The organism is Echinicola shivajiensis, from assembly GCF_018642165.1.
Lineage (GTDB): Bacteria > Bacteroidota > Bacteroidia > Cytophagales > Cyclobacteriaceae > Echinicola > Echinicola shivajiensis.
Genome location: NZ_JAHHZM010000006.1, coordinates 115,343 through 173,013, shown reverse-complemented (window position 1 = coordinate 173,013; position 57,671 = coordinate 115,343). Strand labels below are relative to the sequence as shown.

General features: G+C 39.1%; 32 protein-coding genes (2 of these 32 running past the window's edge). 3 read left to right on the top strand and 29 right to left on the bottom strand.

The genetic code is table 11. The features are described 5' to 3' along the window. The 18 genes from KMW37_RS12445 to KMW37_RS12360 form a co-directional block, all read right to left on the bottom strand. Positions 1-1,661 carry the 5' portion of a vWA domain-containing protein gene (locus tag KMW37_RS12445; RefSeq protein ID WP_215224957.1) on the bottom strand. 55 nt of this gene lie to the left of the window's left edge, so 1,661 of the gene's 1,716 nt are visible here — the first part of the coding sequence; the start codon lies at positions 1,659-1,661; its stop codon lies beyond the left edge, outside the window. Continuing rightward, on the bottom strand, positions 1,654-2,658 hold the full coding sequence (locus tag KMW37_RS12440) for a VWA domain-containing protein (RefSeq protein WP_215224956.1): 1,005 nt from the start codon (positions 2,656-2,658) through the stop codon (positions 1,654-1,656). Before KMW37_RS12440 ends, KMW37_RS12445 begins: the two co-directional genes overlap by 8 nt. Further along, entirely contained in the window at positions 2,642-3,148 is a 507-nt protein-coding gene (locus KMW37_RS12435) for a DUF4381 domain-containing protein (RefSeq protein ID WP_215224955.1), read from the bottom strand. The genes KMW37_RS12440 and KMW37_RS12435 overlap by 17 nt, the downstream gene beginning before the upstream one ends. Further along, on the bottom strand, positions 3,145-4,083 hold the full coding sequence (locus KMW37_RS12430; RefSeq protein WP_215224954.1) for a DUF58 domain-containing protein: 939 nt from the start codon (positions 4,081-4,083) through the stop codon (positions 3,145-3,147). The genes KMW37_RS12435 and KMW37_RS12430 overlap by 4 nt, the downstream gene beginning before the upstream one ends. A 12-nt stretch (positions 4,084-4,095) precedes the next feature. Further along, the gene (locus tag KMW37_RS12425; protein WP_246581469.1) at positions 4,096-5,061 is read right to left on the bottom strand and encodes an AAA family ATPase; all 966 of its coding nucleotides are present in this window, start codon (positions 5,059-5,061) and stop codon (positions 4,096-4,098) included. A gap of 43 nt (positions 5,062-5,104) precedes the next feature. Next, positions 5,105-6,136: an HAD family hydrolase gene (locus KMW37_RS12420; RefSeq protein WP_215224953.1), complete on the bottom strand. Its 1,032-nt coding sequence runs from the start codon at positions 6,134-6,136 to the stop codon at positions 5,105-5,107. A gap of 87 nt (positions 6,137-6,223) precedes the next feature. Continuing rightward, complete coding sequence (locus tag KMW37_RS12415; RefSeq protein ID WP_215224952.1) at positions 6,224-7,732, bottom strand: arylsulfatase; 1,509 nt, start codon at positions 7,730-7,732, stop codon at positions 6,224-6,226. Positions 7,733-7,846: 114 nt separating this feature from the next. Beyond that, a complete protein-coding gene (locus tag KMW37_RS12410; protein WP_215224951.1) occupies positions 7,847-9,400 on the bottom strand; it encodes an arylsulfatase in 1,554 nt (517 codons plus the stop codon). 408 nt (positions 9,401-9,808) lie between these two features. Next, entirely contained in the window at positions 9,809-11,881 is a 2,073-nt protein-coding gene (locus KMW37_RS12405; RefSeq protein ID WP_215224950.1) for a GDSL-type esterase/lipase family protein, read from the bottom strand. Between the two features lie 12 nt (positions 11,882-11,893). After that, entirely contained in the window at positions 11,894-13,876 is a 1,983-nt protein-coding gene (locus KMW37_RS12400; RefSeq protein WP_215224949.1) for a family 20 glycosylhydrolase, read from the bottom strand. 62 nt (positions 13,877-13,938) lie between these two features. Then, on the bottom strand, positions 13,939-14,712 hold the full coding sequence (locus KMW37_RS12395; RefSeq protein ID WP_215224948.1) for a creatininase family protein: 774 nt from the start codon (positions 14,710-14,712) through the stop codon (positions 13,939-13,941). Positions 14,713-14,788: 76 nt separating this feature from the next. Further along, entirely contained in the window at positions 14,789-15,988 is a 1,200-nt protein-coding gene (locus KMW37_RS12390; protein WP_215224947.1) for an AGE family epimerase/isomerase, read from the bottom strand. Between the two features lie 113 nt (positions 15,989-16,101). After that, positions 16,102-17,679: a sialidase family protein gene (locus tag KMW37_RS12385; protein WP_246581468.1), complete on the bottom strand. Its 1,578-nt coding sequence runs from the start codon at positions 17,677-17,679 to the stop codon at positions 16,102-16,104. 10 nt (positions 17,680-17,689) lie between these two features. Continuing rightward, positions 17,690-20,413: a sodium:solute symporter family transporter gene (locus KMW37_RS12380; protein WP_215224946.1), complete on the bottom strand. Its 2,724-nt coding sequence runs from the start codon at positions 20,411-20,413 to the stop codon at positions 17,690-17,692. A gap of 51 nt (positions 20,414-20,464) precedes the next feature. Further along, positions 20,465-21,409, bottom strand: coding sequence for a dihydrodipicolinate synthase family protein (locus KMW37_RS12375; RefSeq protein WP_317195571.1), 945 nt, complete (start codon positions 21,407-21,409; stop codon positions 20,465-20,467). A 50-nt stretch (positions 21,410-21,459) separates the two neighbouring features. Beyond that, positions 21,460-22,953 carry a RagB/SusD family nutrient uptake outer membrane protein gene (locus KMW37_RS12370; RefSeq protein WP_215224945.1) on the bottom strand — a complete coding sequence of 498 codons (1,494 nt, stop codon included), beginning with the start codon at positions 22,951-22,953 and terminating at the stop codon, positions 21,460-21,462. Between the two features lie 16 nt (positions 22,954-22,969). Continuing rightward, a complete protein-coding gene (locus KMW37_RS12365) occupies positions 22,970-26,143 on the bottom strand; it encodes a SusC/RagA family TonB-linked outer membrane protein (RefSeq protein WP_215224944.1) in 3,174 nt (1,057 codons plus the stop codon). A gap of 38 nt (positions 26,144-26,181) precedes the next feature. Continuing rightward, positions 26,182-26,346, bottom strand: a complete 165-nt coding sequence (locus KMW37_RS12360) for a hypothetical protein (RefSeq protein ID WP_215224943.1) — start codon at positions 26,344-26,346, stop codon at positions 26,182-26,184. Between the two features lie 73 nt (positions 26,347-26,419). Between KMW37_RS12360 and KMW37_RS12355 the strand changes: the two genes are divergently transcribed. Next, positions 26,420-30,736, top strand: a complete 4,317-nt coding sequence (locus KMW37_RS12355) for a hybrid sensor histidine kinase/response regulator transcription factor (RefSeq protein WP_246581467.1) — start codon at positions 26,420-26,422, stop codon at positions 30,734-30,736. 75 nt (positions 30,737-30,811) lie between these two features. Here the strand turns inward: KMW37_RS12355 and KMW37_RS12350 are convergent, their stop codons facing one another. After that, on the bottom strand, positions 30,812-33,190 hold the full coding sequence (locus tag KMW37_RS12350) for a TonB-dependent receptor (RefSeq protein WP_215224942.1): 2,379 nt from the start codon (positions 33,188-33,190) through the stop codon (positions 30,812-30,814). A gap of 273 nt (positions 33,191-33,463) precedes the next feature. Here KMW37_RS12350 and KMW37_RS12345 point away from each other — a divergent pair, with 273 nt between their 5' ends. Further along, the gene (locus KMW37_RS12345; RefSeq protein WP_215224941.1) at positions 33,464-34,108 is read left to right on the top strand and encodes a carbonic anhydrase; all 645 of its coding nucleotides are present in this window, start codon (positions 33,464-33,466) and stop codon (positions 34,106-34,108) included. A gap of 58 nt (positions 34,109-34,166) precedes the next feature. Here the strand turns inward: KMW37_RS12345 and KMW37_RS12340 are convergent, their stop codons facing one another. From KMW37_RS12340 to KMW37_RS12305, 8 genes are all read right to left on the bottom strand, one after another. After that, positions 34,167-36,446, bottom strand: a complete 2,280-nt coding sequence (locus tag KMW37_RS12340; RefSeq protein ID WP_215224940.1) for a beta-N-acetylhexosaminidase — start codon at positions 36,444-36,446, stop codon at positions 34,167-34,169. Between the two features lie 504 nt (positions 36,447-36,950). Beyond that, positions 36,951-38,273 carry a glycoside hydrolase family 88/105 protein gene (locus KMW37_RS12335; protein ID WP_215224939.1) on the bottom strand — a complete coding sequence of 441 codons (1,323 nt, stop codon included), beginning with the start codon at positions 38,271-38,273 and terminating at the stop codon, positions 36,951-36,953. 130 nt (positions 38,274-38,403) lie between these two features. Then, positions 38,404-39,693, bottom strand: coding sequence for a DUF4861 domain-containing protein (locus KMW37_RS12330; RefSeq protein ID WP_215224938.1), 1,290 nt, complete (start codon positions 39,691-39,693; stop codon positions 38,404-38,406). 5 nt (positions 39,694-39,698) lie between these two features. Beyond that, entirely contained in the window at positions 39,699-41,477 is a 1,779-nt protein-coding gene (locus tag KMW37_RS12325) for a hypothetical protein (RefSeq protein ID WP_215224937.1), read from the bottom strand. A gap of 106 nt (positions 41,478-41,583) precedes the next feature. After that, complete coding sequence (locus KMW37_RS12320) at positions 41,584-43,185, bottom strand: RagB/SusD family nutrient uptake outer membrane protein (RefSeq protein WP_215224936.1); 1,602 nt, start codon at positions 43,183-43,185, stop codon at positions 41,584-41,586. Positions 43,186-43,197: 12 nt separating this feature from the next. Further along, positions 43,198-46,248, bottom strand: coding sequence for a SusC/RagA family TonB-linked outer membrane protein (locus tag KMW37_RS12315; RefSeq protein ID WP_246581466.1), 3,051 nt, complete (start codon positions 46,246-46,248; stop codon positions 43,198-43,200). 557 nt (positions 46,249-46,805) lie between these two features. After that, complete coding sequence (locus KMW37_RS12310) at positions 46,806-49,067, bottom strand: GH92 family glycosyl hydrolase (protein ID WP_215224935.1); 2,262 nt, start codon at positions 49,065-49,067, stop codon at positions 46,806-46,808. A gap of 21 nt (positions 49,068-49,088) precedes the next feature. Continuing rightward, positions 49,089-50,669 carry a solute:sodium symporter family transporter gene (locus tag KMW37_RS12305; protein WP_215224934.1) on the bottom strand — a complete coding sequence of 527 codons (1,581 nt, stop codon included), beginning with the start codon at positions 50,667-50,669 and terminating at the stop codon, positions 49,089-49,091. Between the two features lie 396 nt (positions 50,670-51,065). On the opposite strand from KMW37_RS12305, the gene KMW37_RS12300 reads away from it, so the two are divergent. Further along, a complete protein-coding gene (locus KMW37_RS12300) occupies positions 51,066-52,952 on the top strand; it encodes a metallophosphoesterase family protein (protein ID WP_215224933.1) in 1,887 nt (628 codons plus the stop codon). A 140-nt stretch (positions 52,953-53,092) separates the two neighbouring features. On the opposite strand, the gene KMW37_RS12295 is transcribed toward KMW37_RS12300, so the two are convergent. Together KMW37_RS12295 and KMW37_RS12290 are read right to left on the bottom strand one after the other, a co-directional pair. Next, a complete protein-coding gene (locus KMW37_RS12295; protein ID WP_215224932.1) occupies positions 53,093-54,772 on the bottom strand; it encodes a RagB/SusD family nutrient uptake outer membrane protein in 1,680 nt (559 codons plus the stop codon). A 27-nt stretch (positions 54,773-54,799) separates the two neighbouring features. After that, a protein-coding gene (locus tag KMW37_RS12290) for a SusC/RagA family TonB-linked outer membrane protein (RefSeq protein ID WP_215224931.1) crosses the window boundary here: on the bottom strand, positions 54,800-57,671 show its 3' portion. 158 nt of this gene lie beyond the right edge of the window; only the last 2,872 of its 3,030 coding nucleotides appear in the window; its start codon lies beyond the right edge, outside the window; the stop codon is at positions 54,800-54,802.

Sequence of the window (57,671 nt, the reverse complement as noted above, 5' to 3'; positions counted from 1 at the left end):
TCAAATTTCCTTTTGATAAACAACGAAGGGTCATCATCCACTTTTTGAATCAATACTTTTTCACTGGCCTCTTGCTTGGATGCACTGATATCATCAGGAACTTCATCAAGTTCTTTTGCTTTCCTGATATCCGTATTGACTGTTTCGGACAGTCTTTCCTTTTCCATATCCTCTTTGGTGGCCTCCTGTCCGCCTCCACTCAAATCTTCCATACTATCATTCTCTTTGGTATTATCCGCTCTGCCACTTTCTGCTTCTTGCGCATCTTCAGGATTGACTTCATCGGTTTCTCCCAACATTTTGCTCATTGCGTCCTTATTGGTGGCTGCTTGTTCCATGCTTGGGTCCATCTCACTGGCCAAACCAAAGGCGGCACTGGCAGCCGTCATATCACCATTTTTGTAATAGGCCAAACCCAAATTAAAAGCTCCCTCTGCAGTGGTATCTTTGGAAAAAGCCTGAATGGCTTCAGTAAACTTCCCGGATTTAAAATAAGCTACTCCTTGCCTCATGGGATCATCATATTTTTCTGCAGCTCTTTCATAATTCCCTTTATTACTAAGCATTTGCCCCTGATAGTCACTTGTAAACCATAGGTCCTCAAAACTATCTACTTTCCCGCAAGAGCTAAAAATCAGTAGGGCCAAGCCATAAAGAACCCAGCCTCTTCTGAACCACATTAAAAACAACACAATCATTGGTATAACCAATAAAAGCCCTTTATCCTGCCACTGATTATCTTTTTCCCCCGGCTTTTCGATAAAAATCAAACCTGCTTTTACTTTTTTGCTGATCTTTTCCACATCACTTTCATCCAAGGTCAATGGGGTTACTTCTGCCTTTTCCAATGAATTGAGTTTTTGAATAATCTGATTATTCAATACAGAAAGGACTTCCTCTCCCCTCTCCCTTATATTTCCTCTTCCGGAAGGGTTGGGAATAGCTGCTCCCATGGGAGTATTGAAAGGCAATATTTCTATTTGATTATCTGAACCACTGACAAACTTTTGGATCTCTTCAAATTCCTTATCTTCAAAATCATCAGACATAATCAATACTGTGCCTGGAGCAGTAGTCACACTCATGAGGGTATCGGCCACGGCCAAAGCCGCCCCTAAATCAGATCCTTGGATAGGCATAACAGAGGGAGACAAACCTTCCACATGGCTCCTGATGATATCATAATCCCTTGTCAAAGGAACAACTGTGTGCGCAGTACCAGCAAAGGCCACCAAAGCTACCCTTGCTTGAGGGTTTTGATCCAAAAAATCATTGATTTTAAATTTGGCCCTTTCTAATCGATTCGGTTGCATATCCTCAGCCATCATACTCTGTGATAAGTCCAAACAAATTACCAAGGGAGTCTCTAACTGCTGCCCTAAAACTTCCACCCTTTTCCAAGTAGGACCTGACAAGGCCATGACCCCAATGCAAAAACCTATAAAAAGTAAACAGTGCATCAATACTTTCACCTTTTCGCTGCCCTTTCGGATCACATAATTCCTAAGATGAGGCGCTATGACTTTTTTCCACCTTACCTCTCCCCTGATACTGAAAATCCCCCACAAAAGAAAAAGAGCCGCAGGAACGATCAACCATAACCATTTAGGACGCAGAAAATGGAAAGCCTCCCAATCTATCGGAAACACCCCCTCAAACATAAGCCTCCTTTCTTTGCATCTTCTTCAAGGTACTTCCTACATTTCCAATCAGCATTCCCAAGAGCATAAGCCCCAGAGCTGCCCCAAGAGGATAGATATAAAGCAAAGTTACGGGCTTGTTTTCCTCCTCTTCATATTCAATGGGTTCCAGCTTATTTAACTCATCATAAATCTCGTTTAACCGATCAGCATCTATGGCCCTGAAATATTGTCCCCCAGTCATATCGGCAATTTCTTCCAGTGTTTCTTCATCCAAATCACTTTGGTTTCCAAATGGATCACCAATGCCGATGGTATAAATGATCACCGAATCCTTTTTGGCCATATCAGCAGCATCCAAGGGCAACACATCAATACCTGCATCCACTCCATCCGTCAATAAAAGCATAACCTTGGTTTCAATTGTATCTTTTTCAAAGAGTGTTGTGCCTTTGACTATGGCTTTCCCAATATTGGTGATTTGACCGGCCATGCCCACATCTGCCTCTTCCAGCATTTGATCGACAGTTTCCAAGTCTGGAGTAAAGGGAGCTTGGATATAGGCATTGGAGCCAAAGAACACTAAGCCCATTCTATCACCCTCTCTTTTTTTTATAAAATCATGCATCACCTTTTTAACGGCATCCCAGCGCCGAACCTTTTGACCGTCAATCGTCCAGTCATTTGTGGCCATACTAAAAGAGATGTCAGCGGCAATCAAAAAACTCCTAGATGTCTTTACTTTCAATTCAGGTTCCCCTATCAATTGGGGCGAAGCAAGAGCCGCCAGCAGCAAACACCATATCAAAGTCAGGTAAAACCATGAAATGAAACCTTTACGCTTTACCATAGCAGCCTTTCGTGGCTTTTGACCTGTTTGATTCAACACTTTGGTATAAGTAGGTAAATTGATCGATGCACTTTTCATCCGCATAGGCGGCAATAGCCAATACACCAAAATAGGCAAAGGCAACAGGAACAAAGCCCACATATTCCCTATTTCAAAGTTCTCTGGCATGTGTTTTCACCCATTTTTCTGCATTGACCAATAGCTTGTGCTTGCCCTCTTGGGACAATAAAGCATTCTTGTATAAAGCTGAGAGAAACTCTTCTTCCCTATCCAAGAATTTCACCTGCTTTCCAGTTTTTTCCAAAAATGCCAACCAATCATGCCCATATAATCCTCCTACTTTTTTACGGCCAAAAGTCTTCATGGCAGTATTCTTCAGCACCACAAAAACTTCCAATAAACGCTGCTCTTCCCCTGATATACTCTTAATGCTCTTTAAAGCCTCTCTTCTATATTTATTTCGGATATATCGCCTAACCACAATAAACATCAATACCAAAACACCCAACAACAATATCACTCCTACAATTGTCCATCCAACTGTTTCAAAGCTGAACTTCACCGATTCAGGCTCGTAAAGCTTCGCTCCTTGTAGTAATTGGGCCACGGCAGTTGAGTCATTTGTGGGAATGCTGTCCGATTGAAATAAATACCTCATTTGACTGCTCCTTTAAAAATATCTTTCAGCTGAACATCCACAGGTTCTATCGTATTGATGCTGAACAAGGGCACCCGATGCTTTTTCATCTCACCCTTAAATTTTTCAAAGTCTGACTTAAACCTATTTTGCAGACTATCTCTTATGTTTTTTTTCTCACCATCAATAGCCGCCTGACTTTCCCTGTCGCCAGCTACAAACTTGATATCGGGAATTTCCCATTCCATAGGATCCGTAACTTTAGCCAATAGCACATCATTGTGCTGAGCAATTTGGGCGATGAATTTGGTCAGCTGTGGAGAATACCTCAGGAAATCACTGATCACGACCACCAAAAAATCATGGGTCACTATATTTCTGGTTTTTTTGAATGTTTCTTTTAAGGCCTCCTCGAACTTCAGCGGTGAGGATTCCGCCAATTCATGGTTTCTATTCACAATCATTTCAAAAAATCGGAGAATATTTTTTCTATCCCGCTTGGGAAAAACGATATCTATGCCTTGATCAGCAAAAACCACTCCTCCTACTCTATCGCCCTCCTTCAAAACCCTAAAAGCCACCATGGCCGCCAACCTCGCAGCTACTACTGATTTGGTGTATTTCTGCGATCCAAAAAACATGGATTTGGACTGGTCCACTACGATTAAGGCAGGCTTTTCCTTTTCCTCAGTGAATACCCGGGTATGGGTTTGATGAGTTCTGGCTGTTACTTTCCAATCAATATTCCTTATATCATCCCCGTTTACATAATTCCGTACTTCTTCGAAATCCAAGCCTCTACCTCTCAATTTGGAGGCATGTTTCCCTCCCAAGATGCTATTGACTTTTTGCTTTCTGGCCAATAGGCTAAAGTGTAGCGCAAGGTGCTCCATCCCTAATAACTCCTTTAAGGAAATGAAAATATCCTCCGGAAAAATTTCTTTACCATTCCCCATAGCCTAAGCTTTTTATGCTACTACCGCTACCTCCTTCAAAACAGTCTCTAACACCTTATCAGCAGTGATTCCATCTGCATTGGCCTCATAGCTTAGGATCAGTCGATGTCGAAGACAATCATGAACTACAGCCCTGATATCTTCTGGAGAAACAAAGTCCCTGCCTTCCATCCAAGCATGAGTCCTACATGCCCGGTCAATGGCTATACTACCCCGCGGACTCGCTCCAAAATCTATCCAAGTAGCCAATTCTTCACTGTATTTTTCGGGATATCTTGTGGCCGATATAATATCCACAATGTACTTTTCCATATTTTCAGAAATACTCACTGCAAAGATTTCCTTTCTGGCCTCAAAAATAATCTCTGGAGAAAGCCGTGTCTCCTCTTTTTCTTTTTCCTTTTTCTGCTCAGCGCGATTTAACCGCAAAATTTCTAATTCTGCTATGTCGTCTGGATAGTCGATCATCACATGCATCAGAAAACGATCCATCTGGGCTTCTGGAAGCGGATAAGTTCCTTCTTGCTCTACAGGGTTTTGGGTTGCCATTACCATAAAAAGCGGATCCATTGGATAGGTCTTTCCAGCCACAGACACTTGTCTTTCCTCCATGGCTTCCAACAACGCAGACTGAACCTTTGCTGGTGCACGGTTAATTTCATCTGCCAAAATCAGGTTACTGAAAATAGGACCTTGCTGAAAGACAAACTTCTCTTTAAGCTCTGGTTGATAAATCTCAGTCCCTGTCACATCTGAAGGCAGCAGATCTGGCGTAAACTGAATTCTGCTCAATCCACATTCCAGTGCTTTAGCCAAAGACTTAATGGCCCGGGTTTTTGCCAAACCTGGTAATCCTTCCAACAACATATTCCCATCAGCCAGTAAAACCAGAATTAAACGATGAATCAATTCATCTTGGCCAATAATCGATGATGACATACGCTGCTGCAATTGCTTTATACTATCTAATGTGCTCATGAATCTCTTCCTTATTATAAGCTTTATGCGAACCCAATTGAGTTTATTTCAATTCATACGGATAAATCAATTTCCAATCCTTGGCCATGTCCACAATCATCCAATTATATTTTTCCGCATCATCCAAGCCTTTATTTAGCTGACCTATATGCGACTCTCGATCGTATGCATATTCCCTCACAGAGTCGGTATGGTGGATGTACATCCCAAACCTTTCCCCTGAACCAGTAGATGTATATTGCAGCATTTGATAATCCCCATCACTATTACCAGCAGCAAATACAGGTCGTTTTCCTATGCTTCTTGAAATCCCTACGGGTTTACCGGCTTTATCATCATTAAAATACAGCTCGGGCAATTTGTTTAACACTGGTGTTTCTCCATCCATTTCATAAGATAGTCCACTCAATGAGCCAACTACCTGATAAGGAGGAATTCCATAAGTTTCCTCAGTCCAAGCTCTCATAAAGTCAATGCCTCCACCTGAAACAATAAATGTTTTAAATCCATTAGCCCTTAAATAGTCTAACAATTCCAACATAGGCTGAAAAATCATCTCATTATAATGTTTGCCCGTGTCAGGATGTGTAGCCGTTTTCATCCATGCTTTGACCCTTTTGTCAAATTCATCGGTGGTCATTCCGGTGTGGGTAGTGGCCAGTAGTGAACCCAAGGCTTTTTCTCCTCCTGCCAAAAAACCTGGAATATCTCCCTCTAATAAAGGTTTGAAAGGTCCTTGGCTAGACCATTCAGGATGATCGGGAGCCATTCTTTTGATTTCATCTATGGCAAAGGCCACCTGAAAATAAATGGGTTGTTCTGTCCATAAAGTGCCATCATTATCAAAAACAGCTATCCTGTCCCTTTCAGGAATAAATGATGAAGCTGAAGAATTGGTAACTGCCTCTACCCATGAGGTGATTTTTGATTTTGCGGGATCATTCCAAGAATCCAATACAGGAGTTTCCTCCACTAAAACAGTTTCTGAAGCTTCCTTCTCTACATTTTGAGGGGAATGGCATGCTCCAACCACTAGCATGAAACTCAACAAGTATAAACTATGATATCTTTTCATATTAGCATTATTTATGTTTAAATGCTATTTCATAAAATAACATCGGACAGGATGATACCTGTCCGATGTTGATTTCTTATTATCCAATTATTGTGCACTTGGGTGCGCTGTCATGCTTTGAACCACAGCATCAATGGACAACGATCCACCCTTAACAGGTGGAAAATCCTTGAATGTAGCCAAGAACTCAGCAGCATACTCCTGAGCAGGAACAAACAACCACATATTATCCGCATACCATCTGGTATACAAAGCGGACTTCCAAGAAACCTCATACGGATCAGCTCTTAAGTTGATCACAATTGGCCAGCTAGGCTGCTTGCGATAAGCCTCATTGATTGATCCTTCCATAATGGTGAAGTGCAGTTTCCAATTGTTATAACGGATAGCATTCAGATTACCTCCAGCATCAAAATAAAAGATTTCATGCCTAGGAGATTCATCAAGCTCTCCTTTGAAATAAGGCATCAAATTATATCCATCTAAATGAGCTTTGAAATTCTTGCCGTTTGCTTGATATCCAGTCAATAACTTTTCCTTAACATTAGGTTCTCCTGCAGCTGCTACCAAGGTTGGCATCATATCCTCATGTGAGAAAATATCATTATAGATCGTTCCTGGTTCAATCACTCCTGGCCACCGAATGACACAAGGAGCTCTGAATCCACCCTCCCAAGTACTGCCTTTTTCACCTGCAAATGGAGTAGTACCTCCATCAGGCCATGTGAATTTCTCTGCGCCATTATCAGTAGAATACATGATGATGGTATTATCTATGATTCCCAGCTCTTCGAGCTTGGCCAAAACCCTACCTATAGCCTTGTCATGTTCTACCATTCCATCAGGATATAAGCCAATTCCTGTAACCCCAACACTTTCTTCTTTTAAGTGTGTCCAAACGTGCATTCTAGTCGCACTCAACCACACAAAGAAAGGCTTACCAGCTGCATGCGTTCTTTCGATAAAATCAATAGCAGCATCGGTAAATTCCTGATCAGCTGTTTCCATACGCTTTCTGGTCAATGGGCCTGTATCTTCCATCCTGCCATCAGCATAAGAGTGAATCACACCCCTTGGACCATATTTTTCATGAAATTCAGGATCCTTTGGATAATAATAGCTTTCCGGTTCTTCTTCTGCATTTAAATGATAAAGGTTTCCGAAAAACTCATCAAATCCATGATTGGTTGGTAAATGTTCATCCCTATCGCCCAGGTGATTCTTTCCGAATTGACCGGACATATAGCCATGAGGCTTCAATAACTCGGCTATGGTCGGTTGATTGTCTTGAATACCTTGTTTGGCGCCAGGCATACCAATGGTCAACAAACCAGTTCTAAAAGGATGTTGGCCCAAGATAAAAGCCGCTCTACCAGCCGTACAGGACTGCTGCGCATACCAATCAGTAAACATCGCACCTTCTTTAGCTATGCGGTCTATATTGGGTGTTTTATATCCCATCATCCCATGATTATAGACGCTGACATTCGCCCACCCTATATCATCACCCCATATCACCAGGATATTGGGTTTGTCTTGGGCATAAATAGCCCCAAAGACCATTGTTATAATAATTACTAAAGTTATTTTTTTCATAGCTTATTAGATTATTTAAGTTTCAATTATTTAAGCTACCCTCCATTGCCTATCTAGAAAAAATATACTGTTTTGAATAATCCGAGAATCCTTTTGGTTAACCTCAACTAGGCATTAGTTACCCTTTTGACCAGCAGTCAAAGATTCCATAACTTCATCAAGATTAAATGAAGAAGGTTTTTGTCTTGGGGGATATTCCTGAAAAGAAGAGATCATTTTACCGGCAATGACTTGTGAAGCGCCACCTGCAAACTGAATGATTCCTTCCATCCATTCATAATAACTGTTGGAATTGTGTTGAGCCCTTTCAAAAGGATCCATTCTCAAATCAAATATTAGAGGAATTCTTAGTTGAACGAATGGGTACATCCAAACTCCAAACTTGGAGGACTGTTGCTCCATAAATACCAATTTCCAACGGTCATAGCGCATGGCAACCAATTGTCCATCATCATTCCAATAGAAAAATTCCCTACGAGGCCAATTAGTGGCTCCGTATTGGTCCCTACCTATTTCTCTTTCACCAGTTAAAAAAGGTAAAAGATTATAGCCATCTAAATGCACCTTATAGTTCATATTTCCTACCTGATAGCCAGACATCAACTTTTCCTTGATGTTGTCATCTCCCACTGCCGCCATTAATGTAGGTAGCCAATCATTACCAGAAACAATTTCATTAAACACTTTACCGGCAGGGATTTTTCCTGGCCACTTTATTATACAAGGTACCCTGTAACCTCCATCCCAATTGGTGTTCTTTTCACCCCTAAATGGTGTTATTCCTCCGTCAGGCCACATGTTAAAATGAGGTCCGTTATCCGTAGTGTAAATGACAATGGTGTTATCGTCTACACCAAGTTCCTCCAATTTGTTCAATAACTTGCCTATCTGATCATCATGCTGAACCATACCATCAGCATATTCACTAAGCCCTGTTTTACCAGCATATTCCTCTGGTACGTGGGTCACATAGTGCATTCGGGTTGTATTGAACCATACAAAAAATGGCTTATCATTGTTAACCTGTCTATCAATAAAATCCGTAGTAGCATCCAGCACTTCCTGATCAATCGTCTCCATTCTTTTCTTGGTCAATGGCCCTGTATCTTCGACACTACCATCCGCAGAACTTCTTATAACCCCTCTAGGACCAAACTGCTTTCTAAATTCTGGATTCTTAGGATAGTATGGATTTTCTGGTGTTTCCTCTGCATTCAAATGGTATAGGTTCCCAAAAAATTCATCAAAACCATGGTTGGTGGGCAAAAACTCATCCAAATCACCCAAATGATTTTTTCCAAATTGTCCAGTAGCATACCCTAAAGGTTTTAAAAGTTCTGCCAAAGTGGGATCCTCAGGTTGAATTCCCAAGGTCGCACCCGGAATGCCTACTTTAGTCATTCCAGTCCTAACGGGCATTTGACCTGTAATAAAGGCTGCTCTACCAGCAGTACAGGATTGTTCGGCATAATAATCTGTGAAAGTTGCTCCCTCTGCAGCAAGTTTATCAATGTTGGGGGTCATATACCCCATCATTCCTTTATTATTATAACTTAAATTCCAATAGCCTATATCGTCTCCCATAATCACTAGAATATTTGGCTTTTCTTGAGCCAAGAGTCCACTAAAGACCAGTGTTAAACAGAGAATTAATGCAGTTCTTTTCATAATTATTTAGTTTTCATGGATTTAGTTAACATGGACAGATTTGTCAATCGTTTACTTTTAAAAAACAAATTAACAAGACTGGAATCCCATTGATTATTTTCATATATCCAGTCAATTAAAAATACATTACAATTGCGCCCTTTTATGGCAATTAGCCTTAATCAATGCCAACTTTTGGCAAATATTGGCAAAGACCAAACTTAAAGGCATTCAAAAAATATAATTTCAATCCAAAAAAAATTAAAAAACATCCAATTTAACTTTCTTTAAAAAGCAGCTCCTATTAATTCTCTTTGCCTGTTTAAAAATTCATAAATTGGTATTTTAAAATTCATTATTACGAAATTTAAACCCTCAAGAATATTTTAAAAACGGATTTTCGAAGTAATAAAAATTTAACGGATAGTATTATTTTTCAATTTTATATTCGCTTGTCCCTAATGGTAAATTAGCCTCATTGACCAAATTCCCCCGACTGAACGGCTCAAAACCATATAGGACTTTGGAAAGTAAAATATTATCAGGAACAGGTAAAACCACCGTATCTTTCTCTATTCTTCCTATTACAGGAAACCTTTTCCCTTGATCACTCAATAACTCAAACCCTAAAACCGGGCCTCCATTATTGGTTTGTAAGCTACCAGCATTCTTGAAAATGAGAACTAGTTTATCTCCATTGAATTTAATATGCTCCAGTTCAGGTCCTTTTGACAAAACCTCCATTCCATATCCATTACCCATGGCACTCAAAGCTAACCTTCGTCCCACTTCTTTTTTTGCCTTGGGATGCACATCCAGTGAATCACCAAGGTCCAATGTGACTATCATATGAGAATTTGGGAGAGTATAATTTAATTCTTGTTGCATATTTCTAAAAGTAGGCCATGAAGGTCGTGCAAGGCTAGGAAGTTGTACAAAATAAATAGGAAGCGTGAGATTTTTCCATTTAAGGCGATAATCCTCAATCATGGCTTGAAATTGCCTAACATATAATTCAGGGTTATGGGCATTACTTTCACCTTGGTACCAAAGAATCCCTTTAATCCCAAAAGGAATAATTTTTCTCAAAGCAGCATCATAAATGTATGACGGTTCATAAGGATGCCTTTGCGTTGAATTCCATTTAGATGATAAATTTACTTTTGCTCTTTCTCTCACCCATGGCATGATAAAGTCAGAATTTTCCCAATCATGCAACATATCTACCAATAAATCATCCTTCATTAGCACCTCTCTCGATATAAATGATTCAATTGGGGCTCCTCCCAATGCCAGCTGAATTATGCCAATGGGAACAACTACCTCCTTTGACAATTCCTTTCCAAAATGGTATGAAACTGCAGAAAACCCGGATTTATCAACATTCCATTTACTGGTAAAATAGGACAATTCGTTCACCTGAGTTAAGGTAAGGCTGTCCCAAGACGCGTTATTGGTTTCTTTATTAGGCAAATATTGAAACAGACGCATATTTGTTTCTTCTTTAGATAAGCTTTCCTCTGCCCAAGAAACTGATGAATTTAGAGGAAAAGCCATATTGGATTGCCCCATACATAGCCAAACATCACCGACCATTACATCCGTATAATTGAGTATTTGATCTTCCTGCTGAATAGATAATTTATAAGGTCCACCAACAGCTATATCTTTCAAATACACCATCCATTCACCTTGGGGATCCACCTTTACTTTTGCTGATTTATCATAAAGACTAACCTCAACTAGTTTACCTGGATCACCCTTTCCAAAAACAGGAATACTGTCCCCACGCTGCAGCACCATACCATCCCCAAATATCGATGTCATACGAAGACCTCCAAAATCATTTTTCAAATTGGCATAAACCCGCTCTGCCATTATTTTTGCTCCTTCTTTATTGGGATGAACCTGATCAGGGAATAGGTCTGGCCTAGAAATGAATGGCTGATAAAAATCAATTAGATATACATTATTAGCTTTTGAAAGCTCTATTATTTGTTCACGAATTTCACTGTGCCAATCCCGGGTTCCTGACTTAAACCTCGGATGCCCACTAAAAATAGGACTTAAGATAGCCACATGGATTTCCATTTTGGGATTAGAGACTCTTAGGGTATCAATTAACCAAGAATAATCCCTTTTAAAATCCAATCTATAATTCGGCCAATTACGGGGATCCGTATCATTCAAACCCAAATGGATAACAGCAATATCCGCATCAAATCTAACCACCTCCTTGAATTCATCAGTCAAATAGTAGGGATGATGGCCCTTGCGGAGCAAAGTTGCTCCACTATGTCCAAAATTCTTTACAGTATAAGCTTCTCCAAGCAGCTTTTGTAACTGGGCTGGATAGGAATTTAGCTCCCTATCTTTAATACCCGCACCATAGGTGACAGAATTTCCTACACAGGCCACCTTGATGGTTCCTTGGGCAAAAATATTCGTATTGGACAATATTATGATGATAAACCATGCTGTTATCGTTAAAATCCTTACCATATTGACTACTGTTTAATAATTTTCAGTGTCAGGTTTAGTAGAAAACCTAAGCCCCTTTTGATCATCAAAAACAAAGGTGTACATCCATTTTACTAATCTTATTTCTTGGCTACTGAATTCGCCAACAGGGAGCTTCAACACCAATTTGTTCCACCCTCTTGATAGCTCAATGGGCATTAATGGCCTACTTTGTAAATTTTCATTGGACAAAGAGATTTCATTATTCCTTTCAGTATGTGTATTTTTCCATACTGGGGGCAATAATTCCTGTCCATTTACCCAAACCCTGCTTTGCTTATAATCCCATTTTCCCTTGGGAGGGGGCAAATCCTTTTCAGACCTACTATAATCTTGAAAACTGATCCATGCCCCTACCTGCTGCTTTTTAGGTGAATATACCCATGTAAAAGCATAAGCCGTATGATCAGTTTTAGGATCAGGATAAAGTGCAGGCACCAGCTTTCCCCAAACATGACGAAGATAAACCGTCCCTCCTCGCGTTTTAATGGTAGGGTATTTATCATCCAGTTCTTTAGTTGGAGTTAAAAGGTCTTTCTCAATCGGAAAAATCTTTTTCAAATTCCCTCCATTTGGAAAGGCCTCGCTGATTTCCCACTGGATATTACTTTGTTTAAGATATGGAAATGGCATTTCCTTAAAATACATGGATTTATGGGCCAATAACCTATCCTCGAAAGCTTCCCATTCTTGAAATGAATTGCTAGCATATTCTGGAAATTTTACTCCAATTTCATCAAAATATCCATCACCCCCCCCTCTCCAAAGCCTTTCCGAAAAAGTCAGCATTAATGGATAGAAATTGTTTTCACGGATGAGATCTTCAGCACAGTTTAACTTCCTGTCATTCCAAACTGCCAGTATGGATCCTGCAACCTGGTCACTTCCTTGTGATTGGCCCAGAACATTGCTTCTATACAGGCTAACCAAATCGGCAAATGGATCAAAGTGATTGATATAGTGAAACTTGGAATCAATGATAGGTATATTTCCAATTTGCTTTCCACGATAGCTCCATAACTGAAGCATATCAATGTCTCCCTCCTTATACTGCCAGCCGGGGTTCCAAGATATAACTTTAAATCCCATACCGCGGACATGATCTACCATTTCTGGAACAAAATCTTCATTTACAAAATGTACTTCGTCAGTACCTATATGCATATAGGGTACCCCACTGAAAATCTCCCCCACTTCACTCATTAATGACTTAAGTATGGCCATTCCTTCCTTGGATTGCATATCATGGCCCGTGGCCCTTCGAAACGCTCCACTATGTCCGGGCATATCAATTTCAGGGATAACTATTACCTGATGTTCCTTGGCATATTCCAGCAACTCAGCTACCTCTTCTTTTTTATAATATTCACCCGGAAAGCGTTCAAAATTACCCGCATCATTGAGTTCTGGAAAAATTTCGGATTCCAACCTCCAAGCCAGATCTTCGGTCAAATGCCAGTGAAAGACATTGATTTTATATCTGGAAAGCCGCTTGATTTGCTCTTTAAGCTCCTCTATAGGAATGAAACTCCTACCAACATCATGCATAAAGCCCCGGATTCGAAAAGCCGGCCAATCTTTAATTTCGCAATAGGGATAGGATTCGTTCTCTTTATCTTTCAGTTGCTCTAAAGTTTGAAGTGCATAGAAAGCCCCTTTTTCATGGATGGCCTCAATGGTAATCCCGTCCTTATCGATCTTTAAATGATATGCCTCATCTTGGTTAATCTGCACGCCTGCTATAAGATTTACCTTTTTCACCAAGAATTTTGTCTTTCCTTCTTGTATATTTTCCACACCGGATTCTTCCAAATATTTTTGAAAGTGACCATTCAGTAAATCGATAGAAGTAGAGACTTCCTCTAGATAAAGTTGACCTGAATTGACCTTAACAAGCTGTGGCTTTGGAAGTAAAAAATCCACCTGAGCAAAGACAGAATGGCCCATTAAACATAACAACAACAATAGCTTCCTCATTTCAATTAATTTATATATCAAATTCCCTAAAAAACTAACAACTAGAGATTCCAAACCATCCTTTATTCTCTTAAATCATAAATATCTTGGGGATCTACTGTATTCAACTCAATCATGAAATCTGAAATATTATCGGTAAGTATTTCCAAAAATATCTTTCCCTTTTCAGCACTGGCCAATGTTGGATTACCAACTCCTGTATCCTTGCTCACCATATCCCAATTTCTTGGAGTCCACACCAGTTTATCTTTCAATCCTTTAAGTTTAAAACCGATCGACTCACCATTTCCCGCTAAATTAAGTGGCAAAACATAATCAGGAAAAAGGTATTGCATGATACTGGTCTCCATTTCTCCTGCATGGTCTCCTGGTTCATCAAAGTATTGGGAATTATCCATAGCCTTAAACCAATCAATAACTCCAATAAAAAAGTCATCAAACAGAGGTTGCAATTCCCTAATCAATGGTTTAAAATCATTTCCACCATGGCTATTGATGATCACCAGTTTCCGAATTCCCTGACGTGACAAAGATCCTAGGATATCCTTCAAAATAGCCAATTGAGTAGATGCACTCGCATTCAAACAAAAGGGATAATCAATTTGACCTGGATTTTGAACACCTAAGGGGATCCCTGGAAGTACCATCGCTTTTACGCCTTTATCATAAGCCTTGGAAGTTGATAGTTCTGCTATTTTCTCTGATTGCAGGCTATCGGTGCCATATGGCAAATGAAAATTATGGGGTTCGGTAGCTCCCCATGGTAATATGGCCATTTCAAATTTTTCCTCTTTGAGTGATCCCCAATTTGCCTGGTTCAAAATGTATTTCTTCATATCAATTCAATTTGGTTAGTTCACCAAGTCTTATCTTGTAGAATATTTATCTCAGCTTTTCCCCCAAGAAAAATCTTTAAAAACTAGTTGTTCTATTAATTGAAATGGTTTCTTTCTCCAAAGTCTTCCAGACTTGTAATAGGGCTCTTGGCACATGAAAACAACCTTTCCATTTTCCCCCTTTCAAATCCAATATGACTTCTCCTCTTCTATTCAGATAGCCAAACCACTCTCCAAAATCCCGGTCATAGAAAATATTCCAAGCATACTCGTGCACTTTTTCAAACCAGCTGGCGCATTGGTCATTACCAGTCAATTGATAACCTTTAGCAAGCGCAACCAATGTTTCCAAGTGTACCCACCAGAGCTTTTGGTCCCATTCTAACTGTTGCGGAGGATTACCTTTTACATCCAAAAAATAAAAAATGCCACCAAATTCACGATCCCAGCCATATTCCAACTGTTTTAGCATAACTTCAACCGCTTTTTGGGCAAGTTTCTTATCTTCTCTCCTGCTGGCAATATCCATCATGAACCACATGGCCTCAATAGCATGCCCAGGATTTAACAATCTTCCTTCAAAACTATCTGAAAATCCATTATCCAATGTCCTGTTTTCATATACCAACAAGGTCTCTCTATCCAAAAAGTTGTCCATTACTTCATGGATGCATTTGTCCAGGGTTTCCTCCACCATACTGTTATCCAATAGCGGCTCAAGCTCCAAACAAAGATTGCTTAAGATCATAGGCAGAGCAAAGTTCTTTAATGGTCGTGTACCAGGAAAAGCTTTATTATATTTTCCTTTGGGATTATCTTGACGAGAAAGAATCTGATTGAAAATGTTCACTGCTCTTTCTGTACTATGTGAATCACCTGAAACCAAACCATATTTTCCGAATGCCATTGCGGCAAAACAATCGGAAAATATATTGTAGGGCTGGACTAATGGCTGGCCTTCCCGGGTCAGGGAAAAGTAAAATTTCCCTTCATGATCTGCTCCATGATTTTTGAGAAATTCAATTCCCATTTTAGAAAGATCAAGCCATTCCTTTCTTTGGTCCACTTGCTGGTACAAAGTAGCAAACATCCATGCCTGTCGACCTTGAAGCCAAATAAATTTGTCAGTATCGAAAACCTTTCCCTTTCTGTCCAAACAGGTAAAATATCCTCCATTTTCTCTGTCTGGTGAATTTTGCTCCCAAAAAGGCACTATATTTTCCAATAATGCGGTTTTATAGATTTGACCGTATTCTTCTAATTTATTTGTTTTCATGTTTTATAATTTTTAAAAGGACATAGTATTTCCAGCCTTGTACAGTATTCTGTTTAAATCAGAACAGTACAAAGCATAAATACTTACTAACCTATTATGTTACTTTAAATCAGTTAGGGATGCTCGACATTGATTATATCTTTAATGGGCACTATTTGAAAAGTCATATGTGCCTGACTGCTTTCATAAAGAATACCCAAATGCTCTTCGTCTATTACCGTAAGGCATGAATATCCCCATCCTCTTCCTGCATCCAACAAAAGCCCCTCAGACCAAGAATTTCCTTGGTCCTCACTATGCTTGACCGTAATATTATACCGTCCATCAGTTGCTGCGGGATTGGAAAAGAACAATCTTGAAGCATCTTCACTCAAGCGATTCTCAGGATAAGTAATCAAACTACCCATACAAACTGGCTCGGGCAATGCTGATCGGCTTGAAACATGCTCTGTCCATGTTTTACCCAAATCATTGGTTATCGCAACAGAGCGAGCCCCCCCCCTATTGTCCCGCATATTAAGCATTAAACTGCCATCATTGAGTTCTACTACTTGTGCCTCTGTAGTATTGGATTTGGCCCCTGTACCTATATGCCAAGTATCTCCCTTATCTTCACTATAAATAATAGTACTGTGTGGCATATCGTTTTCATCTTTATACTGGCCAGCAAAAACCAAGGTCCCATTTCTCATCGTGATTCCTTTTCCAGGTCCATTAAACATTAACTTCCACTTTTCTTCTTTAATCTGTGAAGTAATACTAATAGGCTCAGACCATGTCTTGCCATCATCTTTGCTTTTGACGAGCATCAACTGACCGGTCTCCTCGGGGCTTAAACCTGCCTGTGAGCTGAACCAAAGTCTTTTGCCAGGTTTTCCATGAGCCCAAAGTGCCATTACGTAAATCGTATTATCAATTGGGTCAACTAATATGGCAGGATCACCAATACCATTTTGATCCTCAGGTATTCCTCCCCATTTACCCATATCCATGATTATCTGCATCGGCTCCCAACTTTCCCCACCATCTGTACTTCTGCTCATTCCCACGTCTATATCTTCCTGTAAATCCACAGAGCTATTGTGCCTTACATCATACACCGCCAACAAGCTTCCCTTTGCTGTAGTGGCAAGACCAGGTATACGGTAAGCGGCTACCCCATCATCACCAGCTGTCCTCAGACTAGTAGCCAATCGTAAGGGCATAAATTTTTCAGATGAAATGGGAATCACATTTCCGCCTTGAAACACTAAACTCTCTACCTTAATATCCACTTTCTCTAATAAAGAAGCATCTGTTTCTGGTTTAATGCTAAGCACTAAATGATGGCTTCCTGCAGTTAAATTTGTGTTAATCTCCAGAGAAGAATTCCTCTTAATATTATCGGTATTTGTTAGAACCCTAGATTCTTTAACATCTTTTTCCTCTTTTATTTCACTAATTTGAACAGCATTCAATAGATCGAACCCATTTATGGATAGCTTTATTTCTTCCAGCTCTATTTCCCGCTCCAATTCAAACTTTAATGAAATGACATCATTATATTTTCCTTTTACAACAGGAATATAATGCTGCTCAATCTCCACATTGATGGTATGTTCAATGTTATTTTCTTGGGCTTTACATTGTAACATTGTACCCAATAAAATGGGCACTGCAAATCCTTTGATGACCTTTATAAAATTAATCATGGTGAATTTATTATGCTTTCTGATTTATCAATTCTTCTTTTTCATATTTTATACTTACAGTTTTATCATTACTTAAAGAATAAACTGTCAAGCCTTTTAAGTCCCTTTTATTGCTGAAAAGGAGACTAAATATATAGGTAAATACCATCGCACTTATCAAGCCTGTAAAAGCATATAAGTGTATACTCAACGGACTGTAATATTTAATTAGCACCTGCACCATTGCACTAGCTAACATTCCCCATACAGCACCTTGTCCATTTACTTTTTTGGAAAGCATTCCAATCAGGAATATCCCTCCAAGTCCACCAGCAAAAAGGCCAATGATCATATTAAATTGATCCCATAACGAAGGTATCCCCAATCCTGCCATCAACAATGCAAAACCAGTCCCAAATAAACCTACAATTACAGTTACCCAACGAGCAAACCTCAGGGAATTTTTTCTTTTGTGGTCCTTAGGAAACAAAATACTATAAAAATCAGTCGTGAGCACTGTAGCTACTGAATTCATACTGCTATCCAAACTGGACATGGCCGCAGCAAAAACAGCTGCTATTAGGATTCCAGATAACCCTTGTGGTAATTGGGTCACAATATAAAATGGAAATATACTATCGGCACTTTCCACTGATGGACTCAATTCTATGGGATGAATTTTATAAAACAGATATAAAGCTGTCCCAATGCTAAAGAAGATAAATGCTGAGGGCAATGCCATAAGCGCACCGGTGCTTATTCCCCTGGCTGCAGTTCTTTCATCTTTAGTAGTCAAATATCTTTGTATAACCGTCTGGTCACTTCCATATTGGACGATATTGCTAGCTATACCTCCTATCAATACCACCCAAAAACTGGTGCCAGTAAAATCAAAACTCATATCAAAAATTCTCACTTTGTCACTTTCTTGAACCAGGGTCAATATTTGGTTAAAATCAAAATCTATTTCAATAAATATATAAGCCAAACAAAGCAAGGCGCCTCCCAATAACACAATTACCTGAATCACATCAGTCCAGATAACCGCCTCTATGCCTCCCAATACAGTATACATGATACTGAGTAAGCCCATAATCAAAATACATAAAGAAACATCTATGCCAGTTACTACCGATAGCGCCAATGATGGTAAAAGCAGTACTATCCCCAATCTTCCCAGCTGCAAACCTGTATAAAGCAAACTTCCGATCAGCCGTACAGTTCTATTATAACGCAACTCAAGATACTCATATGCCGTAGTTAAGTTTAATCTTCTGAAAAATGGTAAGAAAACATAAATGATAATGGGGGCTACCATAATAATCGTCATCAGAAGAAAGAACAGTGTCCAATCCGTTGCAAATGTCTTTGCTGGAATGGCCATAAAAGTGATGGCACTTAGCTGGGTACCAAATATACTGATTCCTGCAGCCCACCATGGTACCCTACCACCTGCTTTAAAGTAATCATCTGTGGAATGTTGCTTTCCTGAGATCAATACGCCCATTAACACCAATGAGCCTAGATAAATGCCCAAAACTGTATAATTAAGCCAACCGAAGTTTACCGCCTTTTCAAATTTTGCTGCATAAATCTTTGGAGTCCTAATTCCTGGAGATATTTCGCCAGAAGGTATGATCAACTCGTCTCCCCACTTTACAGCAGTAGTTGTTACTGGGGTTTCAAAAGGTAAACTGCCATAGTTTGACCAAGAGTCAGTAACCGTATTATAAGCTAAAATACTACCATCAAAGCCCGGATGATTATTCAGGATATGATTTCTTTCCTTTATAAGTCCATCCTTGATGTTATCATCTGACTGACTAGAGATTTCTGATCCTAATCTCTCCAATTGATTAAAAACGTCTCCTCGTACTCCACCATAAAATATTACGTGTGAATTCCCTAAAGACTGTGCTACTCCTGCTGATAGAGAAACATCTTCTCCGTTTTTTTGAATAGGATTCAATATAATCCATTCCTCTGTTTTGGGATTATAGCAATAGGTATCATGGTAGCGTTCACTTATACCATTGCTCATCCTCTGCCTTCCTCCAAATAGGTAAAAGCAATCACTCTCGCCATTATGCTGAACTGCCCCCATAGCATGGGAACGTGCTTCCCCTGGCCATGAAGACAAAGTTTCCCAAGTGGGTCTTTCAGCACTTAGATCCAGACTTAAAAATGCATCCGAAACCCCATTTCCTTCACCTCCTGCTACATAAACTTTACCATCAATAATTCCTCCAGCCGCATTACTTAAAGGAAAAGGCAAATCAGGCATTTTTTCTTTTTTTATCTGCTTAAGTATGGGATCCCACTGAAGTAAGAAAGCCTCATCTAATGCTCCTCTCTCATTTTCTCCCCCAATACATAACACTCCCTTTGAAGTAGAAATACTAAGTCCGTAAGCTATATTTTGTGGCAGCTTTAAACTGATACCCTCTCTCCACTTATAGTTCCCTTCTTCTCTTTCCAAAACATGGATTTGGTTATCATAAACCTTTTGACCTCCATTCCAAGGTAGCTTTTCAGGAAAATTGGCTCCACCAGCCATGATCAGTACATCATTGTGAACACCTACAAACATCCCGGCAAAACCCGGTGATACCTGTTCTCCTGCTTTCGGTAATATATCTGGCAGGGCTGTGAATTTGAACTTACCCAAATTTTCTACTTTTTCTCCTTGGGCAAAGGCTATCCCTGATAAAAAGCTAAAGATGAATAATAAAAGAAAATGGATACTTGACTTCATGAATTTGGTTATTAAAGATTGGTTCTTTGACCAATATTGGCTTATTGAAAATTATACTTTTTTAGCGGACTGGGAAGGCACTAAATATTCCAATACATCAATTGAAAGCAGATCTCTCTGCAGTGTCTCATAATCTTGGTCTTTCAATTGCTTCACTGGCAGCCTGAATTGACCGCAATCCAGCCCACAAATCTTCATGATAGCCTTGCCACAGGCTGCCCCTCCATACTTGCCAAATAGACTTATCATCTCAATGGACTTTTCTTGAAGTTGCCTGGCTTTCTCTATTTCATTATTATTAAAGGCCAATAAAATTTCTTGGTAAAGTGATCCTGCATAATTATAGGTACTACCCACAGCTCCCTTTGCTCCCATGGCTAAGCCAGCCAGCATAGTTTCATCCCAACCCCAAAGGATATCATATTTACCCTCTTCAAATCTCAAGCAACGGTTAAATTCCATCAGGTCATTATGGGTGTACTTGATTCCTGCAAAATTTGGAATACGCTCTCCAGCAAGTTTCAAGAAATCCAACATGGACAATTCCACCTTGGAAAGTAATGGAATATGATAAAAATACAGTGGCAAGTCTGGAGCAGCTTCTGCAATGGGCTGAATGTAATCTAACAATTGTTCGACAGAAGTTGGCCGCATATAATAAGGAGCTGTCAATGCCGTCGCATATAGTCCATTTTCTTGGGCTGCCATTGCCAATTCAATTGCTTCTTTTTGATTAGTGCCTCCCAACATGGAAATAACCTTAAAATCCTCTGAGGAAAAAGGTGCCCATGCTTTAATCAGGTCCAGTTTCTCGGACAATGTTAATGCTGCCCCTTCCCCAGTGGTTCCAGCAATAAATGCCCCAGAAATGCCTTGTGTTTTCAGAGATGAAGCTAAACTTGGAATAAGAGAAATATTCACTTTACCTGATTTATCAAATGGGGTAAAAGTAGCTGCGATTAAACCTTTTATTTTGTCAATTTTCATATTCGTCATGCTGAGTGAAATTAGGGCAAGCAAAAGAGCCTGCCCTATAAATTAAGTTATTAGTTTCCGTATCCAGGATTCTGCTGGATTTTAGAATTAAGACTAATGGTATTCAATGAAATAGGCCATAAAAGCAAATGATCCTGGCCAGCTCTATCCACCAAAGAAGGAACCTGCTCAAAAGCCTTGTCAAATCGGATTACATCCCACCATCTTTTTCCTTCAAATGCCAATTCCAAAAGACGTTCCTGCAAGATCGCTTCATCATTGCTAGCTTGATCTGCGTTCACAAACCTATGTGCTTCAAAATTGTCACCATAGGCTCTTTCCCTAACTTGATTGATCTCAGGGCTAGGGTCTTGTCCCAATGCATTTTTTGCTTCTGCTATCATAAGCAGCAAATCTGCATAACGATATAATATCACATCATCTAAAAATCTCCTGCCAGAAGGATCAACATAACCTCTTAATTTGGTAACAACCGCGGCATATGGTTGCATTTCTCCCGCACTGTTTTCCAAATCGATACTTAGGAAAGTAGCCTCAGTTCTTTGATCATCAGCTGAAAAAGCTGATTTAATCATTTCTGAGGGTCCCCAACGGTTAAGGCCACCACCTTGCCCCAATTTTTCCAATAACTCGCTATTAGCATCTGCTGGAATCTGGTCGTCTCGGATATACATATTGTTATTATAGTTCGTTCCAGATTCCAAATCCCTGAAATGTACCGCCATGATCACCTCACTATTGCCTTTATTGTCATAGCGAAAAATGTCATCATAGCTTTCCAAAAGGCTCATATCAGTTGTTTCTGCAGCCTGAAGAGCTTCTAAGGACTCCTGAATATCAGCATTTCCGCCTCCTAATCTTTTCCCTGTCCATAGGTACACATCACCTTTCAACATATTTGTAGCCGGCTTGGACCAGGAAGCTTTGCCTGCACTCAGTTGATCATTGGGATATAAAGCCAATGCTGTATTTATATCGCTCTTAATAAGTCCAAATACCTCTTCAACAGGAGAGCGCTCTCTAAAGGTAGTTTCTGCATCATAACCTTCTGTGGGAATCGTCACGAGTGGAACATCTCCCCATGTTTTTGCCATAGTGAAATACACATAGGCACGCATGGTATATGCCTCGGCCAGCAATCTGTTCTTATCCTCTTCCCTTGTAAAGGAAATCTCAGGAACATATTTTATGATCAAATTGGCATCGTGCACAATGGTATAAAGTCTTAACCATTCCGGACCTGCATAGTTGGGGTCCAAGGTATTTTCAAAGTACCTTTCCAAGCCCTCCGAAGCCTGAAGGCCGTAACTTAGTGTTCCGCTTCGGCTTTCTCCCCATATATAAAGATTGCTAGCTGCCTGATCTCTAAAACGAACATACATGCCATTAAGAGCTCCTTTTGCATTATCCTCACTGGTCCAGAAACCAGATACGGTAATTTCACTGGTTGGGGTTAACTCTAGATTATCAGTACACGATCCTATGGATAATGTGCTCATCGCCGATATCCCCAATATCAATATATTTTTAGCGTTAATTTTCATTGTTTTGAGATTTGAATTAGAAATTCACGTTGATACCAAAAAGGAAGCTCCTAGGTATTGGATATCTTCCAGAATCTGTTCCTCCCACTTCAGGATTCAGACCTGTGTAATCTGTAAAGTAATACAGATTGGTGCCGGTAAAATAAGTCCTGATATTGGAGATCTTAATTGGATTCAACCACTTCTGAGGAAGATTATAGCTCAATGTAAGCTCTCTGATCGCCAAATAATCTCCTTTCTCATGATAGAAAGTACTACCTCTAAAAGAGTTGTTTTGTGAAAGCTGATCTGCCCAATAGTACCTTGGGATATCCGTAATATCTCCCTGATTTTGCCATGATGTGGTCGTTTCTTCCAAAATCCCGATGTCCCCTTGATATTGTCCATTAAACCTTGCTCGAGACTCATGATAAATCGTATGCCCTAAAGCAAAATCAGTTCTAACTGTCAAAGAAAGCCCCTTATAACTGAAGGTATTAGTAAATCCTCCGGTCCATTTTGGAAAAATATTCCCTGCCAAAACCCTGTCTCTGCTATCAATGGAGTCATTTTGATCCAAATCAGCCCATTGGGTATCACCACCAAATTTACTTTTGTCTCCTCCAGGCACCAATGCATCGTAAGGTCCCTCTGCCGCTTCTTGGTCTGTTGCGTATATACCTAACTGCTGATAGGCAAATAGGTCTCCTATTTTTCCTCCTTCTTGCAAGCCACCTTTCCAAGTGTATTGTCCCAATAAAGGATCATAAACCAAAACGCCTCCTATCCTATTGTTTTCATTCCCATTTTCTGGAAGCTTCACAATGGTATTAATATTATAAGAAGCATTGGCAGCTATATTCCATGCAAAATCCTTGTTCTGAACCACCGCAGCATTGATTTCCATTTCAACACCTTCATTTCTAAGGGATCCCAAGTTGGTTAAAATACTACTGAAGCCGGTGGATTGGGGCAGTTCAAGGTTGGTCAGCAAATTATCTGTCAAGCGATTATAATAATCTGCTATAAAAGTCACCCTGTTATCTATTAAACCTAAGTCAAGGCCGATATCAAAAGTGCCAGATCTCTCCCATTTCAAATCTTGGTTGGCCATACGGTTATTTTGAATGGCTGCCTGATCATAATAGCGGCTTCCTACAGAATAAAGTCCTTGGGCATGAAAATCGGACAGGTTACCGATATTACCATTGACCCCATAACTCGCCCTAAGTTTTAAAGAAGATATCTTTTCTGGCATATTCGTCCAAAACTCCTCCCTATGCAAATTCCATCCTCCGGACACACCAGGGAAAAATCCCCAATAATTATTTGCTCCAAGGTTAGAAGCCCCGTCATATCTGCCCGTTACTGAGAAAAGATATTTCTTATCAAAATCATAATTTACCCTACCAAAATAGCCGACAATTACCTGTTGGCTCAATGAACTGCTTACTGAAGTGGGTTCCGCAGAAGCATTCAAGGTAGGGATCAAATCAGATGCTGCTCCCCTTCCTGTCATACTTGCTACATAGCTTTTTCTATCATAATAGGACCCACCCACCTTAAACTGTAGATTATGTAATCCCAAGGACTTTTGATAGCTAAATACCCCGTCAAATTGTTTCTGCCAATAAAGTGAATTGGAAGCTGATGCTTCTCTCGAATCAACAAACTGCGTTGGCGTATTATAGAAAGATTTCTGAAAGCTATTATTTGTTCCCTGCACATAATAAAGTGAAGCCATAGGCTCAAAAGTCAAATTGGGAAGTATTTCCCAGTTGGCACCGCCTGAAAGGGTCATTCTATTGGTAGCATTCAGGGCATCTATTCTACCTAAATGGTAAAGTGGATTTCCCATGCTTCTGTTTTGGCCAGTAGCCAAAGATCCATCTTCAAAATATAGCTTTGCAGTTGGAGGCAGCCCCAATGCTCTCTGGAATAGCTGATTCTCACTGTATACCTGACTATTTGAAGAGGAAGTAAAGTTCAACCTTCCATAGACCCCCAATTTATCATTGACCTGTACATCTCCATTTAGATGAGTCGTGAATCTTTTAAAATCGGTATTGATAGCAACCCCTTCATTATCCAAATAACCAACACCTATATCGAAGCGGGCCTTTTCAGAACCACCGCTGACATTGACATAGTGATTTTGACTGATAGCCGTTTGGAAAAGGATATCCTGCCAATCAGTATTTGCGAAAATGATGGTCTTGTCTGGATCAGCCGGATCGGGCATTTGCTCCCAACCCTCATTCAATTTATACTCATTTTCAGCTGTAAGGTACTGCGTGGTAAAGGCTGTATTGTTGGATAGATCATTGCCAATACCAAAGCCATTGGCCAAATTTAAACGAAACAAATGCTCAGGATGCTTTTCTCCCGTTGCCAATATTCCTTTCCTGTTAAAATAGATGTAATCTCTTGCTGAGGCCATATCATAGCGATTCCATAATTCGGAAGCACTGATATTATATCGGTAAGAAACCACCGTTTTACCCACTTTTCCAGTTTTGGTCGTGATGATGACAACACCATTGGATCCCCTAGCTCCATAAATCGCTGTGGCAGCTGCATCCTTCAAAACCTGTAAGGATTCTATGTCATCAGGGTTAAGGTCATTCATATTGCTACGAATCACACCATCGATAATATAAAGAGGTTCTGCCCCATTTGGATTATTAATGGAAGTCCCTCCCCTCACGATAACTCTTGGGGAGGCTCCTGGCTGCCCTGAGGTGGTTTGTACTCTTACACCAGATACGGTACCCTGTAAAGCTGAGGCCGCATTGGCGAATGGAACATTTTCCAATACTTTTTCATCCAATTTAGAAACGGCAGAAGTAAGTGTGGCCCTAGACTGTTCACCATAACCAATCACTAATACCTCATCCAGCTGTTTGGCATCCAGTTCCATTTCAACATCCATTACTGAGGCGTTGCCAACAGTGATTTTCTGGCTCACATAACCAATATAGCTGAAGATTAGAATGGAGCCTTTTTCAGCGGAAATAGAATAATTTCCCTCCATGTCTGACACCGTTCCTTTGGTGCTGCCTTCTATTAAAATATTAACACCTGGAATGGTCTCGCCACTTTTGGCATCTCTAACTGTCCCTGTTATACTAGCTTCCTGTGCCATAGCATGACAGGACAAAAGCACCATAAACAGTAGCAGCCACTTTTTCATGTAGTTTTTCAGATACATACTTTTTTGGGTTAAATTGATAAATAAGCTTAAAGCACCTACATATATTGATTGATAAGCTGTACAGCATCGGGTGATATGATCGGGCTTCTCAACAAAGCTAGATAAGGCCTTTTCCACTTAGGTGAACGATCATCCGGATAAGGTCCACTATCATCCGCGAAAGTATCCTGCAGTCCGTAAAAGGGGATAAAATCGTCCATTTCGCATAATATCTAAAAATGAGTCTTCAGTTATCGATGGAAAAAATTAGATTAGAAATCTGAATTAATACCCATGATTTCTTTAAACAAAAATATTCATCACAAAGCTATAAGCGTTCAAAAATGGAAAGGCTATTTATACAGGCATTCTATCTGGATGCTATCATGGGTTTATATTTGTATCTGCTTATTTCTTGGTCTTGAAACAAAGGCCCAAGTCACTGGCCATCCTTTTTATAAATTCACCCACTATACCTCCCAAGATGGTCTACCGCAAAATTCTGTACTGGCAATTATGCAGGACCAAAAAGGATTTTTATGGTTCGGAACAGATGATGGTTTAGCCAAGTATGATGGTTACCAGTTTACCACTTTTAAGCATTCCCCCAACAATAATTTGAGCTTGGGAAATAATGTTATCCGCGATATGGTCCAAGACAAAAATGGATTTATTTGGATCAGTACTGAGGGGGGTGGCATCAATATTTTTGACCCCAAAACCCTGCAATTCCAATCCCTAAACCAGCAAGCTCAATTGGCTGATATGTTCGGGTCAACAAAAACCAATAATTTGATCATTGACCAAAAGGGCGATATATGGTTAAGTACTTTATCTGATGGTATTTACCATATCGTACTTCCAAAAAAAGATCTAGAACCAACTTTAACAAACTACTTTAAAAACCTCAATATCAACAACTTCAATACTTTCAACTCAAGTATTAATGACAATAAAATATGGCAGATTTTTGAAGATTCAAAAGGAAAAATATGGATTGGCACCTATGACGCAGGCATGCAAATCCTAGACTCCAATACCAATGATTTTTTTGAAAACGAAATTATTCATGATGGAGAAAAAATCAAATCCATAAAATCATTTTTTGAAGACAGCAATGGAACCATTTGGTTAGGAACTGAAAAAAATGGCGTTTTTAAGAAGTCTAATGAAGAGGAGAAATTTCATGCATTTATCCCGTCAGACCCCTCTCTTGTTAATCCACTGGAAAAGGAAAATATTACGAGTTTTCTAGAAGACAAACAAGGACATCTTTGGATCGGTACATTAGGTGGAGGTCTTTATGTTTTGGATCAACAAACAGGAAACATCTTTCATTATAAGGACAACCCTTCAGATCCATATAGCTTAAATGGTCAATCCGTTTATAAATTGTTTGAAGATAAAGATGATAATATATGGATAGGCATGTATTCTGGTGAAGGACTTAATAAAATCAATCCCAATGCGCAGCACTTTGAGCACTATCGCCAGCAGGCCAGTAAATCCGCTAGCCTTTCTGGCAAAATGGTAAAATCCATTTTAAAGGATAAAAGAGATAACCTTTGGGTGGGGATGTTCAATGGAGGGTTAAATTTCAAAGAGACCAATCAAAACGAATTTGAGCAAATTAAACTCCCCCTAAAAAACACTGACAATTCGGTACAAATCAATGTTCAAGTAATATATGAAGATCAAAACGGAAAGCTTTGGATAGGCACTGATGGTTCTGGCATGTACAGTTATTTACCAGAATCGGGTAAGTTCAATTCCTATTTACACCAAGAAAACGATAATACCTCGCTAAGTAAAAATGAAGTTTGGGCAATTGCAGAAGATCATGAAGGGCAATTATGGATTGGAACAGCTAATGGAGGTGGTTTAAACCGACTCGATCCAAAAACTGGAAAATTCAAACGGTTTCTTTATCAAGCCAACAATAACAAAACACCTAGTTTTAATGATATAAGGTCGCTTCTGATCGATAGCAAAAATAGATTGTGGGTAGGTACCTATGGTGGCGGCCTAAACCTATATAACTTCAGCAATGGACAATTCACCTATTACCAACATGATCCCAATAAGCCCAACAGTATTAGTCACAATATCATCACAAGTCTTTACGAAGACAATAATGGTTATTTATGGATAGGGACTTTTGGAGGAGGCCTGAACAGAATGGATGTTAATACCGGTCAATTTGTTCATTTCAGGGAAAAGGATGGTCTTCCTAGTGATGTGATCAAGGCAGTTCTAGAGGATAATACAGGTCAATTATGGATAAGCACTGTAAAAGGTCTGACTCTTTACAATCCAGAAAAAGGTACATTCAAAAATTTCACAGCTGATGATGGACTTCAATCTGATGAATTTAACTTAGGTGCTGCGTTCAAGGACAAAAAAACAGGGAAATTGTATTTTGGAGGTACAAATGGCTTTAATGCTTTTTTACCTGATCAGGTAAAACAAACACCCGTGCCCAAGATACCTGAACTAACACAATTAAGGGTCTTGAATCACTTGGTCAATCCCGGTGACACTATTGAAGACAAGGTACTCCTGAAAAAAGACATCAGCTTCAGTGATGAACTGGTCTTCAACCATGACCATAATAGCTTTGAATTAGCTTTTAGTGCTTTAGAATTCAACGGTCAGGATAAAATCCAATACGCTTACAAGCTGAATGGTTTCGATAAGGATTGGATCTACACCGATGCAGACAGACGGTATGCACCTTATGCCAACCTTAAAGCTGGAGAATATACATTTCACCTTAAATCAACCACAGAAAATGGTCAACAAAGCTCTGGTGAAAGGCTGCTTTATCTTAGGGTCCTACCTCCTTGGTATCAAAGCACAGTAGCTTATTTAGCCTATATACTCTTGATTCTTTTAGCTGCATATGTCACTAAGTCCATAATTACCTTTCGAATTAAGATGAAAAACGATTTACGTTTTGAAAGGCTAGAACACCAGAAACAGGAAGAAATCAACCAATTGAAATTGCGTTTCTTTACCAATATTTCCCATGAATTAAGAACTCCGCTGATGTTGATAAAAGTACCCTTGGAACAACTCATATCCAGGGCTGATCTTTCACAGCAGGTACATTATCAACTTAATTCCATCCATAACAATGCTACTAGATTATTGCGGCTGATCAACCAACTATTGGAATTTAGGAAGCAGGAAACTGGCCATGTCAAGCTTGAGGTACAGGAAATTATCCCTAAGAACTTTATACAAAACATATTTACCTCATTTGAGGCTATGGCAAAACACAGGAATATTGACTTTAAGTTAAATTTTGGTCCAAACCTCCCTGAAAGCGTTTGGTTTGATCTAGATCAAATGGAAAAGGTATGTTATAATCTTTGTTATAATGCCTTCAAATTCACGCCTGATGGAGGAAAAATCACCTTGAGCTTGAATAGCGGTACCATAAAAAATAAAATTGGAGAACTACCTGCCTTGGCCATACAAGTAGAAGATAATGGTAAGGGAATATTGGCAGAACATCAGGATAAAATCTTTGAGAGATTCTTTCAAGTAGACGATAGTGAAGGAAATCTAACTGCTGGTACAGGCATAGGATTGGCATTGAGTAAAAATATAGTAGAGTTTCATCATGGCAGTATTGAAATGGAAAGCAGGCCGAATATTAAAACAACTTTTACGGTATTGCTGCCTTGCGGAAAACAACATTTTGCCCCGCACGATTTTAAGGAATTCCCCACTCAACAGGAATCCAAAAATCTACCTATTGAGCAAGAGCTCAACAATATTGACAAGCACTTATTGAGCTCTCTGGAAAATCCCAGCCCGACTGTCAAGCCTGACCCAAGCTTATTGAACAAAAAGCTATTACTAGTTGAGGATAATGAAGAGCTCTTATCCCTCATGAAAGGGGTTTTAGCCCAGCATTTCCAAGTAATCACCGCTAAAAATGGTGAGCAGGGCTTAGAAATGTCCAAGCTTTATAATCCGGATTTTATAATCTCTGACGTGATGATGCCCAAAATGGATGGCGTGGCCATGTGCTCCTTATTAAAACAAGACCTAACCACCAGTCATATTCCTATAATCCTCCTTACTGCCCGCAGTGCTTATGATTATCAAAGAGAGGGCTATGCTTCCGGGGCTGATGACTATTTAAGCAAGCCATTTCCTTTGGATCTCTTGATCTCCAAAGTTCGCAACTTACTGCTAACACGAGAAAGGCTCATTGCTTCCTTTAAGCAAAAGCCAGATTTAGAACCTTCAGGAATAGCTGTTTCAAGCAAGGATAACGAATGGATGAAAACAGCTATTGAAGTAGTCGAAAAACATATTGACGATGCTGACTTTGACATCTCTGCCTTTGTAAAAGAAATGGGACTGAGCCGTACACTTCTATTTGAAAAGATCAAAGCGATTACTGGACATACTCCCAATGATTTCATTACCATTATTCGTTTAAAAAGGGCTGCCCAATTATTATTACAGGGAGATCTAAAGGTGGCTGAAATCAGTTATATGGTTGGGTTTAATAACCCCAAATATTTCAGCAAATGTTTCCAAAAGCAGTTCGGTTGTAGCCCCTCCAAATACAAAAGCCAAGTTCCCTATTGATTGCTGGATGGGCAATAAAAAGGATTCAAGTTGTTTAACCTCAATCCTTTTTTATAAACTCGCTCTCATTGATCCTTAAAAATCCAACACCAGTCCTATAGATGGCAAAACGGAGCCACTGGAAATGGAAGGTATTTGCTTAAGTGTCCTTGGCTCTGTGATGTTCCCTTCATCATCTCGCTCCAATCCATAAAGAGGTTCAGAAGGTGTCTCTTGCCCGAAGAGATTTTGGAATTCCAAAAACACATTAAAAGTAAAGTTGGTGAAATTCCATTTTTTGTCCACCCTTAAGTCTGTTTGATTAAAAGCATTCAGTAGTATTTCACCCTGTTTGGAATAATCTTTAATTATCGCGGGATAACTTTCCAAAGTAGCATCCTCATCTACTGGAGCAATCGGTGTTTTTCCTAAATACCTTACCCGAGTACTGATTTCCCAGTTCTTATCAAACTTATAACCTCCCGTAAAGGTCAAAAGCGTCTTATTGTCCCATGAAGAAGGCAAGTATACATTTTCATCAAGACCAGTATATTCGCTGTTGTAAAGGGTCAAGGCCAAAATACCATAAAAGTTTTTGGTAAACTTTTTCTGCAATAATAATTCCGTACCATAAGTTCTGCCCTTTCCCACGCTTGATACAGGTTCATTCCCTAGAACAGAAAAATCACCACCCAAATTGGCCAATGAAACATTCTTGCTCAGACTCACGGGATAATTATCATACTTTTTATAGAACGCTTCCAAAGTTATCCTTGTAGATGGATTGATCAAATATTCAAAGCCTGCCACATAGTGGTCACTTTGGATATACTTGCTATTCTTATTAACAAACTCTCCAACTTGGTTTTGAAAACCCAAAATGGTATATGGAGGAATTTTATAATACCTTCCAATCGATCCATTAAAACTCCACTTTCGGGCATCATCCAGCACATAAGAGAAAGAAAACCGAGGGCTAAAGGTCTTCCAGATATCATTTCCCTCATCCATAAAATCATTACCGTCCATTCTAAGCCCTCCAGAAAGACTCAGTCTTTCCTGAAACAAATTTCGTGTAAGATGTGCGAAAAGTCCATAACGGAAAAAGTCCAACTGTGACCTATATGCAAAATCATTGACCAAATCCACAGAGCTGTTTTTATAGTCCGCTCGCTGTAAAATCCCACCAGTACTTAGTGTCCAATCTCCCAAAAATTTGGTCAAATTATACCGGAGCTTGGTTTCCATCTCCCTTGAATCATTGATCAGATAAACACCTTCCTCATTGACCACATCATCGAATTGCCTGAAATTATTGTTTAAGATATTATTACTCAGGGCTGTGGTCATATATCCGCTTCCATTTTTGAAGCGTCTTTTCCAAACAGCCCCATGTGTACTCGACCATTGTTTTATGATAGGAAGTTGATCTAGGGTAGCTTGCTGCTCTTCGTCTATATCATCTGGCTGGTTGATGGCAAAATCATCAATAGAACCAAGTCCTGTGAAAATTAAGCTATTATATTTATCAATCTCATGAGAAACCTTATACTGAAAATCCCAATAGTCAGGCAAGAAGGGTAAATCCAAAGCCTTAAATAATACCTGCAGATAAGACCTCCTGACCGACGCGATAAAGGAGGTTTTGGAGCTCTCCTTTTCACCCTTAAACAAAGGCCCCTCAAGTGTCAAAGCTGCCTCGCTACTGCTAACGCGCACATTGGAGTGAAACTTCCGGTTATTTCCATCCCTTTGATCAAACTGTAAAACCCCTGAAAGCACATTGTCATAGTTGGCGGCAAAAGCACTTGTGGATAAGGTTACTCCTTCAAAAAAAGACACATTCAATAGCCCAACAGGGCCACCTGCACTCCCTTGGGTAGAGAAGTGATTGATATTGGGGATTTCAATCCCATCGAGGTAATATACATTTTCATTGGGCGCTCCTCCCCTAATAATTACATCATTTCTGAATCCTCCTACAGACCCAGAAACACCCGGCAAGGCCTGCACCACCTTAGCAATATCATTATTTCCTCCTGGGTAAGTAGCAATTTCCTCTAGGGATAGCCTTTGAACGGATAAGGGCGTCTCTTCATTTTTCCCGAAAGTATTGGCCACAACTACCACTCCTTCGAGTTCACTTACTTCTTCTTCTAAAACAATATTTACATCTGGATTTCCCCCAGACCTTACTGTCAGATTGAAAACCTGTTTATTGGTATAACCAATATAGGATGCTTCCAAAGTATAGGTTTTGGGAGGCACCATTTCAATTTTAAAAAAACCATTAAGGTCTGTCACTCCTCCAAGTTCCGTACCTAATAGTTTCACTGCCACCCCGATTAATGGTTCCTGTGTTTTTGCTTCCAGAACGTATCCTGCCACAGTTCCCGTTGGTTCTTGCCCATTCACTTGGACTACCAAGGTCAAAATTAAAAGGAATGAAAAAGCTAATTTTAATAATCTGTTCATCTAATTGTTTATTTACAATACTAGAGAACTCAAAACCTTGCTATTTGTTTTGACGCCAGTTTATTTCTTTTTAGACATTATTTATAAAGCAACTCTATAAGTACTTCATAAGTCCAAAATCCTTACTAATCAATAAATGATGCTCATGTCTTTAATGTCACAAATAAAGATTAGATTTATTATCTGTCAGATATCAATATAAAAACAAATAAATTCAGATCAGGAATAATCGTAATACCCTTAAACATTCTCCTCTTTTAAAGAATTAAGAACATGAACTTATACAATCAGATATTCAGCAATAATCAACAATGGGTAAATAACAAAAAAGCTACGGAGAAAGAGTTTTTCGAACATCTTTCAAAGGGACAGTCACCAGAAATATTATATATAGGATGTAGTGACAGTAGAGTCACCGCAGAAGAGATGACCGGAGTCCAACCTGGCCAAATGTTTGTCCATAGAAATATCGCCAATCTGGTGCCTAATAATGATAACAGTTCCGCTTCGGTAATTGAATATGCTGTAAGCCACCTAAAAGTTAAACATATTGTAGTGTGTGGTCACTATTCATGTGGTGGTGTAAAAGCCGCCATGCAGGCTGAAGATCTAGGTATTTTAAATCCTTGGCTGAGAAATATCAGAGATGTGTACCGTATGCATAAGGATGAACTAAATTCCATCAAAGATGAAACTGAAAAATATAATCGCCTGGTAGAAATAAATGTGGAAGAACAGTGCCTTAATGTTATCAAAACAGCCTGTGTCCAAAGACAATATCTCAATAATGGATTTCCCACTGTACATGGTTGGGTCTTTGACATTCACACAGGTAATTTGATTGACCTTAAAATTGATTTCAATGAAAAGCTAAAGGGAATTCAGGAAATCTATGACTTGGGCACTAGCCAGAAATGAACATAAAAAAACTGGGTGTAGTTTAAACTACACCCAGTTTGTACAAAATCATTTTAACTTATTCTCCATAAAACACCACCTCATCAGCAAACAAAAAGGCCCGGTTTTTATTTTTCGCATTCACACGTAAGTACTGGATTTTTTCTCCCACAGGTATTTCAAATGAATAGATTATCAAATCCGGATTACCTTCCGAAATATCATGTTTAATCAATTTTGGCTCTGAGAATTCTTTACCATCCAGTGACCATGAGACCTTTAATTCTGAAGGCAAAAACACCCCAGGCCCAATGATCTGCATAAATGGAACCTTCACCTTAGAAACCATTTCAGGTTCATTCAAACGAATTTCCACATCCAGATCCTTTCCTTCAAAACCCTGCCATTGTCCATCACTATAAGTGAAATTTCCTAACATCCCATTTACCAATGTTTTATCACCCTGAGCAGCATATTTTCGGCTGTATTCCTGCAAATACTTTACCTCTGCCCCAACGCCTAAATGGTAAACCAACTCCTTTGAATTTACTGGCCCCATTTCTCCATTGGACAATGCAATTGCCGCCTTAATTTCCTTGACTCCCTTTTCATAAAATGGCCCCTTATACATTTTGGAATCCTTATCTGGATCAGTACCATCTAATGTATAGCGTACATCTGCGCCATATCTCTCCGCAGATATGCTTACCAATGAAGCTTGTTTAACAGTATCCGCCACAGCTTTTATGGTAACATCTGCTATAGGTCTATAATAGTTAATCCCCTTAAGCTGCAAAAGTCTGTAATGTGACTGAAGTCGCTTAAAAAAATCATCCCATTCCTTTTCTTGCGGAGCTGTCCAAGCTACTTCTGCTAAAGCCAAAAGCCTCGGGAAAATCATATACTCCACATGCTCTTGGCTTGACATATACTCTGTCCAAACATTGGCCTGAACGCCTTTGATCAATTTCCCCTCCTCTTTGGTTAATATCTCAGGTACTGGATTATAGGAATAGACCATGTTGATAGGTAAATACCCACCAATTGCCTGAGGCTGAGTCGCGGGGTTGGTTTGATACTTATCAAAATAACAATAAGCTCCAGGAGTCATAATTACCTCATGGCCTGCCTTTGCGGAAGCTATTCCTCCATTTTCTCCCCTCCATGACATTACGGTAGCTCCGGGTGCCAGTCCTCCTTCCAATATTTCATCCCAGCCCAATAACTTTCTACCATTCTTGGACAGGAATTTTTCTATCCTCCTGATGCCATAGCTTTGTAGTTCCTCTTCATCATCCAAACCTTCCTCTTGTATCCTCCTTTGGCATTTCTCGCAAGTCGACCAAGCTTTCTTGGAAGCCTCGTCTCCCCCAATATGAATATACTCTGAAGGAAAAATCTCCATGACCTCCGTTAATACTTTTTCCAAAAACTCAAAAGTCTTTTCATTTCCCAAGCAAAATTCACTTTGTGTGTATGGCATACCTGAACAGGAAAGTTCAGGATAAACCGCCAACACTTCTTCCGAATGCCCTGGAATTTCGATTTCTGGAATGATGGTTATACCTCTTTTCCTGGCATACTCCACCAAAGCTGAAGCTTCCTCCTGAGAATAATAACCGCCATATGCCTGAGGATCGCCTTCATTCATAAACTGTCTTGATGAATCCCACCAATCTTTCCATACACCATGTGTTCTAAAGGCAGCCTTTTGAGTCAATAAAGGGTACTCCTTAATTTCCAATCTCCAGCCTGGCCCATCTGTCAGGTGCCAGTGAAAAGTATTCAGTTGATAGATGGCCATCATGTCAATCATCTTTTCCAGAAATGGGATAGGAAAGAAATGTCTACTTACATCAATATGTAAGCCCCTATAATCAAATCTTGGATAATCCTTAAGCGAAATAGCAGGTAAAAGAGACCTGTTTTCCTGTAATAAATTAAGCTGGACCAATCTGTTGACTGCCAATAATAAAGAAGACTTTGAAGCTCCTATTAGGCTTATCTGATCTTCCGTTATATCTATCTGATAGTAATCCTTATGGATATTGGCTTTTCTGGTATCTACTGAAAGGTAAATCCCATTATCCCAAGTTTGTGAATCATTATACTGCTTAATAGAAACATTTGAAATACCTACCCCTTCTCTTAACAAGACCGCATGATCACCCAGCTCCTTATTATCAATATAAATAGACCATTGCTTATTTAATTTAAAATTCCCACTACTTCTCTCCAGGAAAACTGGCTTAGGAATCAAATCGGAATTTTGAGCATGTAAATCACTGAGCAAAACAAAAAAAAGAAACAACAGCCCCAGATTTTTCAGAACAGAGAAGAATGACTTAACTAGAAACATAATCGATTAATTGACTTTCAACAAAAATACATCTGCATTTTAACTTCCAGCAGCAATCTTAAAAAAATAACGCAATGCCAATCCGAATAAATTGGCTCAAAAAGAAAAAAGGATCTTTTCTCTATAAGAGAAAAGATCCCCGTCTATAAACCCCAATTTCAATTTAATTCTTTCTATTTTAATATCATTTACATTTCACAAGTGTCTTATTTTATCAAATAACATAAACTCAAATCTAAGATTTGTCACCTGTTCATTGCTGATATATACTTCAAAGAAATACCTAAAAAATCAGGCTAGCAAATCTATTTATGCAAAGGTTTGCGCAGTTAATCAAAATAGGATATTCTTTATTAAACCAATTATTATTTCAAAAAAATAAATTTTCACAAAATCAAAATACCAATACATTGCATTACACCATAAAATTAAAAAGGATTTAAATGTAAAAACCTAAACCCTTTTTAATTTCAAAGAAAAAATCAATCTGTATTTTTTAATTACTCATTCCGAAAACTGAACTGCTGTTTCATCTATTTTGAACGTTTTTTTATTTAGCATTTTTAGAATTTCAGCACCAGCAAGGAGGACTGGACCGTAGCCATGAGCGGCATAAACATTAACAGGCCTGTAATAATAAAATCCCGGATCAAATCCCATACCTGTCCCTACACAAGTCCCTTCAACCTGCCCTTTATCATTTACCTTAGTAGTAACCGCTGTCCATCCTAGTATGGTCAATGGACCAAAAACCCTATAGTCTAACCAGCCATTATTGATGGCCTTTGCATAGCAATAAGTATAAATTGCGGTAGCTGATGTTTCTAAATAGCTATCCTCTCTATCAATCAATTGATGCCAAAATCCTGTTCCTGATTGATATTGAGCCAAGCCTTTTGCATGAGCCAAGAAATATCCCATCATCTTATCATACTTTGGATGTTCTTGGGGCAATACATCTAATAATTCTACTAAAGTCATAAATGCCCAACCATTAGCCCTTCCCCAATGGAATTGAGGAAAGTTTTCAGCGCCTTCTACCCAGCCATGCATATAAATACCTTTTTCAGCATTAAACATCCGGTCAGAAAACAGTTCTACTTGTTTTGTAGCCTCATCAAAATACTTCATTTCTCCACTAAGCTTTCCCATTTGGGCCAAAGCCGGAACACTCATAAAAAGATCATCCAACCAAAGAGTATTTTTTAGCGGTCTATTCCTAGCAAGAGTACCATCTTGTAATCGGTACTGCTTATTCATGATGAAATCAATGAAATTATTCACCATTGGCCTAACATCCTCATTTAGTCCTGCTTGTTTTGCTTTTATAAGCGCAGCACACATAGCTCCCGCATCATCTAGGGCATGTGGATGCAAAACTTTATCAATTGGACTTGGTTTTTCCTCTGATAATGTGGAATTATTATAGTGTTTGAACAACTCATTCAAAAAGGTCAAGCGGTCAAAGGTATAATCCTTAAATTTGGAATCTCCAGTAGCCTCGGCTGCAGATAACATGCCCGCATAAGTGACTCCCCATTCATAACTCAACAATCTAAAATCTCCTTTTGCCAAACTGGCAGAACTTGAAGCAGATAAAATTTCCTTAACAATTGCCTTATTATCACCTTCCACCAATTCTGCAGGTGTAACTCCATTCAAATAATCATATATTTTGTTCAATACTGCTATCGTTTCTTCCTGACGAATATTACCATATGGTACAGGATACTCAGGCTGAATTAAATGCAATGGGGTATTAGTATCTGTAATTTTTTCCTGAGAATATACTTCGAAGGTTAAACCTAATTCCAAAATTAGTAACATCAGAAATCCTATTGATTTACTAAAATTAAAATGGTGTACTCTTTTATACAAATAGTTCATTTTATTAATATCGTCCATTTTTTATAGTACTTATTGCCAAGGAAAAACCTTAAGCCATTTCTAGTTATTATTAGTTGTGAACCTCAATCTTCACCTTGACATTAAGTTGCTCCGCCAAACCTATAATATAATCCATAAAATATTCTTCCTTGGTAAAATTAGGGTCTGATAATTCCCATCCAGCTACTGCATAATAACTGATGGGTTTATCATTTTCGATCTTAACTCTAGCTAAATAGGTATCTGTGATTTGCCCAGTTGAAGGAGCTCGCATCCAGCCCAAATAGTCCTCCTTAGTTAAAATCAGGCCTAAACCTAAATACCATTCTTTATCATAGGTTTGTCTATCATGGGTGTACAATACGACAAAATCCCCTACTTCTGATATCATCAAATCCTTATCTGTTTGATTATTTACCAAACCAATAATGGCCTCTTCATCCCCTTCCAAACCTGTAATACTGAAAGTATTTTTAAAAGCATACATTCCCGGCCAAATTTCCGACTGTTCTCGAACTAGATAATTCCGTTTGGTCCCTTCTGGTTTCCAATTATTATAATCATATTGCATAAGGGATAATAGAGGTCCACTTTCTCTTACTGAGAAAGTAGTGGCATCTACATTGTTCAGGCTATCTTGCTGCGTGACTCCCAAGCGCATTAAGTGCTCGCCTACTTTCAAAGAATAGCCCCCTAAACCTACTGAGGTTCCGACAGATAAAATATCCCTGCCCCAATTTTCCATTACATGGTAATTATCCTCAGTAACGCCATCTGAATTAATCCCGACATCAACCGGAGACATTTCAGGGGTCTTTTTCCCAAAAACATCCTTGGAGTTTCTTCCATCCAAATAATGCCTAAAACCAACCTTGTCATTCTCCCAAGAAGGTCCATCGGTCTGGTATGGCTGATAGCCCATTACCCCAGGTAACATATCAGGATAAAATGTATGGACTTTAGCTGGACGCACTGTATCATTGACTGAAGGTCGAACACCAAAACGAACATATGTCCGCTGTCCCATTTCTACCGGATCATCTATCCACCCGAGACTTAATTGCTTCTTCTCGCCTGACTCAAGGTCAATTAAAAAGAATAATTGATCCCAGTTACCATCTCCATCTTCATCAACCAGCTGACTGGGTACAAATTCTCCTTTTTCATTCCTTAAATTAGGAAATGAGCTTGTAATGGACTTTTCATCCATATCAGTCCTGGAAACTTTCAAAGCTTTCTCTTTGAGATCTATCTTAGATGAATTTTCAACTGAAAATTTGAAAAGTTGTTCTTCGTTTTCCTGGCAAGAAAACAATAAAGCTCCCAACGCAAAAATCAACACTTGTTTAGCCTGTTTCATAAATTTCATTCAAAAGTTAGTGTATGGGTAAACGGTGTAATACCCGTTAGATAAACATGGTTTCCTTCAGTTCTCAAGCTTCCAAAATGAACGCTGTATTTTTCCCCGTCCAAGCCCCTTATTCTTTCATGCATTTTCACCCCAGGGCCAAATGTGATTTTATCCCCTCCATTTTCGAAGCTTCCACTTCCAGTAGGAAGATAATAGTTTTCCCCATCTGCTGCTTTTTCTACTCCTTTTAATTGGCCTTGTTCATCAAAACACAATTCGATCGTAACGCTTACTCCTTCCAGACCTCCTACATCAAAATGAACATCCACTTTGCCAGCATTTTCCTCAATGGTCACCGTACTGTCCAATGTCTTTACATTGCTGACAGGCCTTTTATCAAAAGCCATTTTGCTCCAAAATCTGTCATTAGTACTTGGCGTATGTGCATAATCTCCCTCTTTATTTCTTTCATCCTTGGGCAATGGTTGATAATAAGGAACATCTAGCTTTTTATGAAGGATATATTTGTTCCCTTCTTTTCTTAAACCTTCACTTCTAAAATGTCCCATACTGAAGAAATTCGCAGACATGCGCATATACCATAGTATGGCTTTTCCCTTTCTATAGCTGAAAAAATTAGGGCTAACAGATCTACCAGATGCAATAATTAATGGCCAGTCTACCCCGCCAAAAATAGTAGCTGTGGTGTCCCCCCTGCGTATCCTTGCCAGGCTGCTGGTTTTGAAGAGCTTCTCAAAATTGGTTGGAACCGCTTCTAATTGGGGCAGCTCTTCCTGTAACAACTCATTATCCATAAAGCTGTAAAGCTCTTCCTCAATGATCAATTCCTCAAAGCCCGGAAAGCCCTCAATCATTTTAACAATCTGCGCAAACTTCCCATCCTGGTCCAATATCGCCAAATGCCTGTAATGAAGATACTGTACAATAATACTTCTATGGGAATATTGGTCCTGTCTTCTGGAATCAGTGGTGACCAAGTCCCCATTTGGTTCCATATAATAATAGGTCATCTCCAAACTCTTCCTTGGCGCTTCATATAACGCTGGTCGGTCCAAAATCCTTCCCAGTGTTAAAAAGGCACTATTCTCCACATCAGAATAATTCATGCTGCGTTCTGGGTAATGCCCATCTTCATCCATATAAATCCCTTCATCCAACCAGTCATCAATTCGGTCAATATACCTTTGATCAGGATACAGCCTATGGATCATGGCCAAAACCTGACAAACCACCCATCTGTGGTTGGGTGTATGTATCCCCCCAACGACCAGTGCTTCACCGGCATCTTGAATAAATGTCTTTATTTTTGCTTTTACCTCCTCTAATGCTTTATCTTCCTTTTGGCCTAAAATATATACCCCAGAACAAAGCGGCTTCATGATAAATCCTGTATCTGGTGGTGATTCCAAATTTCCAGCATTAATTGTACCATCTGGCCTTTGACTAGCAATCAGCTTATCCGTAGTTTTCAGCAAAGCTTCAATCAGTTCCTTATCTTCAAAAAACTTCGACTCCTTACAACAGTAGGCTGCTGAAAATTTAGCAAAATTATAGCCATCGCTCCTTCCTCCATGACGGTTGGCTGCCTCACCTTGACTCAAGAGCGCCTGAACATGCCTGTCATTGGCCTCGATCAGCTGATCCATTAATCCCTCTGCTCCATTGCCATGAGATTGACCAAAACTGGAAATACTCATGCCTGGCATAAAATATAGAGCAGTCCCCATTCCTAGGGATTGTTTCAAAAATGTTTTTCGGGTTATACTGTTCATTTTGTTTTTTTCTAAAATATGATAATTAAACTATAAAGATGGATTGTAAAATACGAAAGGAACTTTTTTCCAAAAGAAAAAAGTTCCTAGTTTATAAACCCCAATCTTAATTATATTCTTCGTTTTGTGAGATGCTACCGCCACTGACATCTACTTCACTTTGTGGAATAGGTCTCAAAAGGTGGTAGGGTTTAATGGCATTATTCAATGCAGCATGGGGATTATGTGCCAATACCCTGTCGATCAAAGTTCCGTTTCTTTTTAGCTCCATCCATCTGCTGATTTCCCCTCCTAGTTCTTTGGCACTTTCGTCCATAATAAGGTCGATATCCACTTCATCAGCTTCAACCATTTCCTCTAAACCTGCTCTAAACCTTAAAGCATTGATATGCTCAGCCGCTTTGGCAGCATTACCACTTTGGAGGTAAGCCTCCGCAGCAATTATCCTAGTTTCACCTGAACGCATAATCATGGCATCTCGCTCTCCATCAGGGTTAATACCGGGATTAGTATAAGGCACTCCTGGATCATCAAATTTTTTGAACATGGGATAATGCACTTGGGTAATTCCATCCGGAACAAAATATTGAGCAGGATTAATGACTACATAATCTTTACTGGCTATTACCGCCTCTGACCATGCTGTTTTAGGAAAATAAATACTAGTATCACCAGCCTGTATTACACCGTCAGGACCATCTACTTCAGCATTCATCAACCTTCTAATAGAAGTTGACTCCCTCTCGTCCCCATCTTCAAATAATGAGAAATAATAAGGAGTTGGGGCTGTTCCAAGACCTCTATGGTACAAGGTAGAGCGGGTCTGACCAGGATATACATCATAGCTGAATTTGAACAATAAGTGCCTATTATTCCCCAATCCTCTGGACACAGGGTTATTTCCATAAAGCAAAGAGAAAATGACCTCTTCATTTCTTTGGTTTTCCTCTTCCATTAACAAGCTAAAACTATCTTCCAATGGATGGTTCGCAATCACCGTTTCAGCGATGGAAGCAGCATCAGAAAAATCCTGTGAACTGCCGAAGCTTTTGTATCCTTTGGTCAATAAAACCTTTGCCTTTAGGTGTCTTACGGCATCCTTGCTTACCCTACCAAATTCATCTGTATTTTCGTCCACAGCTCCCAAAGCATCTTCTATATCCTGAAGTATTTGTGCATAAACCTCCTGCTCGGAAGCCCTAGTGAAATCAGATTGAGCGCTTCTTATTTCATTTAATACCAATGGGACTTCTCCAAAGTTTTCTACCAAATGAAAATAAGAGAATGCCCTCAAAAACTTGGCTTCACCTATTCCTTTGTCTTTGGCAGATTGTGATAGTCCCTCTATTTCATCTGCCCTATCTATTGCTGTATTGGCCGCGGCAACAACAGCATAATAATTGGTCCAATAGGTTCTAACAGATCCATTGGCAGGCCTAAGGTTCACATAGTCGTTCAATTCACTGATTCCGGAGATAATATCTCCTCTCGTAAACACATCTGTACCTTGGTGATCTAGATCATAAAAAGTTGTGGCCAATCTTAACTTATCATATCCATTTGCCACCAATTGATCAAAAGCCGCAGGGTCTTTGAATAACAATTCATCAGTAAGTGATTCCCTATTTTCTTCATCTAAAAAGTCACTACAGGACTGTAAAGCCAAAGTAAAACCAGCAAAAACAGATAATATTTTATATTTATTCATAATCATCTCAAATTAAAATTTAACATTTATACCTCCCATAAGGATTCTGGACATATAAGCCGATCCCCAGCTATTACGGGCTGCATTCTCCGGATCCCAACCATCATATTTGGTGAATGTGAATGGATTTTGAGCGGTAAAGTATAACCTAAGACTACCGATTTTAAGTGCATCCAAAACAGCATTATCGAAGTTATAGCCCAAAGTGATATAGCCTACCTTTACAAAAGACACATCGTGATAGGTCAATGCCTCAGCAAATGGGCCATTATTACTTGGCTGATACCATTCATTGGAAGGATTGTCTGGGGTCCAATAATTGCTTTTCAAACTGTTAAACCTAGCAGGTGTAGAATCGAAGCCTCCAGAATGTGAAATATGGAAATAACTTGGTGATACAGCTCCTTGACTTGTTCTTACAAAAAATGTAAAGTCCCATTGTTTGTAGTTAAATGTGTTGGAAATCCCTCCTGTCCAATCAGGCATATTTGCCCCAAGTACCGTTCTGTCATCAGCATCTATTTGACCATCATTATTGATATCCTTTACCTTTACCTGGCCTGGCTGTTGCCCATAACTTTGGGCCTCTTCTATTTCATCCAATTGCCAAATCCCATCAAATTTATAAGCATAAATAGATCCCACAGGCTCTCCAACCCTATGAATAAAAGAACCCGCCTGCACGCCAAACAATATTTCATTCAAGTCCCCGTATAATTGGGTTACTTCATTTTTATTCATGGCAAAGTTCAAGGAAGTAGTCCATTTAAAATCCTTTCTATCGAAATTCACAGAGGTTAAACCGAGTTCAATTCCTTTGTTGGTAGCTTCACCTACATTTTCAAATACCCCAGAAAAACCCGTAACCGTAGGAGTTGGCCTAAAGAAAATAATACCGGTATTCTTTCTATTATAGATATCCAATGAACCATAAAGCCTATTATTGAAGAAACCGAAATCCAAACCAAAATTGATTTCCTTGGTCTTTTCCCAGGTTAAATTCTGGTTGGCTAAACTGCTCACAAAAGCTGTTTGGGTCACATTCCCTCCCAAATTAGTAAAACCATTGCCGATCAATGACTGGGACCCTAAAGGCCTAAGTCCTCCGCCAGCACCATTATTTCCAGTCTGCCCATAGCTAATACGCAACTTTAATTCATCAAATAGATTTTGTTGTTCCATAAACCCTTCATCAATAACTCTCCATGCAAAGGCAGCTGAAGGGAAGAATGCCCACTTATTGTCCTCTGCCAATATTGAAGATCCATCATATCTTCCTGTCAAGGTCAATAGGTATTTGTCCCTAAAGGCATAATTAATCCTACCAGTATATGATTCAAGCGTTTGTTTTGAAAAACCGCTTTCTACATTTCGGATATCGGAACCAGCATCAATATTATAAAACAGATAATCGTCCGTATTGAAATTCCTTCTTTGCATCCTGTAATTCTCGTACCGGTCCATAAATAGAGAGTAAACAAAGGTTGCATTGATGCTATGATCTGCATTGGCCTCCCATTTATAGTTCACAATATTATCCCAGGTATAAGAAATCCTATTTCCATTGGTTACATCTGCCCGTCTATTTTCAATATTCCCACTGGTTGATTTGGCATATCTACCCCTATATTCTCCATAGCGGTTGAATTCTATATTCGGAGAGAAATTAGAACTGATTTTGAGGTTTTTGACAGGAGTCACTGCCAAAGAAAGATTACTCAAATAATTTAAACTTCTAGTTTCCCTAGTGATGTTACTAGGTTCAAATAGCGGGTTGGTAATAAATGTTTCGCCTTCCAATGGAAAAAATACCGGATCACCATTTTCATCATATGGAGTTCCTGTTGGCCTTAATCTATAAGCACTTCTTAAACCTTCACGGCTTCCCTCATTTCTGATGGAAAATGAAGCATAGTTACTCATACTTAAACTTACATAATCAGATAATTTGCTACTCAAATTGCCACGAATTGTATACCGCTCATAATCCTCTCCTTCAAAGGTTCCCTCATCTTGTGTATAAGCCACACCAATCCCATAAACCGTTTTGCTGTTACCGCCATTTAAGCTGAGCGTATGGTTTTGCTGCATCCCATTATGTTTAACTAAATCTATCCAGTTTACATAATTATTATTGGCAATGTTTTCCATTTCATTGGGCCTCATATAATCCGCCAAATCCACATCATCTCTCGACACATCAAAATTTCCGGAGGCATAAAAATTTCCAACAATAGCATCCTTGAAATATTCTACAAATTCTTCCCCCTGAAGCATATCAGGGATATTATAAGCTTGTTTTACCCCTATATAATTATCATACTGAACAGAAACACTGCCTTCACTTCCTTTTTTGGTTTCTATGATGACCACCCCATTACTACCTCTGGAACCATAAATAGCAGTGGCAGAAGCGTCCTTCAATACATCCATTCGTTCAATATCTGAAGGATTCAAAAAGGATATATCATTCACGAAAATGCCATCCACGACAAATAAAGGGTTTTGACCAGGGTTAAAACCTCCTTGCTCCACTGTTTCGTTGGCGTTTATAGTGTTGGATCCTCTTATCCGCACATTAAAACCTCCTCCAGGCTTATTATCTGCTGCCTGAATATTGACACCGGCCACTTGGCCTTGCATGGCCTGAAAGGCATTCACTTTATTGGTTTCCTTGATCGTCTCACTGCCCATGGAAACTACAGAACCAGTTAAATCTTTCTTTTTAGTTTCACCGTAACCCACCACTACTACTTCATCCAATTGAGCCACATCTGGTTCTAAAGTGATATTAATCTGGGATTGGTTATTGATGGCAACCGACTTGGTGATATAGCCAACAAAGGAAAAAGATAGCTCCGCTGCAGACACATCGGGTACACTAATGAAATAGTTACCATCCAAATCCGTTACAGTACCATTAGAGGTCCCTTTCAGCAAAACTGTTACACCGGGGATGGCTTGTTCATCTTCTCCTGAAATTACTTTGCCTGTGATATTACTCTGTGCAAAACTCAATTTTGCAAAAATGATGAATAAAATCATCAGGGGGAATTTCTTCATATGACCTATCATTATTCCCGGGAGGAACATATTTAGCCATTTGTTTTTTTGGTGTGGAAATTGGTTCATAAGATGTTATTTTGGATTGAAACTGATAAATTCATTACGTTTATGATAAAGCATTAAAGCAAACTTTAGACTACAGTAATCCTATTTATAAATATTTGATTCTGTATTTTATGAATTAACAATATTGTTATTTCGTAAATTAAAAGTGTTAAATCGACGTTTACAAATATATTTGTGCAAACGTTTGCACTGAATAACAAATACTTCTTTATTCCTTTTTTCAGGATATTATATGGTGTATTTCCAAAGCCGAAATCGTAAAAACTTGTAGATTCTAATAAACAAGGAACAACAGGATGGGAATAGGAGACGTAAATAAGCTATCTAAAAAAAAACTCAACTTTAAACCTCAATATGCATGGTAAGCTTTAACTATTAAAACAATGAAAAAAGTACTAGCCAATCCAGCTAGCAAAATTTAATTACCTGAAAAAAACAAGACCATATATTCATATAAGATTTAAAGTTAATTATCCAGTATCTGGAAATTAATCATTAAAAACACTTGGATTCGGTTTGCTTCCCATCTCGAAAATCAATTCATGGCCTCCCACAATTTCCTTGTAGGAAATAAAGGGCGTTTTTAATTCTCTTCCATCCAAATAAACAGCTTGCACATACATATTCTTATCCGAGATATTTTCGGCTTTAATCAGGAAACTATTATCTCCTCCTTGATCAGAAAGATCTATACTGATTTCTTCAAATTGGGGCGCCCCTAAGGCAAACTTCTCTGCAGTTGGAGAAACGGGATAGAATCCGAGTGAGCTAAAAATATACCATGCAGACATTTGGCCACAATCATCATTTCCATTTATTCCGATAGGCTGATTTCTATAATTTTCCTCCGAAGTATGCTTTCGAACCAAGGCTTGTGTTTCCCAAGGCATACCGCAATAATTAAACAAATAGGCATAATGATGTCCTGGCTCATTATCATGCCTATAGTGTTGTCCTTCAAAATTCTCCTTAAGTTTCTGTGCAAATTTTTCCTCTCCACCGAACAATGCTATCATCCCCGGAACATCATGCATTGCTCCAAATAAATAGGTCCATCTTCCTCCTTCTGTAAATCCCTCTTGGGTATTTCCATGCCAGTTCCCATCTAAAAGCCTCGCATTAAAAAAGCCTGTTTCAGGATTAAACAAGTTTTTGTAATTCTTACTCCAGTGCATTAACCTAGCATAGTCATCTTCCTTCCCAAGTTCCTTGGCCATCTGTGCAATACTATAATCATCAATTCCAAATTCAATGGTTCTAGTAACTGATTCTCTGGTCTTATCTGCAGGAACATAACCTAAAGAATGGTAATAGGTCAAACCACCCCTGGCTTCATATAATTCTCCTTCATTTCTATCTCCCCAATTTCTTTCAGTATCTCTGAAAGGTGGGTGCATGGCATCCTTTCTAATTGCCTGATAGGCCAACGCTACATCATAATCCCTAAAGCCTTTCATATAAGCATCAGCAATAAAGGCATCAGCATGGGTACCCACCATAATATTTGTATAAGTTGGATTGGGCCATTTCGGCAACCAACCTCCCTCTTGGTACATTTGAAGTAGGGATTGTACCATGGGACTTACTCTTTCAGGATTGGTAAAATACATCAGCGGATGTAAAGCCCTAAATGTATCCCAAAGAGAATAATCATTATAAGAAACGCCTTCATGAACCTGATCATCAAAGGCACTGTAATATCTTCCGTATTCTGAAAACTCCCTAGGGAACAACATCGTGTGAAACAGTGCGGTATAAAAAATAGTTTTCTGGTCTTCAGTAGCCCCTTTTATCTGCAGCCTGCTCAGTCTCTTTTGCCAAACTTCTTCTGTCCTCTTCACCAAAGCATCAAAATCCCAATCAGGCACCTCAATATTTTGGTTTTGACGTGCCTGTTCCAAAGATATAAATGAGGTACTTACTTTAGCTTGAACAACTTCTTTATCTTCTGTTTCAAATTGGATATATCCACCCATTCTTGCCCCTTCTTGTTCCTTGCCCATTGGACTGATCTGGGGTTCGTTCCTAAAAGAATTCCAGGTACCATACTGCTTAAAGGGCTTATCAAATGTAATTACAAAATACCCTTTAAAATTAGGCAAATCAGGCCCAAGATGTGATGACATTCTCTGAGGGTTATATCCCCGAATTTCCTGCTTCACCTCATCTATTTCCAAATATGCCTGAAAATCCTTTTTGTTTTCAGTAATGTTAATGGCTTGTACCACAATAAACGCTTCATCGTCTTCAGGAAAGGTGAAGCGGAATAGGCCGGCCCTAGATGCAGCGGCTATTTCACCTTTTATACTTGATGATCCATTAGACATTTCCACACTATAATAATGTGGACCAAGCTTTTCATTCTTATGCGAAAAGGACATTTGACGATCTTCCGGCAACAATTTCAATGATCCAACCCCTGGCATCAAAGAAACATATCCATAATCCCCCATCCATACTGTGGGCTGATGGGTAGCCATAAAGCCCTGAATATGCCCATCTTCATAAACATAGGGCATCTCACTGATTTTATTTTCCCTAGTTTGTGCTACAAAATTGGTCATAGCAAAAGGCAAGCCTACACAAGGCATGGTTCCACCTCCATCTTTACCAGGAGAAAAACCTTCCACAGCTGTTCCTATTAATGGATTCACATAGTCAACTACTGTTTTTTGCTGAGCAAAACCCAATTGAACCATGTTCAAAAAAGCAGCTAAAACGCTGTATTTGAAATAATTTATCGGCTTCATTGAATAAATAGATGGTTTTAATTACACATTCCCCAACCATATATAAATGGTCAGTGTGATGATTACCAAGCTGATGGAAACGATACCTGCATACTTCCATTTATAAAAATTGGCTCCTTCCCTGTCAACAGCAACTTCTTTGATTTCTTTTGGCCAGAAATGGGATATCAAAAACATGATCCCCATATTCAACAAGAACTCAATTCCCCAAACATGCACAAAATGGATGTCTATCTCCAATATAAATGTTGCTAGAATATAAAATATCAAGCCAGTCACCAAGGCCACCTTGGCAGCTGCTGCTGTAATATTTTTGGTAAAGAAGCCTGCAATCATAATCGAAGCAATAGGAATGAAGAATATTCCGTTCAATTGTTGTAATAGCTGAAACAAACCTTCCGGAGCATTAGCTACCATAGGTGCTGCCACTATCGAAGTTACTGCTAAAAAAGTAGCGGATAGTTTACCTGCAAGCACCAATTTATGTGGACTGGCAGAAGGCTTGATAAGCCGCTTATAAATATCTATACTGAATATAGTTGAGGCGCTATTCAATACACTATTGAATGTACTTAACACAGCTCCCATGATTACTGCTGCAAAAACTCCGGTCAAGCCTACAGGCAAGACCTTTTTGACCAACTCTGGGTACACCATGTCCTGACTGTCGAAATACTGATTACCAAAATAGTAATAGCCAATCACGCCGGGCAAGACAATAATAAAGGGAACTAGCAATTTAAGGGCACCTGTATACAATAATCCTTTTTGTGCTTCCTTCAGGTTTTTCGCACCAAGAGCCCTCTGGATTATAGTTTGGTTCATACACCAGAAATAAAGCTGATTAATGATCAATCCAGTAAATAAAGTACTAAATGGCAATACAGAATCCTTTGCCCCAATGACATTGAACCTCTCTGGGCTATTTTCAAACACCTTCCCCATTCCGCTAAATGGATTTCCCTCTCCTATCATAAATAATGCTATCACCGGAACGAGTAAACCAGCAATCAATAATCCATACCCATTAATGGTATCGGACACTGCCACGGCCTTTAATCCACCAAAAATCGCATAAACAGAACCAATCCCCCCAACAGCCAAGACGGTATACCAAAGTCCTGTTTCCCTACTTACTCCCAATACCTCAGAAACATTAAATAAACTTTCTAAATTAATCGCCCCTGTATAAAGTACAATAGGCAACAAAGTCACAGCAAAAGAGACCAATAAGAATAATGCCACCATTGAGCGGGTTCCTGCATCATAACGAGACTCTAAATACTGTGGGATGGTGGTCAATCCCATTTTTAGATATTTGGGCACAAAATAAACGGCAGCAACAATAAGAGCCAGAGCAGAAGTCACTTCCCATGCAATTATGACAAAGCCATTTTTATAGGAAGATCCATTCATTCCCACCAAATGCTCAGTGGAAATATTGGTCATAATCATAGAGCCGGCTATGACTACACCTGTAAGGCTTCTTCCACCTAGAAAATAGCCATCTTCCGTATCCAAATTTTCTTTTCTGGTCTTGCGCCATGCATAAAATGCCACAAAAAGCGTAAAGGCAATAAATGATAAAACTGAGATCAACATTATACAAACAGGGTTATTTTGGGTGTATTGCCAGCCCTTAATTGACCAAGCAATGATAAATTCAATATCCTTTCCAAGGAAAGAACCGACTAATTGAATAAGTCGGTTTTAAAATTCATTGATAAATTTTAAACACTAACTAACTCCAATACTCCATTAATTTAATTTTAAATAAAAGTCTTTTCCAATATATCATTACGCAAAGGTTTGCACAAACAAAATCAACACATTATCCTTCATGTTTTGAAAATTGGAACATATTGCTCTATCTTAAAAAATTGGGCATAATTTAAGTTTTACAGCGTTTATCATACATTAAATAGGTATAATGAATTATCCTATTGAAAGATCTCTCTAATGAAAAACACCAAATATTTCCATCAAAATACGGGCCTTATGAATAACTACAAATGGCCATTATTACTAGCTGTTGCTCTTTTGGCTACTCCTATTTCCCAAGCACAATCAACTTATTCTTCAGACAAAATCGCTTTCGTTTCTGATGTGCATTTACAAGATGTTTTTGCAGACCTAACAAATAGTGACTTTAAAGGAATATACCTAGAAGAAGCTGGAAAATACGCCACTATACGAACTATGAAGGCCCAGCTAAACTCAACTAGACTTTTTAATGAAAACTATTTTGCCTTCCACCAGGCATTAGCAAATATCAATGAACTTGGAATTAAAATAGTGGTCCTTCCTGGTGATTTTAGTGATGATGGACAGCCCATGAATATTAAAGCACTTAGGAAAATCCTAAAGAGATACGAGCAAGAATATGGAATGAGGTTTTATCTGACCACTGGTAACCATGACCCCGTAACACCATTTGCCAGCCCTGGAGGAAAGTGGGATTTTCTTGGTCCAAATGGTCAGGAGCAAATACTGATCAGTGATTCCTCCTTCCTAGTAGGAAAAGAAAATATCGCTTCGCCAATAACAATTGATCAACAAATACAATATGGGGGTTATCCTGAAATAAGTGAGATTTTGGGAGACTTTGGCTTCTATCCCAATCCTAAGGACCTATTTTGGACCCATCCTTATGAAGCACTTGATTATGCCCATTATGATTTCAATAAAAGCTTGAGCAATGCCCAACTCAAATTTCGCAGCTTTCCGGTGGATGATTCACACAGATTACCAGACTTAACCTATTTGGTAGAACCGATTCCCGGAATTTGGCTATTGGCAATTGATGGCAATGTATATCAGCCCAGCAATGATGAAGAGGGATTTAAAGGATCAAGCATTGGTTTCAACTTAACTGCCATTCAAAAAGCGCATCACTTAAAATGGATCAAGGAAATCAGTCAATTGGCCAAAGAAAAGGGTAAAACACTGATTTCCTTCAGCCACTATCCCTTGGTGGAATTCAATGATGGAACGGATGAGCAGTTAAGCAAATTATTTGGAGAAAATAAATTCCAACTAACTAGAAGCCCTAAATATTCCACTTCGCAATTGTATGCACAGGCCGGTTTAAAAATCCATGTTGCAGGACATATGCATCTCAATGACACGGGGATTTTTGAAGATGAAGAAGGCAACCATTTATTCAATATTCAAGTACCATCCATAGCTGCCTACCCACCAGCCTTCAAAACATTCAAAGTCTGGAAAAAAGACAGTATTGAAATACAGACACACCGTTTGAACGAAGTTCAAGAAATGACCACCTTCTTCCCCCTTTACCTTGGTGAACACAATTATCTTAAAGCAAATAATGAAAAGGATATCTGGGACAGTCAAGTATTGAATTCCCATAATTATCAAGAATACACCAATTATCATCTTAAAGAATTGGTCAGGTTAAGGTTTGTCCCTAATGATTGGCCAGAAGACTTTAGCCAACAATTACTTGAAATGAATGGAAAAGAACTCTTCTATTTTTCCTCACTAAATCAAGCAACAGAAAGGTTTAAGTTCTTACAAACTAAGGACATGTCCGACCATTCCAAAAAGGAGCTTATAAATACATTAACAAAAAAGGGAATAGACTATGATAATTTGCAGAATTGGACTGGTTTGGATTTAATCACCGCTTTTTACTTTATTAAAAATGGAGATGAAATCGCTTATCAAGACTTAGGCACTCAGCAGATTAAAATCTTCTCAGAACTTTTACATCTAGCTAACCAAATTGAACTAAGGGAAAACGAAACCTTTACCAACTCCTTTAAGTCCTTTACTAAAATATTTGACCAAATGTTAAAGGGTGAAGCTTCAGACCATTTCTCCATTGACCTAAATACCAATAAAATCTACAACTTGAATTAATAAATTATAACTGCTAATTAAGGTTATCAATCTTGGTTCAAATCTAAAAAAAAAGAGAAAAGCAATGTCTCATTCTCATTGTATAAATGAAAAAAGGCTACCGAAATTGGTAGCCTTTTTTCATTTATACTTCAAGACAATTAATAGCCAGGGTTTTGCTCTAGGTAACCCGGAATGCTTGATGCACCATCCAGGGCAGTCTGTGGGATAGGGAAAATCCTTTTTCTTGGATCACTATCAGTTTTTTCCGTCCAAGTGTCCTCAAATTTTCCAAACCTGATCATATCAGTTCTTCTTTGCATTTCCCAATAAAATTCAAAGCCTCTTTCCCTGTAGAGCAAATCCAGGTTGATTTCATCTAACGGAGGAGCAGTGAATCTGGCAGTCCTTGCAGTTCTAACCATATTTACATCTGCCAAAGCACCAGCAAAGTCTCCATTTCCACGCAACTTAGCTTCAGCTCTCATCAGGTAAATATCTGCCAGTCTCATCAAGACAATATCAGCCTCACCAAAATTCCTTCCACTATTGGACTTCTTACTGAACTCGTATTTCTCTACCCTATAACCACTACTATATAAACTTCCTGTTGTGGTATAGTCGATCAACTTAGTAAAATCAACAGCCAAATCAGGTCTGTTTCTAGAACGACTATAGAGCTTACCAATTCGATAGCCTACCCCGTCTTCACATCTTTGGAAACCATTTTCATTTCTGATCAAACCATATTGCTGTCCTCTCAAGATCCCTCTGTCAATTTCAAAATCTTCTCCATTTATACAGGAATCAGCTGGAATAAATAGATTTTTCTTATGGAAACGCGGGTCGGCATCTGCCGGATCCAATGGAGCATAAGCGCTTTCCCAGGTTTCATAGAAATCTGAAGTAATTCCAGGACCATCTGTGCCATTGGCATTCGGAAATTCAGGTAATGGATACATATCTCCAGATAGGGAGAAATAAGCCATACGATTATGCCCATTCAGTTCAGCCCTTTGATCATAAACAAAAATCAATTCTGGATTACTATGGTTTTCATCATCAAACATCGCAAAATAATCTTCTGACAGGGAATAACGCCCTGAGGCAATCACCTTATCACAATATTCAATTACCTTGGACATATCCGCTGGATCAAAATTAAAACTCTCCGCATACCTGTCCTTATAAACTGCTGCATTGAGGTATAACCTCGCCAAGATGGCCTGTACAGCCCCTTTGGACATACGACCTGGGCCAATATCCTCTGGAACTATATCTTCAGCAAATAACAACTCCGATTCAATATAGTTGAATGCTTCTTCTCCTCTTAGAATTACAGAGGTTTCATTCACATCTTCTTTAACAAAGACCAAACCATATAAATCTAAACTCAATAATGAGTAGAAAGCCCTCAATGCCCTCATTTCAGCAACATAAACCGAAGCATTGGGATCAGTAGTGGTAGGGATTACGTTGATGGCCGTTACACTTCGGGAAATCCCCTGCATAATTTGGTTCCAAGTATTTCTGATCCTAGGGTCCGTTGTTATGAAATTATGGGTATGCATAGCAATAAATATCCCATTATCCCCCCAGTCCGTACCGCCCCTAAATGGCAGTATCGCTTCATCTGTTGAAATTTCCTGTAGGTTAAAATAATTAACGTGATTAAATAAGCCACTGAATGTAGCGTAAGCAGCAACCACATTACCTTCTACAATTTCATTTTGGGACAAGCCTGAAGCTGAGGTCTCATCCAATATTTGTTCATTGAGGTCTGTACATCCACTCGCAAGCAATAAACCACCTGCCAGCCCAGACAATATCAATTTTTTCATATCTCGAGATAATTTCATTTCCAATGATTAAAGAATAATGTTTAAACCAAGTGTAATGGTCCTTGCCTTAGGGTAGCTCATATAGTCCACTCCATATGAAGAAACACCATTGATGGTTCTATCTGTATTTACCTCTGGGTCATAACCATCATAAGGAGTGATTACAAATAGATTCTGACCAGTCACAGAGAACCTCAAATCCCTGACATATTTTGAAATACCGATCTGTTCAGTATTGAAATTATATCCAAGTGATAGGTTATTCAACCTGAAGTAATTCGCATCTTTCAGATACCTAGTGGAAACTGGAGCAGGGTTATTTACTGACTCCTCAGGGAATTCAATGGCGCTTGGTGTTACATTCAAGCCCCTTGCTAATCTTAGTTTAAAGAACAAAGCATTGGCTGTATTGTCATAAAGCTTGTTACCTGAAACTCCAGTAAAATTAAAGGACAGATCAAATCGCTTTACGCTTAAGCCACCATTGATATTATATTGTAGATCTGGTAAGGCAGTGCCTGCTACTATTCTATCTGCATCATTGACAACTCCATCATTATTGGTATCCCTAAACATATTCAAACCATCCTCATCGAAGCCTATATGCTCAAGCAAGTAAAAAGAACCAATAGGTTGTCCATTGATATAACCATTGATAGTTGCTGAAGATAGACCAGCACCAGTCGCGCTACCTGAAGGAATCACCGTAAATGGCGAGTTTTTCACTTCATTATTGATGAAAGTCGTATTACCACCAATATTGAAAGAAACATCATTTGAAATACGTCTTCTGTAATTCAAAGCTACTTCTACCCCTTGATTGATAATATTCATATCCTCAACATTTACCCAAGTGGTATTGGCAGGTTGTACAGGATCCGCAGGAATCACCTCCAAAAGGATGTTATTAGAAACCTTTCTGAAATAATCCACAGAACCAGATAGGCTAGCATCAAAGAAAGCGAAATCAAGTCCAATATTCGTCTGGGTGGAAACCTCCCATTGCAAATCAGGATTGGCCAATCTACTAAAGGTGATTCCGCCTGGATAATTGGAGGAATTATCCAAAGGATAACTTGTACTACCACTCACCTGAGCGGTATAAAGTGGCTGGGTAATTTTGGAAGGAATTTCCTGATTACCTGTTTGTCCCCAACCGAAACGTACTTTAAGATCATTTACAAAATTCGACTCTGAAAGGAAGTCTTCTTCTGACAGTCTCCATCCCAATGAGAACGATGGGAAAACCCCATATTTATTATTCTCACCAAATTTGGAAGAACCATCAGCCCTTACCGTAGCAGTAACCAAATAGCGGTTATTGAACTGATAATTTACTCTTCCAAAGAAAGATTGTAATTCATTGATAGTTGCAAATCCAGTTGGTCTGTTATTGGCCAAACTTAAGTCCTGACCCAAACCAGGATTGTACCTAGGTTCGATATCCGAGAATGGAAAATCATTGATACTGCTGGACCTGCTTTGCACAAAAATTTCCTGATATGAATGCCCTACCAAAGCTGTCAAGACATTTTTTTCATCCTGATAATTGTAAGTAAGGTAATTTTCAATTAGAAAATTACGGTTATAACCATTGGTGATTTCAAGCCTTCCGATCTGCTGAGGCTCAACACTTGGTAAACTTTGTACATCCCTAACTGAACTAGAATTATCAATACCTACGTTGATTTTATAACTAAAGGACTTACTAATATCCAAAGTACCGCTGATATTCCCGATAACACGATTAATACGGGTATAATCATCATATATTTCCAATTGCCTCAACGGATTGGTCCCGGCAGGATCTCTGAAAGGCAAACCATCATCGCCATAAGCAGGAAAAGTCGGATTTGCTGCCAAAGCACTACCCAAAACGCTTGTAATCTGTGGACGTTGGCTAAGTGTCTGAGATGCACTTAGATTCATATCTACAGTTAGAATATCATTTTCAAGGAATTTTTGAGAAACGTTTAATCTTCCGGAATATCGCTTAAGCTCACTTTCCTTGATTATCCCTTCTTGGTTCTGATATCCTAAGGAAGCAAAATAAACCAATCGCTTACTACCTCCATTGAAAGATAAGTTATGGTTTGCGGTAACAGCCGTCCTTGAAATCTCCTTCTGCCAATCCGTATTGGCCAAGGAATCTTGTAATATTCCATCTACTGCTTCCACTTCCCTCCTATAATCATCTGCACTGAAAACATCAATTGGATTGGCCATTTTAGAGAAACCATATCCCATGGTATAATTTATAGTAGACATGCCCTCGCTGCCTTTCTTGGTCGTAACGATGATTACCCCATTAGCACCTCTGGAACCGTAAATTGCAGTTGCTGAAGCATCCTTTAGGACATCAATGGACTCTATATCCTGAGGATTGATAAAATTAAGTGGATTATTATCACCGCCAGTACTGGAGTTATCCAAAACTACCCCATCAATTACAAACAAAGGTGAATTACCTGTTCTTACACCTCCTGGTCCACGAATGGTAATATTCTGGCTGGCACCTGGCTCGCCACTGGAGGCCACCACATTAACACCAGCTATTTTACCTTGAATCAAATCTTGAGGTGAATTAACGATCCCCTTGTTAAACTCCTTCGATTTGACAGTAGCCATAGCTCCTGTCACATCCTTTTTCTCTTGAATACCATAACCTACCACAATCACTTCATTCAGGTCTTGCGTGTTACTGCTCATGGTAATTTCAAAATTCCTTTGATCCCCTACAGTTATTTCCTGACTTTCAAATCCTATAAAACTAAAAAACAACACGGATTCACTAGAATTAACACTAAGGCTAAATTTCCCGTCAATATCTGTAACGGTACCATTACTGGTTCCTCTTTCGAGAATACTCACACCTGGAAGTGGTTCACCACTAGCATCT

What these genes read in the sequence shown, in the direction of transcription:
- KMW37_RS12430 (WP_215224954.1), bottom strand. Translation starts at nt 4,083, where the DNA reads ATGGGGAATGGTAAAGAAATTTTTCCGGAGGATATTTTCATTTCCTTA.
- KMW37_RS12375 (WP_317195571.1), bottom strand. Translation starts at nt 21,409, where the DNA reads ATGACGAATATGAAAATTGACAAAATAAAAGGTTTAATCGCAGCTACT.
- KMW37_RS12365 (WP_215224944.1), bottom strand. Translation starts at nt 26,143, where the DNA reads ATGTATCTGAAAAACTACATGAAAAAGTGGCTGCTACTGTTTATGGTG.
- KMW37_RS12405 (WP_215224950.1), bottom strand. Translation starts at nt 11,881, where the DNA reads ATGGTAAGGATTTTAACGATAACAGCATGGTTTATCATCATAATATTG.
- KMW37_RS12350 (WP_215224942.1), bottom strand. Translation starts at nt 33,190, where the DNA reads ATGAACAGATTATTAAAATTAGCTTTTTCATTCCTTTTAATTTTGACC.
- KMW37_RS12340 (WP_215224940.1), bottom strand. Translation starts at nt 36,446, where the DNA reads ATGTTTCTAGTTAAGTCATTCTTCTCTGTTCTGAAAAATCTGGGGCTG.
- KMW37_RS12295 (WP_215224932.1), bottom strand. Translation starts at nt 54,772, where the DNA reads ATGAAAAAATTGATATTGTCTGGGCTGGCAGGTGGTTTATTGCTTGCG.
- KMW37_RS12435 (WP_215224955.1), bottom strand. Translation starts at nt 3,148, where the DNA reads ATGAGGTATTTATTTCAATCGGACAGCATTCCCACAAATGACTCAACT.
- KMW37_RS12305 (WP_215224934.1), bottom strand. Translation starts at nt 50,669, where the DNA reads ATGTTGATCTCAGTTTTATCATTTATTGCCTTTACGCTTTTTGTGGCA.
- KMW37_RS12380 (WP_215224946.1), bottom strand. Translation starts at nt 20,413, where the DNA reads ATGAAGTCAAGTATCCATTTTCTTTTATTATTCATCTTTAGCTTTTTA.
- KMW37_RS12415 (WP_215224952.1), bottom strand. Translation starts at nt 7,732, where the DNA reads ATGAAAAAAATAACTTTAGTAATTATTATAACAATGGTCTTTGGGGCT.
- KMW37_RS12400 (WP_215224949.1), bottom strand. Translation starts at nt 13,876, where the DNA reads ATGAGGAAGCTATTGTTGTTGTTATGTTTAATGGGCCATTCTGTCTTT.
- KMW37_RS12385 (WP_246581468.1), bottom strand. Translation starts at nt 17,679, where the DNA reads ATGATTAATTTTATAAAGGTCATCAAAGGATTTGCAGTGCCCATTTTA.
- KMW37_RS12320 (WP_215224936.1), bottom strand. Translation starts at nt 43,185, where the DNA reads ATGAATAAATATAAAATATTATCTGTTTTTGCTGGTTTTACTTTGGCT.
- KMW37_RS12330 (WP_215224938.1), bottom strand. Translation starts at nt 39,693, where the DNA reads ATGAAACAGGCTAAACAAGTGTTGATTTTTGCGTTGGGAGCTTTATTG.
- KMW37_RS12325 (WP_215224937.1), bottom strand. Translation starts at nt 41,477, where the DNA reads ATGAACAGTATAACCCGAAAAACATTTTTGAAACAATCCCTAGGAATG.
- KMW37_RS12410 (WP_215224951.1), bottom strand. Translation starts at nt 9,400, where the DNA reads ATGAAAAGAACTGCATTAATTCTCTGTTTAACACTGGTCTTTAGTGGA.
- KMW37_RS12390 (WP_215224947.1), bottom strand. Translation starts at nt 15,988, where the DNA reads ATGAAAACAAATAAATTAGAAGAATACGGTCAAATCTATAAAACCGCA.
- KMW37_RS12345 (WP_215224941.1), top strand. Translation starts at nt 33,464, where the DNA reads ATGAACTTATACAATCAGATATTCAGCAATAATCAACAATGGGTAAAT.
- KMW37_RS12315 (WP_246581466.1), bottom strand. Translation starts at nt 46,248, where the DNA reads ATGAAGAAATTCCCCCTGATGATTTTATTCATCATTTTTGCAAAATTG.
- KMW37_RS12370 (WP_215224945.1), bottom strand. Translation starts at nt 22,953, where the DNA reads ATGAAAATTAACGCTAAAAATATATTGATATTGGGGATATCGGCGATG.
- KMW37_RS12420 (WP_215224953.1), bottom strand. Translation starts at nt 6,136, where the DNA reads ATGAAAAGATATCATAGTTTATACTTGTTGAGTTTCATGCTAGTGGTT.
- KMW37_RS12425 (WP_246581469.1), bottom strand. Translation starts at nt 5,061, where the DNA reads ATGAGCACATTAGATAGTATAAAGCAATTGCAGCAGCGTATGTCATCA.
- KMW37_RS12440 (WP_215224956.1), bottom strand. Translation starts at nt 2,658, where the DNA reads ATGCCAGAGAACTTTGAAATAGGGAATATGTGGGCTTTGTTCCTGTTG.
- KMW37_RS12310 (WP_215224935.1), bottom strand. Translation starts at nt 49,067, where the DNA reads ATGAAGCCGATAAATTATTTCAAATACAGCGTTTTAGCTGCTTTTTTG.
- KMW37_RS12395 (WP_215224948.1), bottom strand. Translation starts at nt 14,712, where the DNA reads ATGAAGAAATACATTTTGAACCAGGCAAATTGGGGATCACTCAAAGAG.
- KMW37_RS12355 (WP_246581467.1), top strand. Translation starts at nt 26,420, where the DNA reads ATGATTTCTTTAAACAAAAATATTCATCACAAAGCTATAAGCGTTCAA.
- KMW37_RS12335 (WP_215224939.1), bottom strand. Translation starts at nt 38,273, where the DNA reads ATGTTACTAATTTTGGAATTAGGTTTAACCTTCGAAGTATATTCTCAG.
- KMW37_RS12360 (WP_215224943.1), bottom strand. Translation starts at nt 26,346, where the DNA reads ATGGACGATTTTATCCCCTTTTACGGACTGCAGGATACTTTCGCGGAT.
- KMW37_RS12300 (WP_215224933.1), top strand. Translation starts at nt 51,066, where the DNA reads ATGAATAACTACAAATGGCCATTATTACTAGCTGTTGCTCTTTTGGCT.